Raw genomic sequence first — 56,126 nt, forward strand, 5'->3', positions numbered from 1 at the left:
TCCGGGACAATGAGGCTGCCGAAGCCACCGACGCCCGGCGCGGCTACGGCCTGATCGCGTCGGCGTTGAGCGCGGCACTTCTCGATGTTGGAACCGTGGTCAAGGGACAGACCGAAGGCTTTCGTCGGGATCGCGTTGCTGAGATGGCCCAGCGGTATGGATCGACGGAGCAGCCGCGACGGATGGGCGCTCCCGACCTGACGGAGCCGGTCGGCGATGACGCTCCGAGCCCCGAGGAATTGCTTGCCGAGGCGCGCAGAGCTGGGCAGGCCCACGACACGGAAAAGGGTGGACGCAGACGCATCGTCCGCGCCGGCTGATCCTGCTCCATCGAGGGGCGAGGCGGACGCTTCGCCCCTTTTCTCATGCCTGACCACGAAGGGAGCACGTCATGCACGACGATGGCTTTTCCCTGACCGTCTCGATCCCCGTCGCAGAGTGGACGCGCATCAACCACCGTCTGCGTTACATCGAAGCGGCCCTGATACAGATGCTGCGCGGCGGTCGCCGCCTGAAAGAGTGGTTCACGCTTGCCGACCTGCTGGCGCTCAACCTTCCCGGCCTTCCGACGACGCGCCAGGGCCTCAGTCGCCGGGCGGCCCAAGAGGACTGGCCACGCCGGATTGGCGCCGGCAGGGGCGGCGAGCGATACGAGTTCCATTTCTCCGGCCTGCCCAAGCGGGCGTTCGAGGGGCTGATTGATGGCATCGTGGCAGCGCCGCTTCGGTCGGATGACGAGCCGGACGCACCCGCCATTCAACCGGCACCATCAGCGCCGCTCCCGCCGGTTGTCGCGAATGCGGAGCCGGTGTGGATGCTGCCTCTGATGAGAGTGCTGCGGGGCGGGCGCAAGATGACGTTGGAACAGGTGATGCGGGAGCTTCCCAAGCGCCTCCCTTCCGGGGTCAGTTGCCCCACTCGGGATGAGGTGAGGATTACACTACGCCGACTTGGCTTAAGCGCCTAACAGCCCGCGTTAGCGGCTTCAACCGGGGGCGGTGAGCGACTCACCGCCCCCTTTTCTATTGCGGCAGACTGTGTCCGACCCGCATCAGCGGAGCCAGTAGTACTGTGCCGCGTTAGTAACGTTGAGTATTCCCCATCCGCGAGGCGGATCCGGTGGAAATCAATCCGTCCGGGCGAGTTCCCACTTCCGCCAAACTTGACCCCATATGGCGACACGAAGTGCGGCATCTAAGTCATTGGAATTCGGCAAGGTTGGCGCAACTGGCAAGAGTTCCGGGCGTTGCCAACCTTCGTTTCCGGAAAGGTTGGCCGAAGTGGGAATCCGACGGCGGAAGGCCTCGACATTGGCTCCCCGTCGCTCAACAGCAGGCGCCAGGCCGATCTCACCCCTGATCAGAGCCCGACCGTTTACTTTCAAACGTGGTTCGTCGGCGCTCATTCCCGTGCAAAAGCGACCGCCCAAGATTCGCACTTTTGCTCATTTCGTCTAAAATCGCGCTTTGGCAGAAATCCCCTTCAGCGCCCCAAGAAGGGACGATTTTTCAAGCGCTTAGGGACGATTTTTACAAACTCGGAACTGTGTCAAATCGATCACCCCCCTACAGACTGGTCGAGCGACCGCTGCACCTCGCGGATGCACACCGCCCGCAGCGGCGCCGCCTCGATGCAGCGCCGCACCAGCAGCTCGGCGAAGACATGCGACTTGCCGGAGCCGCGGCCGCCATGGGCGCCCTTGTAGCGCGATCGCTCCAGCAGCCGCACGAAGGCGGGCGCCAGATCGGGCGGCGGCAGGGCGGCCGGCGCGTCGTCTCCGTCCAGCCCCCGGCTGCCGCGGAATTCCCGATATGCCCGGTCCAGCCGCGGCAGGTCGGCCACGGCGCGGCCGGTGATGGCGCCGGGACGCAGCCGGGCCTCGGCCGCGCCGGTCAGCCGGCGCGTCACCTTCGGCTCCGGCGAGGGCTCTCCCCGTCGTCGGCGCCCGGCCACCGCCTCGAAGCACAGGATCAGGGTCTTGGCCTGATTCGGCATGTCACGGGCCAGAATCCTGGCGTCGGCGTGACCCGTGAAATGCCTGGCGACGTCGACCCAGCCCAGCTTGGTTCTCATCACATCCACGTCCATCCCGGCCTCGCACGAAAAAGCCCGCCGCGGCGGGGCCGGGCGGGCGCAACTCTTCGACTCTGCCTGAATCATGCGGTTCGACGCAGCATCGTGTCAAGAACAAAGATAGAACATTCGCTCGGGCGATCACGCCTGCCACGCCCCGGCGGGCCTCCGCGGAGCCAGTAAACACATTGTTTGCTTGTATTAATTTACGATCTCGTTCATGCTATGTTCCATGGACAAGGCGCAGACCGATCAGACATCGGAAGCCCCGGCCGCTCCCCAGGAGGAGCGGACGGCGCGGCATCTGCGCATGCTCGCCGAGGCGGCCGAGATCCATATGGAGGTCATGAAGGCCACCCGCACTGAGGCGGTCGAGGCGCCGCAGCCCGGCGTCGACTATCCCCAGCGGATCGCCGTCATCGCCCGCTCGCTGCGGCTGACCCTGCTCCTGGAGCAGAAATTCGCCGGGCAGCGTGAGGAGCGGCGCAAGGCTGCGGCGAAGCGGGAGGCGGCCCAGGAGGACTGGCACGCGCTGCGGGTGAAGCTGGCGATGCTGGCGGCAGCCTACGAATCGTCCGAGGACGGCGAGGAGGTCCACCGCCGCGCCACCGAGGTGTGCGAGCGGGTGGAGCGGCCGGAGGTGGCCGAACTGGTCGAGGCCAGCCGGGCCGAGGTCGCGGTGGCGGCCTTGTGCCGGCGCTGGGGCTATCCGCCGACGGTGGAGCGCTGGCTCGAAATGGCCGATGAGGCCATGGAGGAGCTGGGCTTCCTGCCGTCGCAGGACGGCGAGGACGATCCGGAACCGCCTGAGCCTCGCTCCGCTGCTCCCGGCCGCCGCAGGCCGAAGCCTCCGGACACAGGGTAAGCCGACGGTGCACTCAACCTTTCATCAACTCTCAGCATTCGCGAGCGCAGCCTTCCACACTCCCCCTCCCCTTGCGGGAGGGGAGTGGGGGAGGGGGGCTGCGCGCGTCCGCGCGCGAATGCGCAGACGGACAGGCCATCATGGCCGAAGCGTCAGGGTTCAGGCCGGCCTCGACGGTGAAAACCCCCTCCCCCTAGCCCCCTCCCGCGAGGGGAGGGGGAGGGTAGAAGGGCTGGATTGGTTGAATGGCAGCATTCTGAAAAGGTCCCCGGGAGGGGCCGGACGCGCCTCTTCTCCGGCGCCGTCACACGTCCAGGTTCGTCACCTTCAGCGCGTTCTCCTGGATGAAGTCGCGGCGCGGCTCGACCACGTCGCCCATCAGGGTGGAGAACACCTCCTCGGCGTCGTCGGCGTGCTTGACCTCGACCCGCAGCAGCACCCGGGCGTTGGGGTCCAGCGTGGTCTCCCACAGCTGGTCCGGGTTCATCTCGCCCAGGCCCTTGTAGCGCTGCACCGCCAGGCCTTTGCGGCCCTGCTCCAGCACCCGGTCGATCAGGTCGATCGGGCCGGTGATCGGCCATTCCTGGGCGGCGCCCTTCGGGTTCATCCAGGTCAGCACGCCCGGCCGCTTGTACAGGGCCTGCAGCTCCCCGGCCAGGCGGTCGAGCTTGTGCGCCTCGATCGAGCGGATGATGTCGGAATCGATGATCCGGCCCTCGGTCACCCCGCGCAGGGTCCGCCGGAACACCAGCCCGCCGGGCTGGTTGCCCTGCGGCGGCAGCTGCGACCCCTGCCAGCCGCGTTCGAACTCCGGCTCCAGCGCATCCAGGCGATGGGAGACATAGGTCGCCGTCTCCGCCGCCAGCGTCGGGTCGTTGACGATGCGCGACGCCAGCGCGCCGGCGATCGCCACCTGCTCGACCACCATGCGGCTGCCGACCTTGCGGATCAGCGGGGTCAGCTGGTGCTTCACCTCCAGCGCCTGCACGATCCGGTCCCGCAGGTCGTTGCCGGCCACCTGGGCGCCATCGAACGGGGTGAACACCAGGTCGCGCATGCCGCTGTCGATCAGATAGCCCTCGAGCGCGGAATCGTCCTTCAGATACACCGCCTCCTTGCCGCGGGCGGCGCGGTACAGCGGCGGCTGGGCGATGTAGAGGTAGCCGCGCTCGATCAGCTGCGGCATCTGCCGGTAGAAGAAGGTCAGCAGCAGGGTGCGGATGTGGCTGCCGTCCACATCGGCGTCGGTCATGATGATGATGCGGTGGTAGCGCGCCTTGTCGGCGTCGAACTCGTCGCGGATGCTGGTGCCCAGCGCCGTGATCAGCGTGCCGATCTCGGCCGAGCCCAGCATCTTGTCGATCCGCGCCCGCTCGACGTTCAGGATCTTGCCGCGCAGCGGCAGGATGGCCTGGAACTTGCGGTCGCGGCCCTGCTTGGCCGAGCCGCCGGCGCTGTCGCCCTCGACCAGGAACAGCTCCGATTCCGCCGGGTCGCGGTTCTGGCAGTCGGCCAGCTTGCCGGGCAGGGAGGCGAAGTCGAGCGCGCCCTTGCGCCGGGTCAGTTCGCGCGCCTTGCGCGCCGCCTCGCGGGCGGTGGCGGCCTCGACCGCCTTCTGGATCACCCGCTTGGCGTCGTTCGGATGCTCCTCGAACCAGGTCGCCAGCATCTCGCCGACCACCGACTCGACCACCGGCCGGACCTCGGAGGAGACCAGCTTGTCCTTGGTCTGGCTGGAGAATTTCGGGTCCGGCACCTTCACCGACAGGACGCAGCTCAAGCCCTCGCGGGCGTCGTCGCCGGTCAGCGCCACCTTCTCCTTCTTCAGGATGCCGCTTTCGGTGGCGTAGGCGTTCACCTGCCGCGTCAGCGCGCCGCGGAACCCGGCCAGATGCGAGCCGCCGTCACGCTGCGGGATGTTGTTGGTGAAGCACAGCATGGTCTCGTGGTAGCTGTCGTTCCACTGCATCGCCACTTCGACCGTGATGCCGTCGCGCTCCGCCGTCACCGTGATCGGCTCGCCATGCAGCGGCTGCTTGGCCTTGTCGAGATAGCTGACGAAGGCCTTCAGCCCGCCCTCGTAATGCATCTCGACCACCCGCGGCTCCGGCCCGCGCGCATCGGTCAGGGTCAGCGCGACGCCGGAGTTCAGGAAGGCCAGCTCGCGCAGCCGGTGCTCCAGCGTGCCGAAATCGAACTCGGTCTTGGTGAAGGTCTTGGTCGAGGGCAGGAAGGTGACATGGGTGCCGCGGTTCCCGTTCTGCGGCCCGACGGCGGCCAGCGGCGCCTCGCTCTCGCCGTCGCGGAAGCGCATGTGCCATTCGTGGCCGTCACGGAAGATGCGCAGGTCCAGCGTCTCCGACAGCGCGTTGACCACCGAGACGCCGACGCCGTGCAGGCCGCCCGACACCTTGTAGGAGTTCTGGTTGAACTTGCCGCCGGCATGCAACTGGGTCATCACCACCTCGGCGGCGCTGATGCCCTCCTCCTCATGGATCGCGACCGGGATGCCGCGGCCGTTGTCGGTCACCTGGACCGAGCCGTCGGCGTTCAGCGTCACCGTGACGGTGTCGCAGTATCCGGCCAGGGCCTCGTCGATGGCGTTGTCGACGACCTCGTACACCATGTGGTGCAGGCCGGACCCGTCATCGGTGTCGCCGATATACATGCCCGGCCGCTTGCGCACCGCCTCGAGGCCGCGCAGCACGGTGATGGAGCCGGCATCATAGGCGGCTTCGTCGTTCGGGATCGCAGAATCCGACATACTTCTCATCCATTTCGTTCCGCCACCCGGGCGTCGTCGACGCCGAGGTGACGGGCCCGGTCCCCGAGCGACGCGAACAGCGCCGGATCGGTGCCGGTCATCCAGGCCTGGGCGCCGAGCGCCAGGATCTCCTCGTACAACGCTGCCCGACGGGCCTCGTCGAGATGCGCCGCCACCTCGTCGAGGAGGAGGAGGGGCGGGGCGCCGCGTTCCCCGGCGAGCAGGCGGGCATTGGCAAGAACAATGCCGATCAAGAGCGCCTTCTGCTCGCCGGTCGAGCACTGCGCCGCCGGCATCGCCTTGGTCCGGTGGTGGACGGACAGGTCGCTGCGGTGCGGACCTTCCGTCGCGGCTCCGGCCGCGGCATCGATGCGGCGATTATCGCACAAAAGGTTACGAAAAGCCTCTTCTGCATCGACCGCCGGCCGATCCTCAAGCCACGCCTCGATCCGGCCGTCGACGGCCAGCTCGGCGCGTGGAAAGGGGCCTTCCGTCATCAGCGACTCGGCGCCGCGCAGCCGCGCCACCAGCTCGCGCCGGGCGGCGGCGGCGGCGGTGCCGGAGGTCGCCATCGTGTCCTCCAGCGCCGCCAGCCAGGCCGGGTCGGCGCGGGGTTCCTTCAACAGCCGGTTGCGCTCGCGCATCGCCCGCTCATAGGCGCCGAGCTGCCCGGCATGGTCGGGGTGGAAGCCGAACACCAGCCGGTCGAGGAAGCGGCGGCGCTGGCTCGCGGCGTCGCCGAACAGCCGGTCCATCTGCGGCGTCAGCCAGACCATCGGCGCCCGGGCGCCGAACGCCGCCTGGCTCGGCGCCGGCCGGCCGTCGATCTGCACGGCACGGCGGCCCTCGCCGGGCTCGAGCTGGGTGCCCAGGTTGATCTCGCCGGTCGGGGTCAGGAGTCTGGCCGCCACCGCCCAGCCGGCGCCGCTGGTGGCCTGGCGGCGCGTCACCTCCGGCAGCGGCGCCCGGCGCAGGCCGCGGCCCGGCGACAGGAAGGACACGGCCTCCAGCAGGTTGGTCTTGCCGGCGCCGTTCGGCCCGGTCAGCACCACCGGGCGCGGGTCCAGCTCGATCCGCAGTTGGCCGTAGCAGCGGAACTCGGTCAGCGTCAGGCGCGTGACTGCGATCCGGGCGGGCACTCCCGAGGGAGGGCTTCGCCCGGAGATGGCCGCCGCCTGTTCCGGCATGGGGTCCTGGGACATGTGGCTCAAGGCATCCGAAGCGGATGCTTCGCCCCACTCGCCCGCTGTCCTCGGTTCAAGCCGTCACACCCGCATCGGCATCAGCACGTACAGCGCGCTGGAATCGGCGGTGTCGCGGACGATGGTCGGCGACCCGGCATCGGCCATGGCGAAGCGGGCGCCGTCGCCCTCGATCTGCTGGGTGATGTCCAGCAGGTAGCGGCTGTTGAAGCCGATCTCGATCTTGGACGCCTCGTAGCTGACCTCGATCTCCTCGGTCGCGCTGCCCTGCTCGGCCGAATTGGCCGACAGCGTCAGCGAGCCGTTCTCGATCGTCAGCTTCACCGCCCGGCTCTTCTCGGTCGAGATGGTGGAGACGCGGTCGACCGCCTTGGCGAACTCCTTGGCGTCGACCTCGAGGATCTTGTCGTTGCCGCTCGGGATCACCCGCTCATATTCCGGGAAGGTGCCGTCGATCAGCTTCGAGGTCAGCACCACGCCGTCGCCCGCGCTGCCCGGCAGGGTGAAGCGGGTCTTGGTCTCGGACAGCTGCACCTCGACCGTCTCGCCGCTCTCGTCCAAGAGCTTGCGCAGCTCCATCACCGTCTTGCGCGGCACGATCACGCCGGGGATGCCGTCGGCGCCGTCCGGCAGCGGCATCTCGACCCGCGCCAGGCGGTGGCCGTCGGTGGCGACGGCGCGCAGCACCGGCACCGTGTCGGCCGTGGCGGCGTGCAGGTAGATGCCGTTCAGGTAGTAGCGCGTCTCCTCGGTCGAGATCGCGAATTTGGTCCGGTCGATCATCACCCGCAGGTCACCGGCGGCGATGGTGAAGCGGTGGCTCAGCTCGCCGCCCGCCATGCTCGGGAAATCCTCGACCGGCAGGCAGCCGAGCCGGAAGTTCGACCGGCCGGCACGCAGCGTCAGCGAGCCGCCATCGGGGTTGGTCTCGATCTCGACCTGGCTGCCGTCCGGCAGCTTGCGGACGATGTCGTAGAGGGTGTGGGCCGGGGCGGTGGTGCCGCCCGGGGCCTGGATCTCCGCCGGCACGGATTCGACGATCTCGAGATCCATGTCGGTGGCCGTCAGGCGCAGCGCGCCGCCCTCGGCGCGCAGCAGGATATTGGACAGGATCGGGATGGTGTTGCGCCGCTCGACGACGCTCTGCACATGGCTCAGGCCCTTGAGAAGGGCAGCGCGCTCGATGATCAGCTTCATCCCAATTCCACTTCGACGATGCCGGCCGCCGGACTGGGTCATCGGGACGGGCAAGGGGCCCGGCCGACGCGGCGGGGGCGCACTATAGCCGAAAGCCGGCGGCGGTGGCGAGTGCCGCGCGCGTCTGTCCGCCGCGGTTTTCCCGGTCTTTGCGAGGGGGCGGGACGGGCGCAGCAACTCGAGACGACGCTGCACGCCACACCGACCCGGGCTGTCGCCTTAACAACGGCCTTCAACGCCTTGACGATACTGGATCTATCAGACCTGCAGCATGCGGCGAAGCAGCTCGACATCCTCGGCGAAGGAGCGGTCCTCGCTGCACAGCTCCTCGATCTTGCGCACGGCGTGCATCACCGTGGTGTGGTCCCGCCCGCCGAACTTGCGGCCGATCTCCGGCAGCGAGCGCGGGGTGAGCTGCTTCGACAGGTACATCGCCACCTGGCGCGGCCGGGCCACGGTGCGGGCGCGGCGGGCCGAATGCATGTCGGCGACCTTGATGTTGTAGTGCTCGGCCACCCGCTTCTGGATCTCGTCGATGGTGACCCGGCGGTCGGAGGCGCGCAGCAGGTCGTGCAGCAGCTCCTGGGTCGATTCCAGGGTGATCGGCCGGTGCACCAGCTCGGCATGGGCGGTGATGCGGTTCAGCGCCCCTTCCAGCTCGCGCACGTTGGAGGTGATCTTGTGGGCCAGGAACTCCATCACCTTGGCCGGGATCTCGACCCGCGCTGTCTCCGCCTTGGCGTGCAGGATGCCCAGACGCAGCTCATAGGTGGTGGGGTGGATGTCGGCGACCAGGCCCCAGCCGAGGCGCGAGCGCAGCCGCTCCTCCATCCCCTCGAGGTCGGAGGGCGACTTGTCGGCCGAGATCACCACCTGGCGGTTCTGGTCCACCAGGGCGTTGAAGGTATGGAAGAACTCCTCCTGGGTGGAGTCCTTGCCGGAGATGAACTGCACGTCGTCGATCATCAGCACGTCGACCGACCGGAACATCTCCTTGAACGTCATCGTGTCCTTGAACCTCAGGGCACGGATGAACTGGTACATGAACTTCTCGGCGGACATGTAGAGCACGCGCCGCTCGGGGTGCTTCTGCCGGATGTGCCAGGCGATGGCGTGCATCAGATGGGTCTTGCCCAGGCCCACCCCGCCATAGAGGAACAGCGGGTTGAAGGTGACGCTGTTGGCCTCCGCCACCCGACGGGCGGCGGCATGGGCCAGCTCGTTCGGCTTGCCGACGACGAAGTTGTCGAAGGTGAAGCGCTGGTCGAGCACGGCGCCGAACTCGGCCGCCGACTCGGGCGGGCGCTCCGGCGCCGGCGACTCGGCGCGCGAGGCCGGCGCAGTCGCGGCCGGCTTGGCGGCAGCCGGGCGGGCGGCCAGACGGTCGGGCACCACGATCACATCGACGCTGTGGATATCCGGATTCTCGGAATGCCACAGGTTGCGGATGCGGTCGGCGTAATGGGCGGCGACCCAGTCGCGCATGAAGCGGGTGGGGGCGGCGATGCGGACCTCGCCGCCCTCGAGATCGACGACGACGACGGGGCGCAGCCAGCTCTTGAAGGCGCCCTCGCCCACCTCCTCGCGCATGCGGCCGCAGACCCGGGCCCATTGCTGCTCGATCGATGCGATGACTCCCCCCATCGACGACATGCTGCCTTCCGACCCCTCTTTGACTCCGGCGGCCGCGACGCGCTGCCCATCCATGACCGGGACTGTACCCGTTTCCATCATCAGCGGCATCCGATCCCCGCTGCGCGGCTGCCATGCTCCAGAACTCAAACTGTAATAATCACAGTATCACGACCGACGTGCAGGAACAATTCCTCGCAGCTATTTGCAAAGCCAACGAGGACACAAATAAAGGCTTGGTAAATACTCTTCAGGTGCGCTCGTGGACTTCTGCCGGTCTTCGTGATGAAGGCTGGTAGCCGGGCAAGTTGTGTCCTGAGGCCATCTTCAACCTGCCGATAGCAGGCGAACGACGATCATATGCAGGGTGGGCGAGGGCTGGCAACGGAACAAATCCGGACCACCCCAAAACGCAAAAAACGGTCCCGGACCGCGGCCGGTTGTGCCGCATCCACCGTTCCCCCGGACATGAGAAAACCGTTCCGCGACTGCCGCCGCGGAACGGCTCGTCCGTATTCTGGCTTAGAGGGCCTTGATGCGGCCGGACAGGCGCGACAGCTTGCGCGCGACCGTGTTCTTCTGCAGCACGCCCTTGGTGACGCCGCGATGCATCTCCGGCTGCGCCGCCTTGAACGCCTCGGCCGCGGCGGTCTTGTCGCCGGACTCGATCGCCGCCTCGACCTTCTTGACGAAAGTGCGGATGCGGCTGACACGGTTGCGGTTGACGACCGTGCGACGCTCGGTCTGGCGGATGCGCTTCTCGGCGGACTTGTGGTTGGCCATTGTCGGTCCCAGTTCGGGCCAACGACGGCCCCAAGAAAAACGAGGGCGCTTGATAGTCCCTCCGCGCCCGGGCGTCAAGACGAGTCTCGGCGCATGGCGCTGCGGAGATGTGGGCCGCGCGGCGGGGATTGGCAAGGCGGTTCGTATGTTCTATATTTGTTCTCATGCCGATCAAGCCACCCGAACTCGACGAGCTGCCGGACCAGCCGCGCAAGGGCCGCGGCGCGGTCAGCAACCGCACCGGCCGCTTCGAGGCCGCGACCCGGCACCGGGTCGACGACGGCTGGGCGGGGATGGCGCCGGAGGATGAGGGGGAGCCGCCGCTGCGCACGCAGCTGCATGTCGACACCGCCCGCACCATCATCACCCGCAACGACTCGCCGGACATCATGTTCGACCGGTCGATCAACCCCTACCGGGGGTGCGAGCACGGTTGCATCTACTGCTTCGCCCGGCCGACCCATGCCTGGCTGGGCCTGTCGCCCGGCCTCGATTTCGAGACCCAGCTGTTCTACAAGCCGGACGCGCCGGAGCTGCTGGAGGCCGAGCTGCGGCGTCCCGGCTATGTCCCGGCGGTGATGGCGATGGGCACCAACACCGACCCGTATCAGCCGATCGAGCGCGAGCTGAAGCTGACCCGCCGGGTGATCGAGGTGCTGTCGCGCTTCAACCATCCGCTCGGCATCGTCACCAAATCGGCGCTGATCACGCGCGACATCGACCTCCTGGCGCCGATGGCGGCGAAGGGGCTGGCCGCCGTCTGCATCTCGCTGTCGACGCTGGACCGCGAGCTGGCGCGGACGCTGGAGCCGCGGGCGGCGACTCCGCCGCGCCGGCTGGAGACGATGCGGCAGCTGACCCAGGCCGGCATCCCGGTGATCGTGCTGACCTCGCCGATGATCCCCGGCCTCAACGACCACTCGCTGGAGCAGGTGCTGGAGGCGGCGGTGAAGGCCGGGGCCACAGCGGCCGGCTGGACCCTGCTGCGGCTGCCGCTGGAGATCGCCGGCCTGTTCGAGGAATGGCTCCAGGCGCATGCGCCGGACCGGGCGGGCCGGGTGATGTCGCTGATCCGCCAGACCCGCGGCGGCCGGCTCTACAAATCCGGCTTCGGCGAGCGGCATCGCGGCGAGGGGCCGGTGGCCGACCTGATCCGCGCCCGCTTCAACCACGCCGTCCGCCGGCTCGGCCTCGACCGCAAGCGCTGGACCCTCGACACCACCCAGTTCTCCCCGCCGCCGCGGCCGGGCGATCAGATGAGCTTGTTCTGAGGGGGCATGTTGGCCAACGGTTTGACATCCCACACGGCTCACCGCAGATTCGTATCATGACGACCGAACCTGAAAACCTCGTCATCGAGTTGCTGCGCGCCGTCCGTGCCGACGTGACGGAGATGCGGTCGGAACAGCGCGAGCAGCGCGTGCGCCTTGCCGCGATCGAGCGGCATCTGGCGCATCTGGAGCGCGACGGTGCCGAGTTCCGCGCCGAAATCGGTGGACGATTCGATCGCATCCATGACCGGCTCGACCGGATCGAGCCTCGCCTCGACCTTTCGGATCAGCCCGCTTAGCCGCATTCGGACTGCAGGACGCTACGGGCTTGGCTCTTCGTCTCGCCGGCGCTATGCCCTGGGGCGGGAGGGGCCTCATGCCGGATTGGAGTCTCGAGATCGAGTGCGGCGCGCCGGTGCGGAGCGTCGCCGGGCTGGACGAGGTCGGCCGTGGCCCGCTGGCCGGCCCGGTGCTGGCCGCGGCCGTGGTGCTGACCCGGCCGCTCGACCCCGATCTCGCTCTCCTTATAGATGACAGCAAGGTGCTGACGGCGCAGCGGCGCGAGGCGCTGGTGCCGCGCATCCGGGCGGTGGCGCAGGTCGGCATCGGCTGGGCCTCGGTCGAGGAGATCGACCGAATCAACATCCTCCAGGCCAGCATGCTGGCGATGCGGCGGGCGCTCGACGCCCTGCCGGAGCGTCCGGAGATCGCCTTGATCGACGGCAACAAGGTGCCCGACGGGCTGCCCTGCGACGGCCGCGCAGTGGTTGGCGGCGATGCCCTGTCGCTGTCGATCGCGGCGGCCTCGATCCTCGCAAAAGTTGTGCGTGACCACGAGATGTTGCGTCTCTCCGCCCATCATCCAGGCTATGGGTGGGAACGCAACGCCGGTTACGGTACGCCAGAGCACATCGCCGCGCTCGACCGCATCGGGGTCTGCGAGCATCACCGCCGGTCGTTCGCCCCGGTGTTCCAACGACTCGCCATAACCGGCTGATTCGAAGGGGGATTGACGCCGAGTCCTTCGCGACTCATCGTCGCCCTATGAGCGAATCACCCACCATCACCGAGCGCCTGCCGCCGGGCTGCCGAATCGTCCTCGGCGACTGCATCTCGGCGATGCGGTCGCTGCCCGCCGGCTCGGTCGATTGCGTGTTCGCGGACCCGCCCTACAACTTGCAGTTGGGGGGAGAGCTGCGCCGGCCGGACGAGAGCCGGGTCGACGGTGTCGATGCGGAATGGGACAAGTTCACCGACCTCGCCACCTATGACCGGTTCACCCGGGACTGGCTGGCCGCGGCGCGCCATGCGCTGAAGGACGACGGCACGCTGTGGGTGATCGGCACCTACCACAACATCTTCCGGGTCGGCGCCATCCTGCAGGATCTCGGCTTCTGGATCCTGAACGACATCGTCTGGCGCAAGTCGAACCCGATGCCGAACTTCCGCGGCACCCGCTTCACCAACGCCCATGAGACGATGATCTGGGCCGCCAAGTCGCCCGACAGCCGCTACACCTTCAACTACGACGCCATGAAGGCGCTGAACGAGGAACTGCAGATGCGCAGCGACTGGACGCTGCCGATCTGCAGCGGCGGCGAGCGGCTGAAGATCGACGGCCGCAAGGCGCATCCGACGCAGAAGCCCGAGGCGCTGCTGTGGCGCGTCCTCTTGTCTTCGACCCGGGCGGGGGAGACCGTCCTCGACCCGTTCTTCGGCAGCGGCACCACCGGCGCCGTGGCCAAGCGCCTCGGCCGCAGGTTCATCGGCGTCGAGCGCGAGGAGACCTATGCCCGCGTCGCCGCCCAGCGCATCGCCGCGATCGAGTCGCCGGCCGATCCGAGCGTGCTCGACACCCTGTCGAAGCGCCAGGCGCCGCGCGTGCCCTTCGGCTGGGTGGTGGAGCGCGGCATGCTGCGGCCGGGCGACCGGCTGTTCGACACCCAGCGCCGCTACGTCGCCAAGGTGCGGGCCGACGGCACGCTGATCGCCAGCAACAGCGAGGGCGACCATGCCGGGTCGATCCACCGGGTCGGCGCGGCGCTGCAGGGCGCGCCGTCCTGCAATGGCTGGACCTTCTGGCATTTCGAGGCCCAGCGCGACCGGCTGGCCCCGATCGACCTGCTGCGCCAGAAGATCCGGGCCGAGATGGCGGTGCATTGAGGCGGCGTCTGTCGTCGCAATTTAATCCCGCAACCGGTTGTATTTCCTCAGGATATCTCGCAGCCGTTCATGCGGGATCGCATGCAGCGTGTTGCCGTCGCGGCCGGTCATGGTCTCGGCCGCGACCAGGGCGTTGACGATCGCCTCCTCGGTCGCCTGGGCCGCGGCCTCGATCAGCCCGTCCATGGCGTCGTTCGGCAGCACCTGCACCAGCCGGCTGTCCCTGCGGCTGAAGGCGCCGGGATTGGCCGTTGAAAAGGCGAGGAAGATGTCGCCGCTGCCATTGGCGCCATAGCCGCCGGTGCGGGCGACGCCGATCGGTGCGCGCCGGGCCAGGCGCTTCAGCTGGTGCGGCAGCAGCGGCGCGTCGGTGGCGATCACCACGATGATCGAGCCGGTGTCGCGGTCCCAGGACAGGTCGGGCAGCAGGTCGGGGATCTCGCGCCCGACCGGCACGCCGGCGATGGTGAGGTTCTTGCGGCGGCCGAAATTGCCCTGCACCAGCACGCCGACGGTGTGGCCGCCGTCCTCGGGTGCGAGCTGACGCGAGGCAGTGCCGGTACCGCCCTTGAATCCGAACAGCGACATGCCGGTGCCGCCGCCGACATTGCCCTCCGCCACCGGGCCCGGCCGGGCGCCGTCCAGGGCTTCGACCGCATGCTGCGCCGTGACGTGGAAGCCATTGATGTCGTTCAGGGTTCCGTCATAGGTCTCGGCCACCACCGGCAGGCACCAGTAGAGATCGTGGGACAGCGGCGCCACCAGGCCGCGGCGGCCCTGCCAGCCGATCACGGCGTCGCGCACCACGCCGACGCTGTGGCTGTTGGTGATCATCACCGGTCCCTCGAGGAAGCCGGATTCCTCGACCCAGATCGTCCCGGTCATCTCGCCATTGCCGTTCAGCACGGCGGTGCCGGCGAAGACCGGGTCGAAGACGCGGCCGCGCGGCAGGATGGCGGTGACGCCGGTGCGCGCCGGCCCGCGGCCGATCTCCAGCCGGCCGTCGCCTGTGACGATGGTGGCGAACCCGACCTCGATCCCGGCGATGTCGGTGATGTCGTTGAGCGGCCCGGGCTCGCCGTCGAAGGGGATGCCCAGCTCCCGGGCCCGCGGTTTCTGCGTCATCGTCGGCTCCTCGGCTGCGTCGCCCCTCCGGGCTAGCGCGGCAACGGCACGCTGTCTATGCTGCCGGCCTCACACAGCAGGAGAGGCCCCGATGGAACGCAGGACGGACCGGCACTTCACCCGCCCCGTCACGCTGCCTCCGTCGAGCCGCCATGCCTCTCCTCGCCGCCGAGTCGCTGTCCCACCATACCCCTGACCATCGCCCGCTGTTCGAGGATCTGACGCTCGCCTTCGGGGCGGAGCGGACGGGCCTCGTCGGCCGCAACGGCGTCGGCAAGTCCACGCTGCTGCGCCTGCTGCTGGGCGAGATCCCGCCGCAGTCGGGCCGTGTCCTGCGGCAGGGCCGGATTGGCCTGCTGCCCCAGGCCGTCCGGGTCATGCCCGGCATGACCGCCGCCGACGCGCTCGGTATCGCCCCGGCCCTGGCCCGGCTCGACCGGCTGCTGGCGGGGGAGGGCGATGAGGAGGACCTCGCCGCCGCCGACTGGACGGTGGAGGAGCGGGCGGCCGCGGCGCTGCCCAAGCTGGGCCTGCGCGCCGACCTCGACCTGCGCCGGCCGCTGGGCACTCTGAGCGGCGGCGAGGCCACCCGCCTGGTCCTGGCCGGGCTGCTGGTCGACCCGCCGGACATGCTGGTGCTGGACGAGCCGACCAATAACCTCGATGCCGATGGCCGCGACGCCGTCTGCGCCCTGCTGGAGAGCTGGCGCGGCGGCGCCCTGGTGGTCAGCCACGACCGCGGGGTGCTGCGCCGGATGGACCGGATCGTCGAGCTCTCCAGCCTCGGCGCCCGCAGCTATGGCGGCAACTGGGACGACTACCGGGCCCGGCGCGAGGCCGATGCCGAGGCGGCGCGGCGCGGCCTGTCCCATGCCGAGCAGGAGGTGGCGCGGCTGGCGCGGGAGCGGCAGGCGGCTGTGGAGCGCAAGGCCCGCAGCGATGCCCGCGGCCGGAAATCCCGCGCCGGCGGCGGCCAGGCCAAGATCCTGCTGGACTTCAAGAAGGAGAAGGCCGGGCAGAGCCAGTCGCGCCAGAGCGGACTGCAAGATCTCCGACAGGAGGCTGCCGAGACGGCGCTGGCCGAGGCGCGGGCCGCGGTCGAGCGGACCGAGACGCTGGCGGCGTCGCTGCCGTCGACGGGGCTGGCCGTCGGCACCTCCGTCCTCGCCTTCGAGCATGTCTCCTGGTCGCCGCCGGGCGCGGCCCGGCCGGTGCTGCGCGACCTGTCCTTCGCCCTGACCGGGCCGGAGCGGGTGGCGGTGACGGGGCCGAACGGCGCCGGCAAGTCGACGCTGCTGCGCCTCGCGGCCGGGGAGCTGGAGCGGGATGAGGGCCGGATCCGGCGCTTCGGCGGCGGCATCGCCATGCTCGACCAGCGGGCCGGCGGGCTGCGGCCGGAGCGCACCATCCTGGAGAATTTCCGGGCGATGCACCCGGATGCCACCGACAATGCCTGCCGGGCGGCGCTGGCGCGCTTCCTGTTCCGGGCCGACGCGGCGCTGCGCCCGGTCGGCGGCCTCAGCGGCGGCGAGACGCTGCGGGCGGCGCTGGCCTGCGTGCTGGGCGGGCCGCGGCCGCCGCGTCTGCTGATCCTGGACGAGCCGACCAACCATCTCGACCTCGACTCGATCGCGGCGATCGAGCGGGCGGTGGCCGCCTATGACGGCGCGCTGCTGGTCGCCAGCCACGACCCGGACTTCCTCGCCGCCGTCGGCATCGGCCGGGTCATCGCCCTCGACAAGTAAGAAGCGGGCCCGAAGGCCCGCTTCCCCCGCACGCACTGAGAAGGCGGAGCTTAATCCAGCCCTTCGAACAGCGCGGTCGACAGGTAGCGCTCGGCGATCGAGGGCACGATCACGACGATCTTCTTGCCCTCGTTCTCCGGCCGGGCGCCGACCTCGAGCGCCGCGGCCAGGGCGGCGCCGGAGGAGATGCCGGCCGGCATCCCCTCGAGCTTGGCGACCTGGCGGGCGACCTGGAAGGCCCGCTCGTTCGAGATCCGCACGACCTCGTCGATGACCTTGGTGTTCAGCACGCCGGGCACGAATCCGGCGCCGATGCCCTGAATCTTGTGCGGGCCCGGATTGCCGCCGGACAGCACCGGGCTGTCCTCCGGCTCCACCGCGATCGCCTTGAAGCTCGGCTTGCGCTGCTTGATCACCTCGGAGACACCGGTGATGGTGCCGCCGGTGCCGACGCCCGAGATCAGGATGTCGACGCCGCCCTGGGTGTCGTTCCAGATCTCCTCGGCCGTGGTGCGGCGGTGGATCTCCGGGTTGGCCGGGTTCTCGAACTGCTGCGGGATGATCGCGTTCGGGATGCTCTGGACCAACTCCTCGGCCTTGGCGATGGCGCCCTTCATGCCCTTCGGGCCCTCGGTCAGGTGCAGCTCGGCGCCCAGCAGCTTCAGCATCTTGCGCCGCTCGACCGACATGGTCTCGGGCATGGTCAGGATCAGGCGGTACCCCTTGGCCGCGGCGACGAAGGCCAGCGCGATGCCGGTGTTGCCCGAGGTCGGCTCGATCAGGGTGCTGACGCCCGGCTTGATCTTGCCCGACGCCTCCAGCGCCTCGATCATCGCCAGGCCGATGCGGTCCTTGACGCTCGACAGCGGGTTGAAGAACTCCAGCTTGGCCAGGATGTCGGCCCTGGCGTCATGCGCCTCGGCCAGCTTCTTCACCCGCACCAGCGGGGTCGCGCCGATGGTGTCGAGGATCGAGTCGTAGATCTTGCCTCGGAACTCGGTCTTCCCGGCGGTGGAAGAGGACATATTACTCTCCAGGGGCGTTAAATAGGTTGATCAACATTTATACGCGCCGGCCCTGGGGAAGGCCAGCCGCTCGGATCAGCCCGGGCAGAGCTCAGAGGCCGTTTGAGAATGCGCTGGCGTGAGTCGGCTGGCGGTGGTTTCGAGAACCGGCGCGCAGCGGACGTTGGTCCGTGAGCACCGGAAGCGGAGAAACTGCCGTCAGACGGCCGCGCCAGTAGCATTATCAAACGGTCGTTCAGATCGAGAAGTCGACGGGGGCGGCCCGTTCGCGCGGGATACCCTTTTCGCGGGCCTGGTTGGCCAAGTCCTCGATGCTCAGCGCGTCGAGCTTCTTGACCGCCTCCTCCTGCAGCTCGGCCCAGAGGGGGCGGACGACCTCCTGGCCCAGGCGGGATCCCGGCGGCAGCGCCTCCTCATCGTCGGCCGCCGTCTCCAGCGACCGGATGGCGCGGACGATCTCGCCGACGGTGATCCGCCGGCGCTCCCGCGCCAGGCGATAGCCGCCGCGCGGCCCGCGCACCCCGGTCAGGATGTCGACCCGGACCAGCTGCTGCAGCACCTGCTCCAGATACCGGCGCGGGATGCCCTGGCGCTTGGTGATCTCGGCGCTCTGCACCGGCGTGTCGACGGCGTTGTAGGCGATGTCGAGGACCGCCTCGATCGCGAACAGCATCTTCTTCGGCAGTCGGAACATCCCTTAGGCTCCCGTTCCGGTGGATCCATAGCCGCCCGTGCCGCGGGCGGTGGTGTCGAGGCCCGGCCGCTCGTCCCAGGCGACGGTCGCGTGGCGGGCCACGACCATCTGGGCGACGCGCATGCCCCGGGTGATGGCGACCGGCTCGTCGCCATGGTTGATCAGCACCACGCCGATCTCGCCCCGGTAGTCGGAGTCGATCGTGCCGGGCGCGTTGACGATGGTGATGCCGTGCTTGAGGGCAAGGCCGGAGCGCGGGCGCACCTGCGCCTCCCAGCCGCCCGGCAGGGCGATGGCGATGCCGGTCGGGATCAGCACCCGGCGGCCGGGCGCCACCGTCACCGGCTCCGCCACGGCCGCGAGTAGGTCCAGCCCGGCCGACTGCGCGGTGGCGGCGGCGGGCAGGGGCAGGTCGGCGCCATGCGGCAGTCGGGTGACGGCGATGGAGACGGCTTCGGTCATCGGCTCGGGCTCAGCCTTTCTCGAAATGGCGGGCGATCGCGCCGGCCAGGCGGGTGCCGATATCGGCCTTGCTCAGGCGCGGCCAGGTCTGGGCGCCCTCGGCGGTGATCAGGTGCAGGATGTTCGAGTCGCCGCCGAAGGCCTGGGTGCCGGGCGACACGTCGTTGGCCAGGATCCAGTCGCAGCCCTTGCGGGCGCGCTTGGCCTGGGCATGGGCGATCACGTCCTCGGTCTCGGCGGCGAAGCCGACCACCAGGGCCGGCCGGTCGGGGCCGGGGGCGCTCAGCGTCGCCAGGATGTCCGGGTTCTCGGCCAGGGCCAGGGCCGGCGGTCCGCCGGCGCCCTTCTTGATCTTCTGGCCGGACGGCGTGGCGACGCGCCAGTCGGCCACCGCGGCGGCGCAAATTGCGGCGTCGGCAGGCAGGGCGGCGCGGCAGGCGGCCATCATCTCGTCCGCCGTCTCGATCGGCACCAATGTGACGCCGTGCGGCGCCGGCTCATGGGTCGGGCCGGTCACCAGCGTCACCCGCGCCCCGGCCTGGCGCAACGCCGCGGCGATGGCATGGCCCTGCTTGCCGGAGGAACGGTTGGCGATGTAGCGCACCGGGTCGATCGGCTCATGCGTCGGGCCGCTGGTGACGATGACGTGGCGGTCCTGCAGCGGGCCGCCGGTGCCGAAGCGGTCGAATTCGGCGAAATATGCCTCGACCGCGGCAACGATCTCCAGCGGCTCAGACATGCGGCCGAAGCCGTATTCGCCGCAGGCCATCTCGCCCGGGTTCGGGCCGACCAGGCGCACGCCGCGGCGCTGCAGCAGCGCCAGGTTGTCGCGGGTCGCCGGGTGGTCCCACATCCGGACATTCATCGCCGGGGCCACCAGCACCGGCTTGTCGGTGGCCAGCAACGCGGTGGTGGCCAGGTCGTCGGCCAGGCCGGCGGCCATCCGCGCCAGGATGTTGGCGGTGGCCGGGGCCACCACCAGCAGGTCGGCGTCGCGCGACAGCCGGATGTGGCCCATCTCCGATTCGTCGGTCAGCGAGAACAGCGCGCCATAAACCTTGTCCTCGGTCAGGGCCGAGACGGCGAGGGGGGTGACGAACTCCGTCGCCGCCTGGGTCAGGATGCAGCGCACCCGGGCGCCGCGCTCGCGCAGGCGGCGGATCAGGTCCAGCGATTTGTAGGCGGCGATGCCGCCCGCGATGACCAGCAGGATGCGGCGGTCACGCAGCGTCAGCGTCACGGCAGGTCCCCAGGGCGGCGGAGAGCGAATTACATCGCATGAATGTTCTTTAGGGCGCCCAGCCGGATTCGGCAAGCCCTCCAATCGTTGCTTGCGACGAAATGCGCGACGGTGGTCGTGAAATCGAGCTCAGCCCCAGCCGCGGCTCATCATCCAGTCGACCGCGGCGATGATGGTGTCGCTCTCCGCGGTGAGGTTGGCAACGACCGGACCGAGTTGCTCTTTCGGCAGATTGAAGATCGCCAGTGTGGCCAGCCCGTACCGCCTACCTTCAAGGTCGAAGATCGGGTTCAATCGGTCATTCCGTGGCAGGTCGGGCGTGGCCGGAGCCAGTGGGATGACGACCCAGCGTGCCCGGTCCCGGAACAGACTGGATTGCAGGACGACCACATAGGGGTACGCGGCCTTCGTCGCTCCGATGTTCCGATGCACATCGAATTGCGGCATCGGGCATCAGATCTCGCAGTACTCGTCGGCTGGCGCCCCGAATCGGGCTTCGTAGTCGTTCCAAAACGCAACAGACGCCGCTGTCTCCTCCTCGATCCGCCGGCGCTCAGCCTGTTCCATGGCGGCGAGGAGGCCAGCTTCGGCTGCAGCGGAAACATTGACGCCCATGGCCTTGGCCCGGGCCACAAGGTCACTGTTCATACTGCAGTTGACGGGCTTCTTGGGGGCGTCTTCCTGATAGCGGACAAGCATCTCTTCGTCCATTTGATGCGCATATATCAGGCAAAGATATGCGCATTCCTGCGCGGATGCAATCACCAGAGCCGTAAAGCGCCTCTCGTCGCCTCCGAACCCTTAGATCCGCCAGCCGGTATGAATGGCGGCGATGCCGGCCGACAGGTTGGTCCAGCGCACCCGCTCCAGCCCGGCGGCCTCGATTCGCTCGGCCAGGCTCGGCTGGTCGGGGAAGCGGCGGATGCTCTCGACCAGGTAGCGGTAGCTGTCCTCGTCCTTGGCCACAACCTTGCCCATGCGCGGGATCACGGCGCGGGAGTAGAGGTCGTAGGCGCGGTCCAGGCCGGGCAGCACGACCTTGCTGAACTCCAGGCAGAAGAAGCGCCCGCCCGGTTTCAGCACCCGCCGCGCCTCGCGCAGCGCGCCGTCGATCCGGGTCACGTTCCTGAGGCCGAAGGAGATGGTGTAGACGTCGACCGACCGGTCGGCGACAGGCAGCGATTCGGCATTGCCGACCATGTGCAGGATCGGGCCGACCCAACCGCGGTCGATCGCCCGGTCGCGGCCGACCGCGACCATGCCCTCGGTCAGGTCGCATATGATGGCGCGGGCGCCCCGGCCTGTGCTGTCCACGCCGGCGCGGTCGAGGAAACGGAAGGCGATGTCGCCGGTGCCGCCGGCCACGTCGAGCAGGGTCTCGCCGGGGCGGGGCCGGATCGCGGCGATAAACTGCGCCTTCCACAGCCGGTGGACGCCGCCGCTCATCAGGTCGTTCATCAGGTCGTAGCGCTGGGCCACGCTGCTGAAGACGCCGTGGACGCGGTGGGTCTTCTCCGTCGGGTCGACCTCGGTGTCGCCGAACCAGCGGGACTCGGGATTGTGGGGCGCGTCGCTCATGGCCGGGACCATAGCGTCCGGCGCCGGGTCGTGCCAGTGTGCCGGCCATGCCCGAGCTCCCTGAAGTCGAGACCGTTCGCCGCGGCCTGGTGCCCGTCCTGGAAGGCCAGATCCTGGCCCGCGTCGAGCAACGCCGCCCCGATTTGCGCTTCCCGCTGCCCGAGCGGATGGTCGAGCGGCTGACCGGCCGCCGCATCGTCCGCCTGGACCGGCGTGCCAAATACCTGCTGATCCATCTCGACGACGGCATGGTGCTCTTGATCCATCTCGGCATGTCCGGCCGGATGATGGTCACCCAGGGCCGGCCGGAGATCGTCAGCCCGCACGATCATGTGGTGTTCGAGACCGAGGCGGGGTCGGTCGTCACCTTCAACGACACCCGCCGCTTCGGCATGATGGACCTGGTCAGCCAGAACGCGCTGCACGCCCACAAATCGCTGGAGGCGCTGGGGCCGGAGCCGCTGTCGGACGAGTTCGACGCCGCCTATCTCGACCAGGCCCTGGCCCGCAAGATCACGCCGATCAAGGCGGCCCTGCTGGACCAGCGCGTGGTCGCCGGCCTCGGCAACATCTATGTCTGCGAGGCGCTGTGGGCGGCGCGGATCTCGCCCCGCCGGGTGGCCGCCTCGGTCGCCGGGGTGCGGGCGGCGCGGTTGGTGCCGGAGATCAAGGCGGTGCTGCAGCGCGCCATCGAGGCCGGCGGGTCGTCGCTGCGCGACTATGTCCAGGTCGACGGCGAGCTCGGCTATTTCCAGCATTCCTGGTCGGTCTACGACCGCGAGGGCGAGCCGTGCCGGACGCCGAAGTGCCGGGGCACGGTGCAGCGACTCGTCCAGTCCGGCCGCAGCACCTTCTTCTGCCCGGTCTGCCAGCGCTGACCGGGCGTTCGATCAATCGAAGATGCGGAGGAGCGTTTCATGACCGCAAGCTACGAGACCATCCTGGTCGAGACCCGGGGGCGGGTCGGCCTGATCACCCTGAACCGGCCGCAGGCGCTGAACGCGCTGAACGACGCGATCTTCCGGGATCTCGGCCAGGCTCTGGCGGCCTTCGATGCGGATGACAGCGTCGGCGCCCTCGTCCTGACCGGGTCGGAGAAGGCCTTTGCCGCCGGGGCGGACATCAAGGAGATGGCGTCGAAGGACTTCATCGCCGCCTATCGCGGCAACCTGATCGAGAACTGGACCTGCATCACCAAGGCGCGCAAGCCGATCATCGCCGCGGTTGCCGGCTATGCCCTGGGCGGCGGCTGCGAGATCGCGATGATGTGCGACTTCATCATCGCCGCCGACACGGCCAAGTTCGGCCAGCCGGAGATCAAGCTGGGCACCATCCCGGGCTCCGGCGGCACCCAGCGCCTGACCAAGCTGATCGGCCGGTCGAAGGCGATGGATCTGGTGCTGACCGGCCGGATGATGGATGCGGCCGAGGCCGAGCGGTCGGGCTTGGTCGCCCGCGTGGTGCCGGCGGCCGAACTGCTGGCCGAGGCGGTGAAGGCGGCGGAGACGATCGCCGGCTATTCCCTGCCGATCACGATGATGGCGAAGGAGGCGGTGCACCGCGCCGACGAGACGCCGCTGGCGGAGGGCATCCTGTTCGAGCGGCGGCTGTTCCACGCCACCTTCGCGACCGAGGACCGGCGCGAAGGCATGGCCGCCTTCGCCGAGAAGCGCCCGGCGGCGTTCAAGCACCGCTGACGCTGGCATCGTCGATCCCGCCCGTATCATCATTTCATCCTCGATCCTCCGTTTGGAGGACGCGCCGTCGGCGGCAGGGGTGGGATCGGCGACGACGTCCTCAATGGTGGCGCCGGGGCAGACTTGTTGCAGGGGCGCTCCGGCATCGACACGGTGGTGTATGACGGCTCGGTCGGTGTCCAGGTCGTGATCGGGGCCGACAGTACAGGTGGCGAAGCCCAGGGCGACGAGGTCGAGAACACGGTCGAGAATATCCAGGGCACGGCCTATGTGGACGACCTGACCGGGTCGCTCCTCGACAATCTGCTGTCGGGCAATGGCGGCAACGACGTGCTCGTCGGGCTGGTCGGGGGCCGATCATCTGAACGGCGGCGCCGGCGCGGCAGCCGGCGACCAGGCCTTCAGCTTCATCGGAACCGGCCTCTACACCGGCGTCGCCGGGCAGCTCCGGTACTCCGTGGCGGGCGGCACCACCACCATCGCCGGCGACATCAATGGCGGCCGCGCCTCCGACTTCCACATCGTCCTGACCGGCGCCATCGGCTTGGTCGCGGCCGACTTCGTCCTGTAACAAAACGGCGGGCTGTGAGGCCCGCCGTTTTCAAGACATCCGGGTGGCTGCGCCTCAGTCGCGGCCGGGGCCGACCGCCCAGGCGCCGGGGCCGAAGGCGGTGACCATCAGCAGGCCGCCGGCAATGGCGAGGTTCTTCATCGCCATCAGCTGGTTCATCGCCGCGTCGGCATCGGTCATGGTCCAGAAATGATGGACCAGGACGATGGTCAGCAGCGTGAAGCCGGCCATGATGAAGGCGGCGAGGCGCGAGAACAGGCCGAGGATCAGCAGGACGCCGCCGCCGAGCTCGATCAGGATGGTGAGCGCGGCGAAGAGCTGCGGCACCGGCAGGCCGTTGGAGGCGACGTAGCCGACGGTGCCCTCGAAGCCGCTCAGCTTGGCCCAGCCGGAGACCACGAACAGGACGGCGAGGAAGATGCGGGCGAAGAAGGCGAAGAAAGACGAAGAGGCCGACATTTCACCATCCGGGTGAGTTGATTCGATGCGTCACTATGACATCAACCGCCTCGCCCGGATGGGGAAATTTGCATAACAGCGTGTTGCCCGATCCGGCCGTCAGCTCTTCACCTCGAAGCCGGCGCCGGTGGCGAACTTCCACAGGTTGCGGTAGCCCAGCCGGGCATAGGTCAGCGGATGCGCCTTGGCCGGGTCCTGCTCGGCCTCCACCACCATCCAGCCGCTGTAGCTCTTCGGCAGGGCGTCGAAGATCCGTGGGAAGTCGACCATGCCGTCGCCCGGCACGGTGAACAGCCCGCCGATGACGCCATCGAGGAAGCTCCAATCCTCGTCCAGAACCTTCTGCAGCACGTCGGGGCGCACATCCTTGGCGTGGACGTGGTTGATCCGGCTGGCGTAGCGCCTGGCCAGCGCCGCTGGATCGCCGCCCGCCACGGTCATGTGGCCGGAATCGAGCAGCAGGCCGACCGACAGGCCGGTGTGCTGCATCAGGAGGTCGACCTCGGCCTCGCTCTGCACCAGGGTTCCCATGTGGTGGTGATAGGCCAGCCGCACGCCGCGCTTGGCCATATGATCGCCGACCGCGGTCAGCTTGCGGCCGAACTCCGGCCAGGCGTCGTCCGGCAGGGTCGGGCGCTGCGACAGCGGCGTGCCGCGGTCGCCATGCACGGCACCGGAGGTGTCGCAGAACACCATGACCTTGCAGCCGAGCGCGGCGAGAAGCGCCAGATGCGGCTCCATCGCCGCGATCTCCTCCTCGACCGAGCGGTCGAGCAGGTTGGCGCTGTACCAGCCGGAGATCAGGGCCAGACGGTGCGCCTCCAGGATCGGCCGCAGCGTGTCGGTCTGGCGCGGGAACTTGTTGCCCAGCTCGATGCCGGTGAAGCCGGCCTCGCGCGCCTCGAACAGGCAGGTCTCGAGCGGCGTCTCGCCGCCCAGCTCCGGCAGGTCGTCGTTGCTCCAGGCGATCGGGTTGGTGCCGAGGGTGACGGTCATCGCGGCGGTCTCGTCGGGTTCGTGTGCGGGGAATGGGTCACGCGTTGCGCCCGGTGACGGGGTGGCCGGCCAGCTGTTCTTCGTAGCCGGCGCGGGCCTGGCGCACCTGGTCGCGGTCGGAGACCTCGGGGACGGCCACGTCCCACCAGGCGCCACCGGCCTCGGTCGTCACCACCGGGTCGGTGTCGATGACGATGACGCTGGTCTGGTCGGTCGCCTTGGCCCGCAGCAGCGCGCCTTCAAGCTCGGCGATGCCCGCCACCTTCTCCGACGCCGCGCCCATGCTGGCGGCGTGCAGGGCGAAGTCGATCGGCTGGGCGCCGGCGATGTCGCGGAACAGGTTGTTGAAGGAGGCGCCGCCGGTCGCGTTCTGCAGCCGGTTGATGCAGCCGAAGCCTCGGTTGTCGAGCACGACGATGGTCAGCTTGACGCCCTGCTGCACCGCGGTGGCGATCTCGGAGTTCATCATCATGTAGCTGCCGTCGCCGACCAGGATATAGACCTCGCGGTCCGGCCGGGCCAGCTTGACCCCGAGGCCGCCGGCGATCTCGTAGCCCATGCAGGAATAGCCGTATTCCAGGTGGTAGCCGCCCGGCGCGTCGGTGCGCCATAGCTTGTGCAGCTCGCCCGGCAGGCCGCCGGCGGCGCAGACCACGACGGCGCCGCGCCCGGCCGCCCGGTTGACCGCGCCCAGCACCTGGGCGTCGGAGGGCAGGGGGGCGTTGCTGGCGGCAGTGGCGCGGTCGACCGACGCGGTCCATTCCGCGATCAGCCCCTTCGTCCGGTCGGACTGGGCCTTCGGCGCGGTCCAGGAGCCCAAAGCCTCGGACAGCTCGTCGAGGCCGCGCCGCGCATCGGCAACCAGCGGCAAGGCGCCGTGCTTGCCGGCGTCGAACACGGCGGCGTTCAGCTGGATCAGGGTGCGCCCCGGCGCCCGGAACAGGGCGCGGGAGCCGGTGGTGAAGTCCTGCAGCCTGGTGCCGACCGCCAGCACCACATCGGCGTCGACCGCCAGGGCATTGGCAGCGCTCGATCCGGTGACGCCGATCGAGCCGGCATTGGCCGGGTGGTTCCAGGCCAGGCTGCCCTTGCCGGCCTGGGTCTCGGCCAGCGGCAGGCCGTGGCGCTCGGCGAAGCCGGCCAGGGCCTTGGCGGCGCCGGAGTACAGCACGCCGCCGCCGGCGATCACCAGCGGCCGCTCGGCCGACTTCAGCGCCGCGACGGCCTGGGCCAGCTCGGTCTCGTCCGGGCCGGGGCGGCGGATGCGGTGGACCTGGTCCTCGAAGAACCAGGCGGGGTAGTCATAGGCTTCGGCCTGCACGTCCTGGCACAGCGCCAGCGTCACCGGCCCGCATTCCGCCGGGTCGGTCAGCACCGCCAGGGCGCGGGGCAGGGCGGTCAGGATCTGCTCCGGCCGCGTGATCCGGTCGAAATAGCGCGACACCGGGCGGAAGCAGTCATTGGCGCTGACCGTGCCGTCGCCGAAATCCTCGACCTGCTGCAGCACCGGGTCGGGCCGGCGGCTGGCATAGATGTCGCCGGGCAGCAGCAGCACCGGCAGCCGGTCGACATGGGCCAGGGCGGCGGCCGTCACCAGGTTGGTGGCGCCCGGGCCGATCGAGGTGGTGACCGCCATCATCCGGCGGCGGAACTTGGCCTTGGCATAGGCGATCGCGGCCAGGGCCATCGCCTGCTCATTGTGCGCCCGCAGGGTCGGCAGATCCTCGCGATGGGCGTACAGCGCCTCGCCCATGCCGGCGACGTTGCCATGGCCGAAGATCGCCCAGCAGCCGGCGAACAGGCGCTCCCGGCTGCCGTCCTCCGCCTCGATCCATTGCGCGGCGAGGTGGCGCACCAGGGCCTGCGCCATGGTCAAACGCACGGTTCCCATCGCTATCGCTCCTTCAGGCCGCGGCTTGCGCTGCGGCGCGGGCATTCTCCCAGGCGGCGATCAGGCTGCCATAGCTGGCGGCCATCCGTCTCACCGCTTCGTCATCGTCGATGCGCCCGGCGATCCAGTCCTCGGCGGCGCGGCCGAAGATGGTGCGGCCGACCGCGAAGCCGCGGCACCAGGGCTGGCGCGCTGCCAGGATGAAGGCCGCCATCAGCTCCTCCTCCGGCGCCTCCAGCCCCAGCAGCACCACGCCGCGGCAATGCGGGTCGCGCCGGGCGATCACCTCCTGGATCGCCGCCCAGGCGGCCTCCGAGGGCGGCGGCGGCAGCTTCCACCAGTCCGGATGGATGCCGATGCCATAGAGATGGTCCAGCGCCCGGGCCACGGTGCGGTCGTCGGCCGGCATCGATCTCGGCGGGATCACCTCGATCAGCAGCTCGTGCCGGGTGGCGCGGCTGGCGTCGAACAGCGTCAGCAGCTGGCGATCCTGCTCGGCCTGGATCTCCGGCGGGTCGTCCGGATGGTACTGCACCAGGCACTTCACCACATGCTCAAGCGGCCATTCCCGCAGGGTGACGCCGACATCCGGTCCACCCTCGAAGCGCAGCGGGCGCGACCCCGGCAGCTCGATCGGCCGGCCGATCCAGGCGCCGCTGCCGGCGGCGGCGAACAGCGCCTCGCTGCCCAGCCTGCCGTCGATCAGCACGCCGAAGCCGGGCCGGTCGCCATGCGCCTGCTTCGCCGCCTGCCAGGCCAGCAGCTTGAACTCGCCGATCCGCTCCGGGTCGACGCCGTGGCGCGCCGCCATCTCCTCCAGCTGCGACCGGTGATCGAAGGCCATGGCATGGACCTCGGGCCAGTCGCGGATCCGGGTCGTCGCCCAATGCACCTGGTTCAGGGCGGGATCCTCGCGCAGCCGGTGATGGGCGCTGCCCTCGGCCAGGAACTGCGACAGCTCCGCCCAGCTCGGATAGGACGGGGCGCAGCCATGCCGCGACACGGCGAAGGCGCCGCAGGCATTGGCGTAGCGGCAGGCGGCCTCGACCGGCTCGTCGCGCAGCCAGCCGCGCAGGAAGCCGGCCATGAAGCCGTCGCCGGCGCCCAGCACATTGTAGACCTCGACCGGGAAGCCGGGGCCCTTCACCCCCTGCTCGATGTCGTCCGGGATCGCGCCCGGGAACACGACGCAGCCCATCGGCCCGCGCTTGACCACGATGGTGGCGGTGCTCAGCGCGCGCACCCGGCGCAGCGCCGCCAGCGTGTCGGTGGCGCCGCCGGCGATGTGGATCTCCTCCTCGGTGCCGACGATCAGGTCGCAGTCCGGCAGGATCGCCTGGAGATGGGCGCTGACCGCCGAGCTTTCGACGAAGCGCTCCTCGCCCAGCCCGTGGCCGGTCAGTGCCCACAGCACCGGGCGGTAGTCGATGTCCAGCGCCACCTTGCGGCCATGGGCATGGGCCAGCCGCATCGCCTTCCGGCTCATCGCCGCGACCGAGGGTGTGGAGAAATGGGTACCGGTGACCACCACGGCGCGGGCCGAGGCGATGAAGGCCTCGTCGATGTCGTCCTCGGACAGCGCCATGTCGGCGCAGTCCTCGCGGTAGAAGATCAGCGGGAAGGTGTGGCGGTCGCGGATGCCCAGGATCACCAGCGCGGTCAGGCGCTTCTGGTCGGTGATGACATGGCTGGTGTCGACGCCTTCCGCCGCCAGCTGCTCGCGGATGAAGCGGCCCATATGCTCGTCGCCGACCCGGGTGAGCAGGGCGGTGCGCAGGCCCAGCCGGGCGCCGCCGACCGAGATGTTGGTCGGGCAGCCGCCGACATATTTGGCGAAGGACGCCATGTCCTCCAGCCGGCCGCCGACCTGCTCGCCATAGAGGTCGACCGAGGACCGGCCGATGCAGATGACATCAAGCGTGGGCTCAGCCATGACGCGAGACCCCCTCCGGGCGCCAGAACTCGGCCTTCGCGTCCATGGTCCAGCGATGCTCCTCGGTGAATTCGGGCACGGTGTAGGGGTTGCCGGCCAGGTGCCGGATCACCCAGGCGTAGTACATGCCGTAGCCGGGCGCCGCGCATTGCGCGTGGTCGAAGCCGTCGAAGATCTTGATGGTGTCGTTCGCCCGCACCTTCAGCACGGTCTCGCCCAGCTCGGCATGGCCGTAGCCGCGCGGATCGGTGAAGCGATAGTGGTAGATCTCCGGCTGCGGGTGGTGGTGCGGAGGATAGCTGGACCAGCGGCCGGGGAAGGTCACCACCTCGCCCAGCACCAGCTCGGCGTTCGGGTCGCTGTTGCGCAGGTCGAAGATGGTGCGGACATAGCGGTAGCAGGCATTATCGACCTGGCCCTTGCCGCGGTGCTCGTTCGGCACATCCTCCGGTCCGAAGACACGGGACGGGAAGGGCTTGGCGTTCTTCGTCTCGTAGACCGTGAATTCGGCCTCGGTCTCGGCGGCAAGCCGCACCCGGGCGCCGGCGGCGACATGGACGGCGCTGGCCGATTCATCGAACAGCGAGGCGCGGGTGAAACGGACAGACTGGTTGTCGACCGTCACCTCCGCGGTGCCGGACATCAAGAGCCAGGCGGTCTCGTTCGCGGTCTCGATCTCCCGGCTCTCGCCCGGTGCCAGCTTCAGCACGGCGACCGCGATGCCGGTGTCGTCCTCGGGCTCGTCGAAGCGGGTGATCTGCGTCAGCCCCGGGCCGAAGCCGCCGCGGTGGCCGGTCAGATGGCGGGTCATGGCTGGTCCTCCCCAGGGCGATTTCAGTCAAATAGAACAAATATTCCATTTGACTGCAACCTCAGAATTCTGATTTTTCTGTCGCGATCGGCCGACGCCGGGCCGATGATCCGGCGCGTCGCGAGGGAGAGGAACCATGCTCAAGATCTGCCAGTTCGGTGCCGGACGGATCGGGAAGATCCATGCCGACAACATCGCCCGGAACCCGCGGACCCGACTGGTCACCGTGGTCGACGTGCACCATGAATCGGCCGAGGCGCTGGCCAAGCAGCACGGCGCCGCGGTCGGCGACGGGCTGGCGGCGCTGGACGGCGCCGACGCGGTGGTGATCGCCAGCTCGACCGATACCCATGCCGACCTGATCGAGGCCGCCGCCAAGGCCGGCAAGGCGATCTTCTGCGAAAAGCCGATCGACCTCGACAGCGCCCGGGTCGAGGGCTGCCTCGACATCGTCGCCCAGGCCGGGGTGCCGCTGGCGCTCGGCTTCAACCGGCGCTTCGACCCCAGCTTCGAAGCGGTCCATGCCGGCATCGCCGAAGGCCGCATCGGCAAGGTCGAGCTGGTGGCGATCACCAGCCGCGACCCCGGCCCGCCGCCGGCCAGCTACATCCGCGTCTCCGGCGGGCTGTTCCGGGACATGATGATCCATGATTTCGACATCGCCCGCTGGCTGCTCGGCGAGGAGCCGGTGGAGATCTATGCGACGGCCAGCAACCTGGTCGACCCGGCGATCGGCGCCGAGGGCGACGTCGACACCGCGGTGGTGACGCTGAAGACCGCGGGCGGCGCCATCGCCCAGATCTCCAACAGCCGCCGCGCCGTCTATGGCTACGACCAGCGGGTCGAGGCCTTCGGCTCGCTCGGCATGCTGCGGGCCGAGAACCGGGCCGCGACCACGGTGGAATATGCCGGCGCCGACGGGGTGGTGCGGGACAAGCCGCTGCATTTCTTCCTGGAGCGCTATGCCGAGGCCTATCGACGCGAGCTCGACGATTTCATCGACGCGGTGCTGGAGGGGCGGGCCCCCCGGGCCGGCGGCGAGGACGGCAAGCGCGCCCTGCTGCTCGCCGACGCGGCCTGGGAATCGGTCAAGACCGGCGCCCCGGTGCGACTCTCGCGCTGAGTCCGGCTGGAATTGTCCTGCGAAAGATTCTCTCCGACCGCGGCCGAACGCCTATGGTCAAGGCGCTCGGCCTGAGGTTATAGTTCGTCCGGGTGTCTTCTGTAGGCTCGGCTGAGGGGTAGAGAGACGTTACTTCGCCCGCGGGTGGTCAACCACACGCGGGCTGGTTGTCTCTAGGTAACGAATGGTCGTCTCGACAAAAACGTTCAGACCGTCCAGCACCGGCGCAAATCCGGTTGCGAGCGGACAGATTCTGGTTTCCGCTCGCGGAAGCCGCACCCTTGGTCCTGGTGCAGCACTTTCTCTTGGAGTTTCAGTTCAATGATGAACCGACGTCATCCGCCGCGCGTCGGAGGCGGCGAATATCGCCGTGACGTGACGGCAGTGGTCAAGTGGTTCAACCCGACGAAGGGTTTCGGCTTCGTCCAGGTGACGGACGGTTCGCCGGACGCGTTCCTGCACGCCTCGGTCGTGGAACAGTCCGGCCATCGCGAGATGTATGAGGGCACGAAGATCGTCTGCGACATCGCGGAAGGTCAGAAGGGCCCGCAGGTCGCGGTGATCCATCGTGTCGAGGAGCTCGGCGCTCCGCCGGCCGGCGGTGGTGCCGGCGCCGGTGGCGGCTTCCGGCCCAACCGCTTCGGCGACCGCGGGGATCGCGGCGGCTTCGGCGGCGGTGGCGGCTTCGGCGGCGGTGGTGGCGGCTTCGGCGGCGATCGCGGCGGCTTCAGCGGCCCGGCGACCGAGGTCGAAGGCACGGTGAAGTTCTTCAATGCCGAGAAGGGCTTCGGGTTCGTGACGCCGGATGACGGCGGCAAGGACGTCTACGTTGCCTCGCGCGCCCTGCAGAAGGCCGGCCTGCCGAGCCTGAACAGCGAGCAGCGGGTTCGCCTGACGGTCCGCATGGGCCAGAAGGGCCCGATGGCGGAAGCGGTCCAGCTGCTGTGACGATGGATGCGGCCCGGGGGCGACTCCGGGCCGTTGTCTTTCGTGGCCGAGCCCCGCTCCGCCCCACCCGATCGCGTGCCCGAGGATAAACCAGGGCCCCGCGCGAAGTTCACGCGCGAATTGCCGGCGGTCAGACGCCGGGCGTTGATCGAAGCCACGGCCCGATGCCTGGCCGAACGCGGCCATGGCGCTACATCGGTGCGCGAGGTGTGCGCCCGTGCCGGCGTTTCGCCCGGCCTGGTGCGCCATTATTTCGGCGGCATCGACACCCTGATCGCCGAGACCTACCGGTCCATCGGCAGCCATGTGGCCGAGACCCTGGCTGTCGCGCTGGACGCGGCGGATGCCACGCCCGAGGCGCGGTTGCGCGCCTTCATCGACGCCAGCTTCCGGCCGCCGGTGCTGGACCCCGACCTGCTGTCGATCTGGCTGTCCTTCTGGGCCCTGGTGCGCCGCGACGAGGCGATCCGGCAGATCCATCGCGACGTCTACGCAGCCTATCGCCGCCGGCTCGAAGGGCTGATCGCCGAGGCCGCCGGCTCCCGGTCGCTCCGGGTCGACGCGGCGCTGGCGGCGCTGGCCTTCACCGCCATGCTCGACGGGCTGTGGCTCGAGCTCTGCCTCGACCCCTCGGTGTTCACGCCGGAGGACGCCGTGCGCATCGCCAATGGCTGGGTCGACGGCCTCCTGTCCGGCACCGCCATGGGGCTGGCGACGGACAGTGCCTAGACCGCCGGGCCGCTGCCCTCGCCCCGCAGCAGCGCCCGGTTGTCCCGCATCAGCCGGACGATGCGCTCGATCACGGCGCGCACGGCGGGGTGGCGGCGCTCGTCCTGGTGCAGCACCAGCCATTGCTGGTGGCGCAGCTCCTCGATCTCCTGCAGCCGGTCGAGCTCCGGATCGGCGTCGCCGACGAAGCAGGGCAGCACCGCCCGGCCGACGCCGCGGCGCAGCAGGTCCAGGATCAGCCGTGGGTCGTTGCCGCGCACCACTGTGGCGGCGGCGTGCCGTTCCGCCACCCAGCGGGCCGAGGGGGTGACGGCGCCGTCGCCGGTCACGCCGATCCAGCGCTCTTCCAGCCGCCCGCCGCGCCGGCCATAGACGGCGAAGGCGACGTCGCCGGTGCGGCGCCCGGCCAGCCAGGGCTCCTCCGGCCGGCGGTTGCGCACGCCGATATCGGCCTGGCCGCGGGCGATGTCGAGCCGGGCATTGGCGGCGACGAAGTCGATCGTCCAGGGCTCGCCGGGCGACCACAGCGCGTCGATCTGCCGGGCCAGGAACCAGGAGGTCCAGGTGCCGGCCGAGATCCGCACCGTGCGGCGCGGCGACTGCCCATCGCGCCAGCGCTCGATACCGGTGGCCGCGGCCTCCATCTCCTCGGCCTGGACCAGGAACTGGCGCCCCGGCTCGGTCAGCCGGTAGCCCAGCCGCTCACGCACGAACAGGCGCTGGCCCAGGCTGCGCTCCAGCGCCGTCATCCGGCGGCCCAGCGTCGCCGGGCTGGACCCCGCCTGGCGCGCCGCGGCGCTCAGCCCTTCGCCGCGGGCCACGGCCAGGAACAGCCGGATGTCCTCCCAATCGACCGGACTTTTCATTTCTGCAACGCTCATTTCAGTGCTGCCTGTTCCAGGGTCGGATCATAGCCGATAGCCTTGTCATGATTGATCCACATTCTTTTCGACGATGAAAAGGGAAGCGCCATGACCGACCGAACCGAACCGGTGATCCGCCTGTGGGATGGACGCGAGGTGCCGCGCCTCGGCCTCGGCTGCTGGGCGATCGGCGGCCCATTCTTCGCCGGCGACACGCCGCTCGGCTACGGCACGGTCGACGACGCGGAATCGACCGCGGCCATCCGTTGCGCCGTCGACCTCGGCATCCGGTTCTTCGACACCGCCGACGTCTATGGCGCCGGCCATTCCGAGGAGGTGCTGGGCCAGGCGCTCGAAGGCCGCGAGGAGGTCGTGGTCGCGACCAAGCTGGGCAACCGGTTTGATCCCGCCACCAAGCAGTACGGCGGCAGCATCGAGGATGGGGACCTGCGGCGCGAGGTCCGCAGTGCGGTGGACGGGTCGCGGCGCCGGCTGCGGCGCGACCGGCTCGATCTGGTGCAGCTGCACCTGAACACGATGGCGATCGACCGGGCCGGCGAGGTGTTCGACGAACTCGACGCGCTCCGTGCCGCCGGCACCATCGGCGCCTATGGCTGGAGCACCGACTACCCGGAGCGGGCGGCGGCCCATGCCGGGCGCGCCGGCTTCGTCGCCGTGCAGCACGGCATGAACCTGTTCTTCGACGCGCCGACCCTGTCCAGCGTGGCCGAGCGGCATGGGCTGATCTCGATCAACCGCTCGCCGCTGGCCATGGGGCTGCTGACCGGCAAATTCGCGGCCGGGCAGGCGCTGCCGGCCGGCGACGTCCGGGCCAACACCTTCGACTGGATGGACTATTTCAAGGACGGCCGGGTGGTGCCGGGCTTCGCCGAGACGCTGGAGCGGATCCGCCACCTGCTCTCCACCGACGGCCGCAGCCCGGCCCAGGGGGCGCTCGCCTGGCTCTGGGCCAAGTCGCCGCGGACCCTGCCGATCCCCGGCTTCCGCTCGGTGGCGCAGGTGCGGGAGAATGTCGGCGCGCTGGAAAAGGGGCCGCTGCCGGCCGAGGCGATGGCGGAGATCGAGCGCCTGATCGACCGTCCGCCGGAAGGAGCCGCCCGCGAGCGCTGAGGCGCCTCAATCCTTGGTGCTGGCCTCCCAGCTGGCATGCGTGATGCCGGGCTGTTTTTCGAGGCGGGTGACCACGGCTTCCAGCTCCTTCGGGTTCACCGCGGTGCTGACCAGCGTGGCGACGATCTCGACCGCGTCGTCGCCACGCTCGATCACCTCGTCGTCGCTGGCCGGGTACCGCGCCGCCTGCAGCTGGTCCAGCAGCAGCTCCCGGACCTCCGGCATCGCGGTCGGGGTGGTGGTCACGCGCACCTCGTAGGTCGCCTCCGACGCCTGCTCGTTGAACGGGATGCGGTTGATGGCGTTGACCAGCGGCCGCAGCGCCGTGTTGCCGGCGATGACGAAGACGGTCAGCAGGGTGGCCTCGGCCACCATGTCCACGCCGGTGCAGGCGCCGACGGCGGCCGAGCACCACAGAGTCGCCGCCGTGTTCAGGCCGCGGACATTCATCCCCTCCTTCATGATCACCCCGGCGCCGAGGAAGCCGATGCCGGAGACGACATAGGAGATCACGCGCACCGCCTCGGTGCTGCCGGCGATGCGGGCGGCGAGGTCGACGAAGGCGGCGGCACCGACCGCCACCAGGACACAGGTCCGCAAGCCTGCAGTGCGCTGCCGGTACTGCCGCTCGGCGCCGATCAGCGTGCCCAGCACGAAGGCCGCGGTCAGGCTGACCACCGTGTCGAGGAACGGGTAGAGGTCGAAGGTCTCGATGAAGCGCATCGCCGGCTCCATCCCGGAAGTTGCGTCGCGCCGCCGCTATGGCCTGCCCCGCCGGCGCTGGCAATGCGAAACATCGTGGCGGAGTCGCAGCGTCTCGCTTTTTGTCACACCCGCTAGAATATTTTTCGCAACGATCGGGGTTCTGCGGCGGCAGTTCCTAACTATACTCGAAGCCGAACATTGCCTGGATTCGCACGTTGACCCTGACAGGCCGATTTCGGTGACCGGATGGCGCTTGCCGCAGCTGCTTCGATCGTCTGGCTGAGCGTGTGCGCATCGCCGCCGGCTGAGGCCAGTATCAGCCGGACGTCGGAGGACATGACCGGCGCCCCGCTCGCGCTCGCGATCTCGCCGGACCGTCCGGACCGGTGCCCCGCGCTGGCCCTGGCGGTCGGCGATGCCCGCATCCTGTGGCTCGGCTTCGAGCCGGCCTCGCAGGCGCCGCAGGCCTCGCCGGCCCGCAACCTGGTGATCCGGCTGATCGGGCCGGTGCCGGGCCATTCGGATGACCCGGTTACGATCTCCGAGATCGAGCTCGATGACGGGCGCGCCCCGGACGCGGGCCCCATGCTGCCGGTCGGGCCGGACCTGCTCGACCAGGCCCGGCCGTGGGCCGTCGGGCGGGCAGCGCTCGGCAAGGCCGGTCCGGGGACCGTCACGGCGGAGTGCGCGGCCGGGACGGCGGGGGGCTCAGCCGTCGTCGAGCTGCCCGGCCATCTCCCCCGCGGGGCCCGGCTGGCTCTGGCCGCGGAATACGACGCCGACGCGCTCTTCGATCTCGCCCTGGGCAGCCGGGACAAGCCGCTCGGTCGCCTGCCGCCGGGCACCGGCCGGCAGGCGGTCGTGCCGCTTCCGGGCGATCGGGACGCTCCGGTCGTGGCGACCATCCGCTGCCCGCCTGGGCCAGCCCGGATCTCGCTGCGCTCCCTCCGGCTGAGCGGTGGCGAAGCCCGGCCGGTGCCGCTGTCGACCTGGGTCTGGCGGCCGGCGCAGTGGCGTGACGACGGCGACGGCCTGATCGCCGCGGCGCGGGCCCGCGGGCTGGACCGGATCTTCATCGGCCTCGACATCGGCGACGGGGCGGTGGCGGATGCCGGACGGCTGCGGTCCTTCCTGCAGGCCGCCCGCGCCGTGGGCCTGTCGGTCTGGGCCGTCGAAGGCGATCCGGCCGCCATCACCAAGGCGGGCCGGCCGCCGTTCCTGGAGCGCACGCGGGCGATCGCCGCCTTCAACCGCGGCGGCTCCCCGGCCTTGGACGGGATCCAGTACGACATCGAGCCCTATCTGCTTCCGGGCTGGCCGCTCGACCGAGCCGCGGGCATCGCCGCCTATCTCGACACGCTCGAGCGGCTGAAGCGGGACGCCGCCGGCCCGGTCGAGGCGGTCCTGCCCTTCTGGTGGCTCGAGATGCCGGAGATGGCCGGCTCCCTCGACCGGCTCGCGGCGGCGGCGGACCGCTTCGCCGTCATGGCCTATCGCACCAGGCCGGACGACATCGTCGCCGCCGCCGAAAGCGCCCTGGCCTGGGCCGGCGCGCATGATCGGCCGATGACCGTGGCGCTGGAGGCGGGGCCGCTGCCGGACGACCGCGTCCAGACCTTCCGCCCGGCGGCGGAGGGCGAGCTGTGGCGGGTGGCGCTCGACGGGCGCCGGATCCTCGTCCTGCTCGACCGGCGCCGCGCCAACCCGGCGGGGCAGGCCTATCGCCGCCAGGGCGACCACCGGCTGCCGGCCGGCCGGCTCAGCTTCCTCGGCGACGCCGCGGCGCTGACGGCCGCGACCGACCGCGTCCGGCCGGTCCTCTCCGCCTGGCCGGCCTTCGCCGGCATTGCCGTCCACGGGCTGCTCGACGGCCCCTCAGCCCGGAAGGAGCCCTGAGCCGATGCCTTCCAAGCCGAAGATCCTGGTCGTGGACGACGACGAGCTGCTGCGCGACCTGCTGGAGTTCAGGCTGCGCAGCCGTGGCTACGAGGTCGAGCTGGCCGAGGACGGTGAGGCCGCCCTCGAAGCGGCCTCGGCCTCGCCGCCCGACCTGATCGTGCTCGACGGCATGATGCCGGGCCTCGACGGTTTCCAGGTGCTGCAGCGGCTGTCCGACAACGACGAGACGCGCGACGTCCCGGTGATCATGCTGACCGCGCGCCGGCAGGAGCAGGACGTGGTGGCCGGCCTGTCGCTCGGCGCCCAGGATTATCTGGTCAAGCCGTTCCTGCCCGACGAGCTGCTGCTGCGCATACAGCGCATCCTGCGCAGCCGCCAGAGGCCGTCGTGACGCCAGGCCGCGGTACCTTCGCCGCCGCCGTGCTCGCGCTCGCATTGACCGCCGCAATTCCGGCCGCCCGTGCGGCCACGGCCGAGGACCTGTACAAATCGGCGCTGGAGGCGCGCCGGGCCAATGATTTCGACCGCGCCGTCCAGCTGCTGACCGAGGCCCGGGCGATGGCCCCGAAGGATGCCGACATCCTGCTGCTGCTCGGCCAGATCCAGGGCTTCCAGCAGCGCTACGACCTGGCGCTCGACACGCTCGGCCAGGCGCGGGCGCTGGCGCCGGACTATGCCGATGTCCGGCTCGCCATCGCGCGCATCCGCAGCTACCAGGGCCGCTATGCCGAGGCGGCGGCGGAGGTCGACGCTGTGCTGACCCGGGATCCGGGCAATGCCGAGGCGCTCGCGCTGAAGGGCCGCATCGCCCTCTACCAGAACCGGCTGGACGAGGCCGAGGGCGCCTATCGCGCCGCCCGGGACGCGGCCCCGAACCTGGCCGACCCCCATGTCGGGCTGGGCGACGTTGCCGCCGCGCGCGGCCAGTTCGATGCCGCGGTCGCCGAATACGACCAGGCCGAGGCCCGCGAGCCGGGCAATGCCGACATCGCCGAGCGGCGCCGGCGCCTGGCTGCGGGCACCACGATCGAGCATCCCTGGCGGCTCGACCTCAGCGGCGGGTACAGCGTCTATGACGGTGCCGCGCGGGCGCCCTGGCGCGAGGGCGGCGTCAGCATCGGCTACCGCTTCTCCCCCGCCACGGCGGTCTTCGGCGGCGTGTCGTTCCACAGCCGCTTCGGCGAGTTCAGCGAGCAGTTCCAGGCCGGGATCTTCCAGCGCCTCGCCGACGGCGTCGAGGGCTCGCTCACCGCCACCGTCGCCCCGGGTTCGGACTTCCTGCCGCGCTGGTCGCTGGCCGGCGGCACCACCGTGACCGTCAGCGCGGGCGACCGGCAGGGCTTCCTCGGCCGCACCGCCCTGACCGGCGATGTCCGCTACCAGGCCTATGACGGCTTCGACGTGCTGACCTTGACGCCGGGGCTGCAGCAGCACCTCTTCGCAGAGCGGCTGTGGCTGACCTTCCAACTGCCGCTCAGCCGCGACCGGTATGGCGACTGGCAGGTCGGCTGGCTGGTGCGCGGCGACTGGCAGGCGAAGGACTGGCTGCGGGTCTTCGCCGGCTATAGCCGGGCGCTTGACACCGAGATCAGCACCACCATCGAGACCCGCACCCTGTTTGGCGGGCTCGGCGTCGACCTGGACGACCAAGTCGCGCTGACGCTGACCGGCGAGGGCGAGGAGCAGATCGACGGCCCGACGCGCTACGGCGTGACGCTCGGCCTGACCACCCGGTTCTGACGCCATGCTGCTCGCGATCTGGACCGTCTCCCTCGCGCTGGCCCTGGCTGCAATGATGGTGATGGCGGCGCTGATCCTGCGCCGGGCGCTGCTGCAGGCCCGGGCCAGGCGAAGCCGGGCCGTCGTCAGAGTCCTGCAGGGCAAGATCTTCGCCTTCCTCGGCAACGAGATCGACGAGAGCGCCCTGCGGCGGGCGCTGGCCGAGGCCGATGGGCGCTCCGTGGTCGATCTGCTGGTCCGGATCGACCGGCTGATCCGGGACGACGGCCTGCGCCGCCTGGTCGACCTCATCCGGTCGCTGGACCTGGACACCGTTCTCAGGCGCCGGCTGGCCAGCCCGGCCGGGGCGGACTCGGTCGCGGCAATCCATAGCCTGCGGCTATTTCCGGGGGCGGAGACCGAGCGGACGCTGCGGCAGGTGGTGGAGAGCGGGCCCGGCGCTGCGATGCGCCTGGCCGCGGCGGAGGTGCTGGTCGATCTCGACGCGCCGCTCGATGCCGGCCGGCTCGTGTCGTCGCTGGCCGCGGCGGGCGGGCTGGAGTCCCGCACCTCGGCGCGGGTGTTCCGCCGGCTGGTGCCGCAGCATCCGGAGCTGTTCCTGCGGCTCGCCGGCGGGGCGCCGGATGTCCGCCAGCGCGTGCTGGCGCTGGACGCGCTGGGCGAGGCCGGCATGTTGACGGCCCTGCCGGTCGTGCTGGCGGCGGCCGGCGACCCGATGGTCGATGTCCGGGCGGAGGCCTTCCGTGTGCTCGCCAGGCTGGCGCATCCGGCGGCGGCCCCGGCGGTGCGGCGGGGGCTGGCCGACCCGGCCTGGGAGGTGCGGACCCAGGCCGCGCGCTGCGCCGCCGCGATCGGGCTGGTCGAGCTGACCGGTGATCTGGAAGTCCGGCTGGACGACGAGGTGTGGTGGGTCCGGATGCGCGCCGCCGAAGCCCTGGCCAGACTGGGCGAGACGGGGCTGGCGATCCTGCGCCGGCGGGCCGAGGAGCCGGGCACCGCCGGCCGGATCGCCCAGGCCGTCCTGATGCAGGGGGCGGGATGACCGAATTCCTCGCCGGCGCCGAAACGGTGCTGCTGGTCCTGGCCCCGATCGTCGGCTGGCTGGTGATCGCCACCGCTCTGGCGCAATCCGCGATCTACCTGGTCCAGCTGGTCGTCGCCTTCTGGACCCTGCGCCGGGCCCCGCCGGTCGAGGCCGGGCCGGCGCTCTGGGCCGCCTATGCCGACGTCGCGCCGCCGATCTCGCTGCTGGTCCCCGCCTATAACGAGGAGGCGACCGTGGTCGAGAATGTGCGGTCGCTGCTGGGGCTGCAGTATCCGCGCTTCGAGATCGTGGTGATCAACGACGGCTCGAAGGACGCCACCATGGCCCGGCTGATCGAGGCCTTCGGGCTGGTGCCGGTCACCCGCGCCTATGAGGATGCGATCCCGCACCAGTCGATCCGCGGGCTCTACGGCACGCCGCGGCAGCCCAACCTGGTCGTCGTGGACAAGGACAATGGCGGCAAGGCGGATGCGCTGAACGCCGGCATCGTCATTTCGCGCAACCCGCTGTTCTGCGCCGTGGATGCGGACAGCCTGCTCGAGGCCGACAGCCTGCTGGGCGTGGTCCAGCCCTTCGTCGAAGACCCGGTCCGGACGGTCGTGTCGGGCGGTTCGATCCGCATCGCCAATGGCTGCGAGGTCCGCTCCGGCCGGGTGGCGCGCGTCGGGCTGCCGCGCCAGATCCTGCCGCTGTTCCAGACCGTGGAGTATCTGCGGGCCTTCCTGATGGCCCGGATCGCGCTCAGCCGGATGCGGGCGCTGACCATCGTCTCCGGCGCCTTCGGCCTGTTCCGCCGCAACGTGGCGGTGGCGGTCGGCGGCTACAGCCTGGGCACGGTCGGCGAGGATCTGGAGATCATCGTCAAGATCCACCGCCATCTGCAAGACGCGAAGCGCGACTACCGCGTCGTCTTCGTGCCGGAGCCGGTGTGCTGGACCGAGGCGCCGAGCGACCTTGGCACGCTCGGGCGCCAGCGCAGCCGGTGGCAGCGCGGCGCGCTGGAGACCTTCTTCAAGCACAGGGACATGCTGTTCCGGCCGCGCTACGGCGCCGTCGGCACGATCGGCTTCGGCCAGATGCTGCTGGTCGACGTCGTCGGCCCGCCGGTCGAGGTGCTGGGCTATGCGCTGATCCCGCTCTTCACCGCGCTCGGGCTGCTCAGCGTCGACTACCTGATCGCCTTCACGGCGCTGACCTTCGTCTACGGCGTCTTCGTCAGCGTCGGTTCGCTGGTGCTGGAGGAGATCCGGCTGCGCCGCTATCCGCGGCTGCGCGACATCGCGGTGCTCACCCTCGCCGCGGTGGCGGAGAATTTCGGCTATCGCCAGCTCAACAACTGGTGGCGGGTGGTCGGCTGGTGGCGCTGGCTGCGCAAGGCCGAAGGCTGGGGCCGGATGGCGCGGACCGGGTTCCGAAAGGGGTGACCGGAAGCTGTTGACCCTGTCCTCCCGACTGTTATACGGTCGTATAATAAGGCGGTCTGAAGGCCGCGGGAGGCCAGCCTATGATCGAAGCGATGCACCGGCGCGCCGAGACGCCGCCGTCCGATGCGAGCCTGCCGGATGACGATGTCAGCCTGCCGGCCTGGATCTACCGCGATCCCGAATTCTTCGCGGTCGAGCAGGAAGCGCTGTTCCGCACCTCCTGGCAGGTGGTCTGCCACCTGAACGACATCCCCGATCCGGGCGACTTCCACACCTTCGAGTTCCTGGGCGAGAACGTGGTCGTGCTGCGCGGCCGCGACGGGGCGGTGCGGGCCTTCCACAATGTCTGCCGGCACCGCGCCGCGCGCCTCTTGGACGGGCCGAAGGGCCAGTGCGGCAGCCGCATCGTCTGCCCCTACCACGCCTGGACCTACGAGCATGACGGCCGGCTGATCGGCATGCCGCAGCGCTCCAGCTATGGCGATTTCGACTTCGGCAGCCACGGGCTGGTCCCGGTCGAGCACGAGGTGTTCTGCGGCTTCATCTTCATCCGCCTCGCACCCGGCACGCCGAGCGTGGCCGAGATGATGGGCGGCTATGGCGAGGAGATGGCGGCCTACCGGATCGAGGAGATGGTGCCGCTGGGCCGGGTGACGATGCGGCCGCGCTCGGTCAACTGGAAGAACGTCGCCGACAATTATTCCGACGGGCTGCACATCACCGTCGCCCATCCCGGGCTGACCCGGCTGTTCGGCCGCGGCTACGGCGTCGAGGCCAGGCCCTGGGTCGACAAGATGTGGGGCCAGTTGCAGGAGCGGCCCTCCGCCGTGCTGTCGGAGCGGGCCTATCAGCGCTTTCTGCCGGAGGTCCCGCATCTGCCGCCGGAGCGGCAGCGGCTGTGGACCTATTTCAAGCTCTGGCCCAATGTCGCCTTCGACATCTATCCGGACCAGATCGACTTCATGCAGTTCATCCCGGTCTCGCCGACTGAGACGATGATCCGCGAGATCGCCTATGTCCATCCGGACCACCGGCCCGAGATGAAGGCCGCGCGCTACCTGAACTGGCGGATCAACCGCCGGGTCAGCCTCGAGGACAAGACGCTGATCGACCGGGTGCAGGCCGGCATGGGCTCCTCCAGCTACACCGCCGGCCCGCTCGGCACCACCGAGGTCTGCCTGCGCAGCTTCGCCCGGGCGATGCGCCGGCTGATCCCGGAAAGCCGGCTGCACCGGCCGCCGCCGGCAGGCTGGAGCCTGCGGCGCGAGGCCTCGCAGGCGCCCGCCTTCGCGGCGGAATAAACTTCAGAACGACAGGGCCGGGCGGATCTTCATGGCGAACACACAGGTCTTCGACGTCGCGATCATCGGCGGGGGCCACAACGGCCTGGTCTGCGCCGCCTATCTGGCGGCGGCCGGGCTGAAGGTGACGGTGCTGGAGCGGCGCAAGGTCGTCGGCGGCGCCGCCGTGACCGAGGAGTTCCATCCCGGCTTCCGCAACTCCGTCGCCTCCTACACGGTCAGCCTGCTGAATCCGAAGGTGATCCGCGACCTCGACCTGCCGGGCCACGGGCTGAAGGTGGTGGAGCGGCGGCTGGCCAATTTCCTGCCGGTTGACGACCACCGCTATCTCCTGTCCGGCCCGGGCCGGACCAAGGCCGAGATCGCCCGGTTCTCGGCCCGCGATGCCGAGCGCTACGATGCCTATGGCGACCGTCTCGACGTCATCGCCGACGTGCTGCGCGACATCGTGCTGCGCACCCCGCCGAATGTCGCGTCCGGCGGCTGGTCCGGCGCGCTGCCGGAGCTGATCAAGGCGGGCTCGCTCGGCAACCGGCTGCGCAAGCTCGACATGGTGATGCGGCGCGACCTGCTCGACCTGTTCACCAAATCGGCGACGGACATCCTGGAGGGCTGGTTCGAGACGCCGGTGGTGCAGGCGCTGTTCGGCTTCGACAGCATCGTCGGCAACTACGCCAGCCCCAGCCACGCCGGCACCGGCTATGTCCTGCTGCACCATGTGTTCGGCGAGGTGAACGGCAAGAAGGGCGTGTGGGGCCACGCCATCGGCGGCATGGGCGCGATCACCCAGGCGATGGCCAGGTCGGCGGCGTCGCGCGGCGCCGTGATCCGCACCGATGCCGGGGTGCGCGAGGTGATCGTCGAGGGCGGCCGCGCCGTCGGCGTGGTGACCGAGGCGGGCGACATCGTCCGCGCCGGCTGCATCGTCTCCAACCTCAACCCGAAGCTGCTCTACGGCAAGCTGGTCGACCCGGCGGCGCTGCCGCAGGATTTCCGCGAGCGCATGGACCGCTTCAAATGCGGCTCCGCCACCTTCCGCATGAATGTGGCGCTGTCGGAGCTGCCGGATTTCACCTGCCTGCCGGGCAAGACCCTGGCCGACCACCACACCAGCGGCATCATCTTCGGCCCCAGCCTCGACTACATGGACAAGGCCTATCTCGACGCCAAGGCCGCCGGCTGGTCGAAGACGCCGATCGTCGAGATGCTGATCCCGTCGACCCTGGACGACACGCTGGCGCCGCCTGGCCAGCATGTCGCCAGCCTGTTCTGCCAGCATTTCGACCCGAAGCTGCCGGACGGCGCCAGCTGGGACGACCATCGCGAGGCGGCGGCCGACCTGATCATCGACACGGTCAACGCCTGGGCGCCGAACTTCAAGGCCTCGGTGCTGGGCCGCCAGATCAACAGCCCCCTCGACCTCGAACGGACCTTCGGCCTGATCGGCGGCGACATCTTCCACGGCGCCCTGTCGCTGGACCAGATGTTCTCGGCCCGGCCGGTGCTGGGCCATGGCGACTACCGGGCGCCGGTACCCGGCCTCTACATGTGCGGATCGGGGACCCATCCGGGTGGCGGAGTCACCGGCGCGCCGGGCCACAACGCGGCGCGCGAGATCCTGGCCGATTTCAAGCGACGCCGCCTGAAGCGCGCGGCATGATCCTATCCGGACACGGGGCAGGGCAGGCATGGACCGATCCTGGGAACTGATTCCCGGCGACATGCCGGGCCTCGAATGGCGGATCCCGGTGCTTCGCTTCCGCGGCCGCGGCGGCGGCCCCTCGGCCTACCTGCAGGCGGCGCTGCATGCCGAGGAGCTGCCCGGCGTCATCACCATCGACGCGCTGTGCGCCAGGCTGCGCCGGGCCGAGGCGGCCGGCGACATCCGCGGCGACATCACCATCGTGCCCTGGGCCAACCCGATCGGGCAGCAGCAATGGCTGCATGGCTCCGGCCAGGGGCGGTACGATTTCGACAGCCGGGTCAACTTCAACCGCGGCTTCCCGCGGCTGGACCGGCCCGACCCGTCGCTGCTGCCGGGCGACGATGCCGCGGTCACCGCGACCGAACGGCTGAAGGCACGGCTGCTGCGCCTGGCGCTGCCGTCCGAGATCGTCCTCGACCTGCATTGCGACGATGAATCGCCGCTCTACCTCTACATCCCCTCAGCGCTGTGGCCGGCCATGACGGATCTCGCCGCCGCGATGCGGGCGGATACCGTCCTGCTCTGGGATGGCGATGGCGGCGGCGCCTTCGACGATGCCTGCCTCGGACCCTGGCTGCGCAGCGGCGACCTGGCCGGGCGCGCAGTGTCGACGGTGGAGCTGCGCGGCATGGGCGACGTCGATGCCGGCCTGGCCGAGGGCGATGCCGACGGGCTGTTCTGCTTCCTGGCGGGCCGCGGCGTGATCGCCGGCGATGCGGGGCCGAGGCCGGACTGGTCGGGACCGGCCGTGCCGCTCGACTGGGTCGAGATGATCAAGGCGCCGGCGGGCGGGGCGATCTCCTTCGCCCGCAAGCCGGGCGACCGGGTCGAGGCCGGGGACCTGCTGGCGACGATCCTGGTCCGGCCGGGCGAGGAGGGGGGCGGGGTGCCGGTGCAGGCGCCGCAGCCGGGCGTGGTCATGACCCGCCGGGCGCATCGCCGGACCCGCCCGGGCGACGATCTGATGAAGCTGGTCTGCCGGTCGCCCAGCGCGGCGGCCAGGCCCGGGCCCCTCGAACCCTGAGGGGTGGAACACCATCGAAGCAAGAAACAGGGAGCGCAGAGCATGAACCGTCCGATCCTTTCCGCCTGCCTGGCCGTGGTGGCCCTGGCCGGTCTCGCCGGCCCCGTCGCGGCGCAGGAGGTGGTGCGCCTCGGCACCACGCCCGAATCCTACCCGCCCTTCACCTGGGTCGACGCCCAGGGCAAGCTGAACGGCTTCGAGATCGAGCTCGCCGACGCGCTCTGCGCCCAGATGCAGGTCAAGTGCGAATGGGTGTTGCAGAGCTGGGACGGCATCATCCCGGCGCTGCAGGAGAAGAAGTTCGACGCCATCATCGCCTCGATGTCGATCACCGATGAGCGCAAGCAGGTGGTCGATTTCAGCGACAAATACTACGACTCGCCGGCGATCTTTGTCGGCCGCAAGGACGAGACTATCGACATCTCGCCCGCAGGCCTCGAAGGCAAGACCGTCGGCGTCCAGGTCTCGACCATCCATGCCAACTACGTCGAGGCGAAGTACAAGGGCATCGTCACGATCAAGACCTACGACACCCAGGAGAACGCCAATCTCGACCTGATCGCCGGCCGGGTCGACCTGCTGCTCGCCGATTCCGTGGCGCTGACCGACGGGTTCCTGAAGTCGCCCGAAGGCGCGGATTTCGAGATCAAGGGCAAGCCCTTCACCGACCCGCTGATGGGCGCCGGCGCCGGCATCGCGGTGCGCAAGGGCGACCCGCTGGGCGCGAGATTCTCGGCCGCGATCAAGGCGATCCGCGCCAACGGCCTCTACAAGACGATCAACGACAAGTACTTCGCCTTCGACATCTACGGCAGCTGAGCCCAGGGGGATGGAGCAACTCGCTGCCCTCTTGGGCTTCGGGGAGACGGGGTGGGGGGCGCAGCTCCTGGCCGGGGCGCTGGTGACGGTCGAGATCGCCGTCGCCTCGTACCTGGTCGGGCTGGTCCTCGGGCTGCTCGGGGCCTGGGCCAAGCTGGCCGGCCCCTGGCCGTTCCGCATCCTCGGCAACGCCTACACCACGATCGTCCGCGGCGTGCCGGACATCCTGATCATCCTGTTCGTCTATTACGGCGGCACCAGCGCCCTGCGCTCGCTGATCGGCCTGGTGGTGCCGGGGGTGACGGTCGAGATCGATGCCTTCGCGGCCGCCGTCGCCTCGCTCGGCTTCGTCTCCGGCGCCTATGCCACCGAAGTGTTCCGCGGCGCCATCCTGGCGGTGCCGCCCGGGCAGATCGAGGCGGCGAAGTCGCTGGCCCTGCCGCCGCGGGTGATGTTCTTCCGCGTGGTGCTGCCCCAGGCGATGCGCTTCGCCCTGCCGGCGCTGGGCAATCTCTGGGTCGTGGTGCTGAAGGACAGCGCGCTGATCAGCGTGGTCGGGATCCGCGACCTGCTGGGCAGCGCCGCCACCGCCGCCGCCACCACGCGCATGCCCTTCACCTTCTACGCCGTGGTGGCGCTGATCTTCCTGCTGCTGACCATCGCCTCGGTCGGGCTGTTCCAGCTGGCCGAACGCGCCTATGGCCGCGGCTACCGGCGGTCCTGAACGATGGATCTCGACTTCGTCCAGCGCATCGTCGGCAACCTCCTGAACGGCGTCGTCGTCACCATCATCCTGGTGGCGGGGTCGATGATCTGCGGCAACGCCATGGCGGTGCCGGTGGCGCTGGCCCGGGTGTCGCGGCGCTGGTGGCTGAAGGCGCCGGCCTTTCTGTTCATCCTGTGCATCCGCGGCACGCCGCTGATCGTGCAGATGTTCATGATCTATTACGGCCTGGCGCAGTTCCCGGCGGTGCGGCACAGCCTACTGTGGCCGATCCTGCGCGAGCCGATGTGGTGCGCCGTGATCTCGCTCAGCATCAGCACCGCCGCCTATTCCGGGGAGGTGCTGCGCGGCGCCATCCAGGCGGTGCCGAACGGCGAGGTCGAGGCCGCGCGCTCGGTCGGGATGCGGCGCGGGCTGATGATGCGCCGGATCGTGCTGCCGATCGCCCTGCGCCAGAGCCTGCCGGTCTTCGCCAATGAGACGGTGCTGCTGCTGAAGGCCAGCGCCATCGTCTTCACCATCACCGTGCGCGACCTGATGGGCGAGGCCAACATCATCCGGGCCCAGACCTTCCGCACCTATGAGCCGCTGATCACCGCCGCCCTGATGTATCTGGTCCTGACCTGGATCATCGTCCGCGCGTTTGCCTGGCTCGAGGCGAGGCTCAGCACCCACCGGCGGGCGATCTCGGCCGCGGCGCCCGGGCGCGTTGCGCCCGCCACGGCAACCGTGCCGCTCGATGCCCGCTGATCCCGCTTATCACCTGTACGGTGCCGCGGCGCGGGATTAGGCTTCTTCTGGGCGGACGTCCGGAAGAGGCGTCGTCCCCGCGCCACTGGGAGATCGATCATGCGTTTGCGCAGCCTCGTCCTGGCCGTTGCCGCCACGGGCGTCCTGTTCTCCGGTCCTGCCTTTGCCGGCGCCGTGCTGGACCGGATCGTGCAGAACAAGAAGATGGTGATGTCGACGGATCCGGAATATCCGCCGCAGTCCTCGCTCAACGCCAGCAACCAGTTCGAAGGTTTCGACATCGATGTCGGAACCGAGATCGCCAAGCGCCTCGGCGTCTCGATCGAGTTCGTCACCCCGGGGTGGGAGACCATCGTCTCCGGCAAATGGGCCGGGCGCTGGGACGTCTCGGTCGGGTCGATGACGCCGACCAAGGCGCGGGCCGAGGTGCTCGATTTCCCGGCGATCTACTACTACACGCCGGCCGCCCTGGCGGTGCATTCGGCCAACACCACGATCAAGACCCCGGCCGACGCCTCGGGCAAGAAGATCGGCGTCGGCGCGGCCACGACCTATGAGAACTATCTGCGCGGCGACCTGGTGATCGATGCCGGCGGCGCGCCGCCGTTCCAGTTCGTGGTCAAGGACGCGAAGATCCAGTCCTACGACACCGACGTGCCGGCGCTGGACGACCTCCGGCTCGGCGACGGCACCCGGCTCGACGCGGTGGCGACGGCGCTGCCAACGATCCAGGGCGCGATCAAGAACGGCTACCCGATCAAGATCGTCGGCTCGCCCCTGTTCTACGAGCCGCTGTCGGTGGCGATCGAGAAGGGCGATCCGGAGCTGACCGCCAAGCTCGCCGAGATCGTCAAGGCGATGCACGAGGACGGCACGCTGTCCAAGCTGTCGATGAAATGGTATGGGGCCGATCTGACCAAGCCCGCGGCCTAAGCCCCCGGCTAGCGGGGTGATCCGCCTGTTCGAGGCCTTGGCGCAGCCGCTGCTGCTGCGCGGGCTTCTGTTCCTGCTCTCCGTCGCCGTGCTGGCCGGCTTCGACTATGGCGGGCTGGTCGCGCGGCTGGCGGAGATCGTGCCGGCGCTGGCCTGGCCAGCCGGCCAGGCGGCCGGGCCTTGGCTCGTCATCGCCGTCCTGGCCGCCCTAGTGGTGCTGAACTTCTGGCTGCTGTCGCATCTGCCGTTCCGGGCGCAGGCAACGATCATCTGGGTCCAACTGCTGGCCCTGTTCACGGCCTTCTGCTGGAGCTTCGGCCTCAGTTACTCCTTCATGCTCGACCGGGCGCCGATCCTGCTCGGGCTCGAGCTGCGCGACGGCTTCATCCAGGGCGCGGCGCTGACCCTGTTCATCTGCATCGTCTCGATCGCGATCTCGACCGTGATCGCGCTGGCGGCTGCGCTGGCCCGGCTGTCGGACAGCGGCCCGGCCTTCGGCGTCGCCACCTTCTACACCTCCTTCTTCCGCGGCACGCCGCTGCTGCTGCAGACCATGCTGATCTATCTCGGCCTGCCGCAGCTCGGCGTGGTCATCGACGCCATCCCGGCCGGCATCATCGCCCTGTCGCTGTGCTACGGCGCCTACATGGCCGAGATCTTCCGCGCCGGCATCCTGGCGATCCCGCGCGGCCAGTCCGAGGCCGCCCTGTCGCTCGGGCTGAAGCCGGCCGAGGTCACCTGGCTGGTGGTGCTGCCGCAGGCGATGCGGCTGATCATCCCGCCGACCGGCAACCAGTTCATCGCCATGCTCAAGGATTCGTCCTTGGTCTCGGTGATGGGGGTCTGGGAGATCATGTTCCTGGCCCGCACCCATGGCCGGGCCGAGTTCAAATACATGGAGATGCTGATCGTCGCCGCGCTGATCTACTGGGCGATGTCGGGTGTGTTCGAGCTGGTCCAGGCGCGGATCGAGAAGCGCTTCGGCAAGGGTGTCTCGGCCCGCTGAGTCGGGTCGGCCCGCCGCTTCCAGATATATCCAGTTGGTTACATCCGGCCGCGCCGCAAGGCGGCGCTTGGCTTGGACATTCCCATTTGACATCCTTCGGAGACGATCAATAATAAGTAACCAAACGGTTATAACGTGGCGGCCGAACGCCGCCGTGCCAGGGAGGCAAACCGATGAAGGCTTTCAACCGCCGCTCGTTCCTGCAGGGCTCCATCGCCGCCGGGGCCGCCGGGGCGGCGCTGTCGTTCGGCGCCGGCCGCGCCATGGCCGCGGAGACGCGGATGCGCATGACCTGGTGGGGGTCGCAGGAGCGGGCCAAGCGCACCCAGGGCGTGGCCGACCTGTACAAGCAGAAGGCGCCGGACGTGACCATCGTCGGCGAGCCGCTGAGCGGCGACGCCTATTGGACCAAGCTGTCGACCCAGATGGCGGGGCGCAACGTCTCCGACATCTTCCAGCTCGAGCCCAGCACCGTCTCCGACTATTCGAAGCGCGGCGCCTGCATGGCGCTGGACCAGTTCATCCCCAAGCCGCTCGACGTCGAGGCCTTCGGTGCCAAGATGCTCGACCTGTGCCGGGTCGACGGCAAGATCTACGGCGTCGGGCTCGGGCTGAACTCCTTCTCGATGTTCTACGACACCACGATCTTCGCCAAGGCCGGCATTCCGGTACCGACGCCGGAGACGACCTGGACCCAATTCGCCGAGCTGGCGGCCGAGCTGACCAAGGCGGCCGGCAAGGACCAGCTGTGGGGCGCGCCCTATGGCGCCCGCTATGCCTATGTGCTGGACGTCTGGCTACGCCAGCGCGGCAAAGCCCTGTTCTCGCCGGAAGGGTCGATCGGCTTCGGCGTCGAGGACGCCAAGGAATGGTACGCCTATTGGGAGGATCTGCGGACGAAGAACATCTGCGTCTCGGCGGACCTGCAGACCCAGGACCAGAACACCATCGAGACCAACCCGCTGACCCGCGGTAACTCGGTGATGGGCTTCACCTATTCCAACCAGCTGATCGGCTACCAGGCGATGATCGCCAACAAGCTCGGCATCACCGTGGTGCCGGCGCTCGGCGGCGGCGCCCCGTCCGGCCACTACTACCGGCCGGCGCTGATCTGGAGCATCGGCGCGACCTCGAAGAACGGCGAGGCGGCGGCCGCCTTCATCGACTTCTTCGTCAACGACGTCGAGGCCGGCAAGATCCTGGGCGTCGAGCGCGGCGTGCCGATGTCGCCGAAGGTGCGCGAGGCGATCCTGCCGCTGTTGAACGAGACCGAGCGGGCCACGGTCGACTACGTCAACCTGCTGGCCGACAAGGTCAGCGCCTATCCGCCGCCGGCGCCGGTCGGGTCGCAGCAGTTCGACCGCGACATCGTGCGCAAGACGGCGGACCAGCTGGCCTTCGGCAACCTGTCGATCGACGAGGCCGCGCAGCAGCTGGTGGAGCAGGGGACGGCGACGCTGCGCCCGAAGTGAGCGGATGAGGGCGGCGTGACCCTCGCAGGGTGATGCCGCCCGGTCGGAAGCGGAGAGGATTGCGATGAAACGCGCCATGATCGTCTGGGGCGGTTGGGAGGGGCACGAGCCCGAGCCGGGCGCCGCCTATGTCGCCGCGATGCTGCGGGACGAGGGCTTCGAGGTCCGGGTCGAGGGCGACATCGACGCCTTCGCCGACCCGGCGCTGCGCCAGATGGACCTGATCGTGCCGGTCATCACCCGCGCCGCCATCGCCAAGGCGCCGCTCGACAACCTGCTGGCGGCGATCCAGGCCGGGGCCGGGATCGCCGGCTACCATGGCGGACTGGCCGGGTCGTTCCGCGAGGCGGTGGCCTTCCACTTCATGGCGGGCTGCCAATGGGTGGCGCATCCCGGCGGCATCATCCCGTTCCGGGTCGAGGTCACCCGGCCGGACGACCCGATCATGGAAGGGATCGGCGACTTCGATTACCGGTCGGAGCAGTACTATCTGCATGTCGACCCGATCGTGGAGGTGCTGGCCACCACCACCTTCTCGGGCGAGCACGCCCCCTGGATCGACGGCGTCACCATGCCGGTCGTGTACAAGAAGCGCTACGGCGCCGGGCGGGTGTTCTACACCGCGCTGGGCCATGTGGTACGCGAATTCGAACATCCGCAGATGCGCGAGATCCTGCGCCGCGGCCTGCTCTGGGCATCCCGATGACCGACACTGCCGACTGCATCCGTTCCAATCCGCTGGCCAGCCGGGCCGACATCCAGCGCCTGCTGCGCGATCTGTCCGCGCCGCTCGAAAGCGGCTTCAGCCCGGGCCGCGCCCAGATCCGCCTCGGGCTCGATTCCGCCCATTTCAACCGCAAGGCCCAGTGGTTCGAGGGCTATGCCCGGCCGCTCTGGGGCCTGGCGCCGCTGCATGCCGGCGGCGGCGGCTTCGACTTCTGGGACAAGTTCCGCCAGGGCCTGGCCAGCGGCACCGACCCCGACCACCCGGAATATTGGGAGGCGGTGACCGACCATGACCAGCGCTCGGTCGAGATGGCGGCGCTGGGCTTCGCCCTGGCGCTGGCGCCGGACCGGCTGTGGGACCCGCTGTCGGACACGGCGAAGCGCCGGACGGCCGAGTGGCTGGGCGACATCCAGTCGGTGCAGATGGCCGACAACAACTGGCACTTCTTCCCGGTCATGGCCGGGCTGGGGCTGGAGCGGATCGGCGTCGGCATCGACACCGCCTCACGCGACCGGCATCTGGCCCGGATCGACGCGTTCATCGGCGCCGAGGGCTGGTACGGCGACGGCGAGGGCGGCTGGATCGACCACTACAACGGCTTCGCGCTGCATTTCTACGGCCTGATCTACGCCGCCCATCGGGCGGAGCAGGATCCGGCGCGGGCGCAGGCCTATCGCGACCGCGCCACCGCCTTCGCCCAGGGCTTCCGCCACTGGTTCGGGGCCGACGGCGCGGCGCTGGCGATCGGCCGGTCGCTGACCTACCGCTTCGCCATGGCCGGGTTCTGGGGCGCCTTGGCCTATGCCGGGGTCGAGGCGCTGCCCTGGGGCCAGATCCGCGGCCTCTGGGCCCGGCAGATCCGCTGGTGGATGCAGCAGCCGATCCTCGACGCCGCCGGCCGCCTGCCGGTCGGCTATCGCTGGCCGAACTATCTGATGAGCGAGGAGTACAACTCCCCGGGCTCGCCCTACTGGGCGTTCAAGGCCTTCCTGCCGCTGGCCCTGCCGGACAGCCATCCGTTCTGGACGGCGCGGGAGGAGGATCTCGACGCGCCGGACGGCACCGCCACACTGCGCGGCGCCTCGATGGTGGTGCGGCGCAGCGGTGGCGACGTGGTGGCGCTGCCGGCCGGCCCGGTGCGCATGGAGATGCGCGGCTCGGTCGACAAATACGGCAAGCTCGCCTACTCGTCGCGCTTCGGCCTGGCGGTGGAGGGAGACCGCTGGCTGGCGCATGGCTTCTGCGGCGACAACATCCTGGCGGTCAGCCGCGACGGGCAGGAGTTCCGCAGCCGCGGCGCGCTCACCGCCTCGCGGGTCGGCGAGGGTTGGATCGAGACCGTCTGGCAGCCGATGGCCGGGGTCCGTGTCACCACGCTGCAGGGCTTCGCCGGCGACTGGGAGCTGCGGCTGCACCGGGTCGCCGGCGATGGCCCGATGGCGGTGATCGAGACCGGCCACGCCGTGCCGGCGCACAGCCGCACCCGGGGCAAGCTGAAGCAGGCCTTCGACCTCCGGGTGCCGGGGCCGTCGGGCCTGACCATCGCGGTCGCCGACGGCCACGCCTCCAGCCTGGCCGATCTCGGCGGGCTGCGCCGCGCGGTCGAGGCGGATGTGGCGCCGAACACCCATCTGGTGTTCCCGCAGGCCTCGGTGCCGGCCCTGGTCGGCCGGATCGGCGCCGGCGAGACGCTGCTGGTCACCCTGGTGCGTCCGACCCATGGCCTCGACCCGGCCGCGCTGGCGGCATCGCTGCCCACGGCCGACGACCTGCGCGCCATCGCCGAAGCCGCCGGCTGGAATGCCGCCATCCTCGACTGGGCGACCGTCCCCGGCAGCCTGGAGCTGCGCCATCGCCCGGTCGCCGAGTGGGGATGATTCTCGCCGCATAATACCAAGCACCATAAACAAAGACCGTCATCCCGTGCGCAGCGCAGCATGCAATGATGCGCTGCGCACGGGATCTCTGTGAGATCGTGCCGAGATCCCGTATCTGCGCAGCGGCACTTCGCGCCGCAGCGCGCACGGGATGACGAGTCAATATTTTCGATCCTTGGTATAAGCCGCTGCGTTGCCTCTCCGCTTGCGGGAGAGGCAATAGGTTTGCCTACTGTAGAGTGAAGTTCAGGCCCTCGGTGCGGCCTGCAGGCGGCCGCCGGCCAGGGCGGTCAGGTGCAGCTCGCTCAGGGACCGTGGGTCGAACAGCAGCGCCGTCTTCTCGTCGCGGCTGAGGGCGCCGGTGTTCAGTGTGCCCGGGCCGCCGGCGGTCAGCTTGCGCCGCGCCGCCTCGACCACCTTCGGGTCCTCGCGCCCGGCCTCGGGCGACCCGGTCAGCAGTGTCATGTGGATGGCGTTGGCCAGCGGATCGCGGATCACCATCGCCAGCCCGTCCTCGACCGGCCGGGTGGTGGCTGAGAGCTGCTCGACCAGCGCCGTGGCCTCGACCACGATCTGTGGCTTCTGCCGCTCCTCCGGCGTCACCAGCAGGCCGAGCTTGCGGGCCCAGACCCCGGTCGACTGGCGCGAGGTGATCACCGACAGAGGGATCGACAGCAGCAGGCCGATCACCAGCGGCGACAGCCAGGCCAGCATCGAGGGCGAGATCCACAGCGCCACCACGCCCAGCACGGCGCCGAAGATGGTGTGGCCGCGATGCATCTGCATCGCATCGGCCCAGGTCGTGCCACGGTCGTCGCGCGACTGCGTGCCCCAGCCGGAATCACGGCCGAGGAAGGCCTGCAGCACGAAGCTGGAGTGGAACAGCATCATCACCGGCGCCTGGAAGATCGAGAAGAAGGTCTCGAACAGCAGGCTCAGCAGCGCCCGGAAGGCGCCGCCATAGCCTGCCGCCAGGCGGCGGTCGAACAGCAGCAGGATCCAGCCGAAGATCTTCGGCGCCAGCAGCATCAGGAAGGAGATCACCAAGAGGCGCACCGCCAGCGTCTGGTCCTGCACCGGCCACACCGGGAACAGCGCCTCGCCCTGCGGGAAATAGACCGGGATCTCCAGCTTGTGCTCGAGCGCCGTCAGCATGCCGATGCAGATGAAGATCAACCACAGCGGCGAGGAGACGTAGCTCATCACGCCCATCGCCATGTGCTGGCGCGACAGCGGATGCAGGCCGCGCGCCACCAGGACGCGCAGATGCTGCATATTGCCCTGGCACCAGCGCCGGTCGCGCTTGGCGTGGTCGATCATCGTCGGCGGGCATTCCTCGTAGCTGCCGCCGAGCTCCGGCACCAGCCAGGCGGTCCAGCCGTTGCGCCGGATCAGCGCCGCCTCGACGAAGTCGTGCGACAGGATGTGGCCGCCGAAGGGCGGCCGGCCCGACAGGATCGGCAGGCCGCAGCTCTCGATGAAGGCGCGGGTGCGGATGATCGCGTTGTGGCCCCAGTAATTGCCGTCGCCGAGCTGCCAGAAGGCCAGGCCGGCGCCGACGATCGGGCCGTACAGGGCACCGGCGAATTGCTGCATCCGGGCCCACAACGTGTTGCGGTTCACCACCAGGGGCGGCGCCTGGATGATGCCGGCGCGCGGGTTGGCCTGCATCAGCCGGGCCATGGTGACCAGCGTGTCGCCGGCCATCAGGCTGTCGGCGTCCAGCACCACCATGAAGTCGTAGCGGGCGCCCCAGCGGGTGCAGAAATCGGCGATGTTGCCGGCCTTCTTGGCGACGTTGTGCCGGCGCTTCCGGTAGAAGATCCGGCCGCTGCCCTCGGTGCGGCGGCACAGCGCGCTCCAGCCGATCTCCTCCGCCACCCAGACATCCGGGTTGGTGGTGTCGCTCAGGATGAAGATGTCGAAGGCGCCGAGATGGCCGGTCCGCGCCAGGCTGTCATGGATCGCCTGCAGGTTGGCGTAGATGCCGGTCGTGTCCTCGTT

The 56,126-nt window shown here is 69.7% G+C and carries 53 protein-coding genes and 1 pseudogene (1 of these 54 running past the window's edge); 32 read left to right on the forward strand and 22 right to left on the reverse strand.

The window, feature by feature from the left end; translation table 11 throughout:
- On the forward strand, positions 1-320 hold a 320-nt coding region (locus AAHM41_RS05515), incomplete at its 5' end, for a hypothetical protein (RefSeq protein WP_342235518.1).
- Between the two features lie 71 nt (positions 321-391).
- Entirely contained in the window at positions 392-967 is a 576-nt protein-coding gene (locus tag AAHM41_RS05520; protein WP_342235519.1) for a DNA-binding protein, read from the forward strand.
- A 590-nt stretch (positions 968-1,557) separates the two neighbouring features.
- On the opposite strand, the gene AAHM41_RS05525 is transcribed toward AAHM41_RS05520, so the two are convergent.
- Entirely contained in the window at positions 1,558-2,073 is a 516-nt protein-coding gene (locus AAHM41_RS05525) for a phage terminase large subunit (RefSeq protein ID WP_342235520.1), read from the reverse strand.
- Between the two features lie 232 nt (positions 2,074-2,305).
- On the opposite strand from AAHM41_RS05525, the gene AAHM41_RS05530 reads away from it, so the two are divergent.
- Positions 2,306-2,938 (forward strand): hypothetical protein, encoded by a 633-nt coding sequence (locus AAHM41_RS05530; RefSeq protein WP_342235521.1) that lies wholly within the window; start codon positions 2,306-2,308, stop codon positions 2,936-2,938.
- A 304-nt stretch (positions 2,939-3,242) separates the two neighbouring features.
- On the opposite strand, the gene gyrB is transcribed toward AAHM41_RS05530, so the two are convergent.
- The 5 genes from gyrB to rpsT form a co-directional block, all read right to left on the reverse strand.
- On the reverse strand, positions 3,243-5,702 hold the full coding sequence (gyrB, locus tag AAHM41_RS05535; RefSeq protein ID WP_342235522.1) for a DNA topoisomerase (ATP-hydrolyzing) subunit B: 2,460 nt from the start codon (positions 5,700-5,702) through the stop codon (positions 3,243-3,245).
- A 5-nt stretch (positions 5,703-5,707) separates the two neighbouring features.
- The gene (gene recF, locus AAHM41_RS05540) at positions 5,708-6,904 is read right to left on the reverse strand and encodes a DNA replication/repair protein RecF (RefSeq protein ID WP_342235523.1); all 1,197 of its coding nucleotides are present in this window, start codon (positions 6,902-6,904) and stop codon (positions 5,708-5,710) included.
- Positions 6,905-6,967: 63 nt separating this feature from the next.
- Positions 6,968-8,101 (reverse strand): DNA polymerase III subunit beta, encoded by a 1,134-nt coding sequence (dnaN, locus tag AAHM41_RS05545; protein ID WP_342235524.1) that lies wholly within the window; start codon positions 8,099-8,101, stop codon positions 6,968-6,970.
- 258 nt (positions 8,102-8,359) lie between these two features.
- A complete protein-coding gene (gene dnaA / locus AAHM41_RS05550; RefSeq protein ID WP_342235525.1) occupies positions 8,360-9,745 on the reverse strand; it encodes a chromosomal replication initiator protein DnaA in 1,386 nt (461 codons plus the stop codon).
- A gap of 510 nt (positions 9,746-10,255) precedes the next feature.
- Positions 10,256-10,516, reverse strand: a complete 261-nt coding sequence (gene rpsT, locus AAHM41_RS05555; RefSeq protein WP_088149833.1) for a 30S ribosomal protein S20 — start codon at positions 10,514-10,516, stop codon at positions 10,256-10,258.
- 164 nt (positions 10,517-10,680) lie between these two features.
- Between rpsT and AAHM41_RS05560 the strand changes: the two genes are divergently transcribed.
- From AAHM41_RS05560 to AAHM41_RS05575, 4 genes are all read left to right on the forward strand, one after another.
- The gene (locus AAHM41_RS05560) at positions 10,681-11,787 is read left to right on the forward strand and encodes a PA0069 family radical SAM protein (RefSeq protein ID WP_342235526.1); all 1,107 of its coding nucleotides are present in this window, start codon (positions 10,681-10,683) and stop codon (positions 11,785-11,787) included.
- 56 nt (positions 11,788-11,843) lie between these two features.
- A complete protein-coding gene (locus tag AAHM41_RS05565) occupies positions 11,844-12,086 on the forward strand; it encodes a hypothetical protein (protein WP_342235527.1) in 243 nt (80 codons plus the stop codon).
- Positions 12,087-12,163: 77 nt separating this feature from the next.
- Positions 12,164-12,784: a ribonuclease HII gene (locus AAHM41_RS05570; RefSeq protein WP_342235528.1), complete on the forward strand. Its 621-nt coding sequence runs from the start codon at positions 12,164-12,166 to the stop codon at positions 12,782-12,784.
- Between the two features lie 47 nt (positions 12,785-12,831).
- Positions 12,832-13,950, forward strand: a complete 1,119-nt coding sequence (locus tag AAHM41_RS05575) for a site-specific DNA-methyltransferase (protein WP_342235529.1) — start codon at positions 12,832-12,834, stop codon at positions 13,948-13,950.
- Positions 13,951-13,971: 21 nt separating this feature from the next.
- On the opposite strand, the gene AAHM41_RS05580 is transcribed toward AAHM41_RS05575, so the two are convergent.
- Complete coding sequence (locus AAHM41_RS05580) at positions 13,972-15,075, reverse strand: DmpA family aminopeptidase (protein ID WP_342235530.1); 1,104 nt, start codon at positions 15,073-15,075, stop codon at positions 13,972-13,974.
- Positions 15,076-15,227: 152 nt separating this feature from the next.
- Between AAHM41_RS05580 and AAHM41_RS05585 the strand changes: the two genes are divergently transcribed.
- Complete coding sequence (locus tag AAHM41_RS05585; RefSeq protein WP_342235531.1) at positions 15,228-16,820, forward strand: ABC-F family ATP-binding cassette domain-containing protein; 1,593 nt, start codon at positions 15,228-15,230, stop codon at positions 16,818-16,820.
- A gap of 50 nt (positions 16,821-16,870) precedes the next feature.
- Here AAHM41_RS05585 and cysK read toward each other — a convergent pair whose 3' ends face one another.
- The 7 genes from cysK to AAHM41_RS05620 form a co-directional block, all read right to left on the reverse strand.
- Positions 16,871-17,845, reverse strand: coding sequence for a cysteine synthase A (gene cysK / locus AAHM41_RS05590; protein ID WP_342235532.1), 975 nt, complete (start codon positions 17,843-17,845; stop codon positions 16,871-16,873).
- A gap of 235 nt (positions 17,846-18,080) precedes the next feature.
- Entirely contained in the window at positions 18,081-18,539 is a 459-nt protein-coding gene (locus AAHM41_RS05595) for an RrF2 family transcriptional regulator (protein WP_342235533.1), read from the reverse strand.
- A 3-nt stretch (positions 18,540-18,542) separates the two neighbouring features.
- Entirely contained in the window at positions 18,543-19,001 is a 459-nt protein-coding gene (gene dut / locus AAHM41_RS05600) for a dUTP diphosphatase (protein ID WP_342235534.1), read from the reverse strand.
- Between the two features lie 10 nt (positions 19,002-19,011).
- Entirely contained in the window at positions 19,012-20,241 is a 1,230-nt protein-coding gene (gene coaBC / locus AAHM41_RS05605) for a bifunctional phosphopantothenoylcysteine decarboxylase/phosphopantothenate--cysteine ligase CoaBC (RefSeq protein ID WP_342235535.1), read from the reverse strand.
- A 129-nt stretch (positions 20,242-20,370) separates the two neighbouring features.
- Complete coding sequence (locus AAHM41_RS05610; RefSeq protein WP_342235536.1) at positions 20,371-20,688, reverse strand: CcdB family protein; 318 nt, start codon at positions 20,686-20,688, stop codon at positions 20,371-20,373.
- A gap of 6 nt (positions 20,689-20,694) precedes the next feature.
- A complete protein-coding gene (locus AAHM41_RS05615; RefSeq protein WP_342235537.1) occupies positions 20,695-20,952 on the reverse strand; it encodes a type II toxin-antitoxin system CcdA family antitoxin in 258 nt (85 codons plus the stop codon).
- A 90-nt stretch (positions 20,953-21,042) separates the two neighbouring features.
- On the reverse strand, positions 21,043-21,819 hold the full coding sequence (locus AAHM41_RS05620) for a class I SAM-dependent methyltransferase (protein WP_342235538.1): 777 nt from the start codon (positions 21,817-21,819) through the stop codon (positions 21,043-21,045).
- A gap of 47 nt (positions 21,820-21,866) precedes the next feature.
- On the opposite strand from AAHM41_RS05620, the gene mutM reads away from it, so the two are divergent.
- The 4 genes and pseudogenes from mutM to AAHM41_RS05635 all read left to right on the forward strand — a co-directional run bounded on the left by mutM (position 21,867) and on the right by AAHM41_RS05635 (position 24,087).
- A complete protein-coding gene (gene mutM / locus AAHM41_RS05625) occupies positions 21,867-22,697 on the forward strand; it encodes a bifunctional DNA-formamidopyrimidine glycosylase/DNA-(apurinic or apyrimidinic site) lyase (protein WP_342235539.1) in 831 nt (276 codons plus the stop codon).
- Positions 22,698-22,736: 39 nt separating this feature from the next.
- The gene (locus AAHM41_RS05630) at positions 22,737-23,516 is read left to right on the forward strand and encodes an enoyl-CoA hydratase (RefSeq protein ID WP_342235540.1); all 780 of its coding nucleotides are present in this window, start codon (positions 22,737-22,739) and stop codon (positions 23,514-23,516) included.
- Positions 23,517-23,600: 84 nt separating this feature from the next.
- A pseudogene (locus AAHM41_RS40585) lies at positions 23,601-23,660 on the forward strand (hypothetical protein); the annotation flags it as partial.
- A 172-nt stretch (positions 23,661-23,832) separates the two neighbouring features.
- On the forward strand, positions 23,833-24,087 hold the full coding sequence (locus AAHM41_RS05635; protein WP_342235541.1) for a hypothetical protein: 255 nt from the start codon (positions 23,833-23,835) through the stop codon (positions 24,085-24,087).
- 54 nt (positions 24,088-24,141) lie between these two features.
- Here AAHM41_RS05635 and AAHM41_RS05640 read toward each other — a convergent pair whose 3' ends face one another.
- The 5 genes from AAHM41_RS05640 to AAHM41_RS05660 all read right to left on the reverse strand — a co-directional run bounded on the left by AAHM41_RS05640 (position 24,142) and on the right by AAHM41_RS05660 (position 30,177).
- A complete protein-coding gene (locus tag AAHM41_RS05640; protein WP_342235542.1) occupies positions 24,142-24,546 on the reverse strand; it encodes a DoxX family protein in 405 nt (134 codons plus the stop codon).
- A gap of 99 nt (positions 24,547-24,645) precedes the next feature.
- On the reverse strand, positions 24,646-25,542 hold the full coding sequence (gene iolE, locus AAHM41_RS05645; RefSeq protein ID WP_342235543.1) for a myo-inosose-2 dehydratase: 897 nt from the start codon (positions 25,540-25,542) through the stop codon (positions 24,646-24,648).
- Between the two features lie 37 nt (positions 25,543-25,579).
- Positions 25,580-27,433 (reverse strand): 3D-(3,5/4)-trihydroxycyclohexane-1,2-dione acylhydrolase (decyclizing), encoded by a 1,854-nt coding sequence (iolD, locus tag AAHM41_RS05650; RefSeq protein ID WP_342235544.1) that lies wholly within the window; start codon positions 27,431-27,433, stop codon positions 25,580-25,582.
- A gap of 13 nt (positions 27,434-27,446) precedes the next feature.
- Complete coding sequence (locus AAHM41_RS05655) at positions 27,447-29,366, reverse strand: bifunctional 5-dehydro-2-deoxygluconokinase/5-dehydro-2-deoxyphosphogluconate aldolase (RefSeq protein WP_342235545.1); 1,920 nt, start codon at positions 29,364-29,366, stop codon at positions 27,447-27,449.
- Positions 29,359-30,177, reverse strand: coding sequence for a 5-deoxy-glucuronate isomerase (locus AAHM41_RS05660; protein WP_342235546.1), 819 nt, complete (start codon positions 30,175-30,177; stop codon positions 29,359-29,361). Before AAHM41_RS05660 ends, AAHM41_RS05655 begins: the two co-directional genes overlap by 8 nt.
- Positions 30,178-30,313: 136 nt before the next feature.
- Between AAHM41_RS05660 and iolG the strand changes: the two genes are divergently transcribed.
- The 3 genes from iolG (at position 30,314) to betI (ending at position 32,977) form a co-directional block, all read left to right on the forward strand.
- A complete protein-coding gene (iolG, locus tag AAHM41_RS05665) occupies positions 30,314-31,300 on the forward strand; it encodes an inositol 2-dehydrogenase (RefSeq protein WP_342235547.1) in 987 nt (328 codons plus the stop codon).
- 321 nt (positions 31,301-31,621) lie between these two features.
- Positions 31,622-32,248 (forward strand): cold-shock protein, encoded by a 627-nt coding sequence (locus AAHM41_RS05670; protein WP_342235548.1) that lies wholly within the window; start codon positions 31,622-31,624, stop codon positions 32,246-32,248.
- 6 nt (positions 32,249-32,254) lie between these two features.
- Positions 32,255-32,977: a transcriptional regulator BetI gene (gene betI / locus AAHM41_RS05675; protein WP_342235549.1), complete on the forward strand. Its 723-nt coding sequence runs from the start codon at positions 32,255-32,257 to the stop codon at positions 32,975-32,977.
- Here betI and AAHM41_RS05680 read toward each other — a convergent pair.
- The gene (locus AAHM41_RS05680; RefSeq protein WP_342235550.1) at positions 32,974-33,843 is read right to left on the reverse strand and encodes a LysR family transcriptional regulator; all 870 of its coding nucleotides are present in this window, start codon (positions 33,841-33,843) and stop codon (positions 32,974-32,976) included. The genes betI and AAHM41_RS05680 overlap by 4 nt on opposite strands.
- A 105-nt stretch (positions 33,844-33,948) precedes the next feature.
- Between AAHM41_RS05680 and AAHM41_RS05685 the strand changes: the two genes are divergently transcribed.
- Positions 33,949-34,971, forward strand: a complete 1,023-nt coding sequence (locus AAHM41_RS05685) for an aldo/keto reductase (protein ID WP_342235551.1) — start codon at positions 33,949-33,951, stop codon at positions 34,969-34,971.
- Positions 34,972-34,977: 6 nt separating this feature from the next.
- On the opposite strand, the gene AAHM41_RS05690 is transcribed toward AAHM41_RS05685, so the two are convergent.
- The gene (locus AAHM41_RS05690) at positions 34,978-35,694 is read right to left on the reverse strand and encodes an MgtC/SapB family protein (protein WP_342235552.1); all 717 of its coding nucleotides are present in this window, start codon (positions 35,692-35,694) and stop codon (positions 34,978-34,980) included.
- 318 nt (positions 35,695-36,012) lie between these two features.
- On the opposite strand from AAHM41_RS05690, the gene AAHM41_RS05695 reads away from it, so the two are divergent.
- The 16 genes from AAHM41_RS05695 to AAHM41_RS05770 all read left to right on the forward strand — a co-directional run bounded on the left by AAHM41_RS05695 (position 36,013) and on the right by AAHM41_RS05770 (position 54,122).
- A complete protein-coding gene (locus AAHM41_RS05695) occupies positions 36,013-37,572 on the forward strand; it encodes a hypothetical protein (RefSeq protein ID WP_342235553.1) in 1,560 nt (519 codons plus the stop codon).
- Between the two features lie 4 nt (positions 37,573-37,576).
- Entirely contained in the window at positions 37,577-37,966 is a 390-nt protein-coding gene (locus AAHM41_RS05700; RefSeq protein ID WP_342235554.1) for a response regulator transcription factor, read from the forward strand.
- Positions 37,963-39,315, forward strand: coding sequence for a YaiO family outer membrane beta-barrel protein (locus AAHM41_RS05705; RefSeq protein ID WP_342235555.1), 1,353 nt, complete (start codon positions 37,963-37,965; stop codon positions 39,313-39,315). Before AAHM41_RS05700 ends, AAHM41_RS05705 begins: the two co-directional genes overlap by 4 nt.
- Positions 39,316-39,319: 4 nt before the next feature.
- Positions 39,320-40,357 carry a HEAT repeat domain-containing protein gene (locus AAHM41_RS05710; RefSeq protein ID WP_342235556.1) on the forward strand — a complete coding sequence of 346 codons (1,038 nt, stop codon included), beginning with the start codon at positions 39,320-39,322 and terminating at the stop codon, positions 40,355-40,357.
- Positions 40,354-41,784 carry a glycosyltransferase family 2 protein gene (locus tag AAHM41_RS05715; RefSeq protein ID WP_342235557.1) on the forward strand — a complete coding sequence of 477 codons (1,431 nt, stop codon included), beginning with the start codon at positions 40,354-40,356 and terminating at the stop codon, positions 41,782-41,784. Before AAHM41_RS05710 ends, AAHM41_RS05715 begins: the two co-directional genes overlap by 4 nt.
- Positions 41,785-41,864: 80 nt before the next feature.
- Positions 41,865-43,085, forward strand: a complete 1,221-nt coding sequence (locus AAHM41_RS05720; protein WP_342235558.1) for an aromatic ring-hydroxylating oxygenase subunit alpha — start codon at positions 41,865-41,867, stop codon at positions 43,083-43,085.
- Between the two features lie 31 nt (positions 43,086-43,116).
- Positions 43,117-44,745, forward strand: coding sequence for a phytoene desaturase family protein (locus tag AAHM41_RS05725; protein WP_342235559.1), 1,629 nt, complete (start codon positions 43,117-43,119; stop codon positions 44,743-44,745).
- A gap of 28 nt (positions 44,746-44,773) precedes the next feature.
- Positions 44,774-45,814 carry a succinylglutamate desuccinylase/aspartoacylase family protein gene (locus AAHM41_RS05730; protein ID WP_342235560.1) on the forward strand — a complete coding sequence of 347 codons (1,041 nt, stop codon included), beginning with the start codon at positions 44,774-44,776 and terminating at the stop codon, positions 45,812-45,814.
- 42 nt (positions 45,815-45,856) lie between these two features.
- On the forward strand, positions 45,857-46,633 hold the full coding sequence (locus AAHM41_RS05735) for an ABC transporter substrate-binding protein (RefSeq protein WP_342235561.1): 777 nt from the start codon (positions 45,857-45,859) through the stop codon (positions 46,631-46,633).
- 10 nt (positions 46,634-46,643) lie between these two features.
- Positions 46,644-47,357 carry an ABC transporter permease gene (locus AAHM41_RS05740; RefSeq protein ID WP_342235562.1) on the forward strand — a complete coding sequence of 238 codons (714 nt, stop codon included), beginning with the start codon at positions 46,644-46,646 and terminating at the stop codon, positions 47,355-47,357.
- 3 nt (positions 47,358-47,360) lie between these two features.
- Positions 47,361-48,107, forward strand: coding sequence for an ABC transporter permease (locus tag AAHM41_RS05745; protein ID WP_342235563.1), 747 nt, complete (start codon positions 47,361-47,363; stop codon positions 48,105-48,107).
- Positions 48,108-48,206: 99 nt separating this feature from the next.
- Entirely contained in the window at positions 48,207-49,040 is an 834-nt protein-coding gene (locus tag AAHM41_RS05750; protein ID WP_342235564.1) for a transporter substrate-binding domain-containing protein, read from the forward strand.
- A gap of 16 nt (positions 49,041-49,056) precedes the next feature.
- Positions 49,057-50,046, forward strand: a complete 990-nt coding sequence (locus AAHM41_RS05755) for an amino acid ABC transporter permease (RefSeq protein ID WP_342235565.1) — start codon at positions 49,057-49,059, stop codon at positions 50,044-50,046.
- A gap of 173 nt (positions 50,047-50,219) precedes the next feature.
- Positions 50,220-51,518, forward strand: a complete 1,299-nt coding sequence (locus AAHM41_RS05760; protein ID WP_342235566.1) for an ABC transporter substrate-binding protein — start codon at positions 50,220-50,222, stop codon at positions 51,516-51,518.
- A 64-nt stretch (positions 51,519-51,582) separates the two neighbouring features.
- On the forward strand, positions 51,583-52,224 hold the full coding sequence (locus tag AAHM41_RS05765) for a ThuA domain-containing protein (RefSeq protein WP_342235567.1): 642 nt from the start codon (positions 51,583-51,585) through the stop codon (positions 52,222-52,224).
- Positions 52,221-54,122 (forward strand): DUF2264 domain-containing protein, encoded by a 1,902-nt coding sequence (locus AAHM41_RS05770; protein ID WP_342235568.1) that lies wholly within the window; start codon positions 52,221-52,223, stop codon positions 54,120-54,122. Before AAHM41_RS05765 ends, AAHM41_RS05770 begins: the two co-directional genes overlap by 4 nt.
- A gap of 246 nt (positions 54,123-54,368) precedes the next feature.
- On the opposite strand, the gene mdoH is transcribed toward AAHM41_RS05770, so the two are convergent.
- Positions 54,369-56,126: the 3' portion of a glucans biosynthesis glucosyltransferase MdoH gene (gene mdoH / locus AAHM41_RS05775; protein ID WP_342235569.1), read on the reverse strand. 324 nt of this gene lie beyond the right edge of the window; 1,758 of the gene's 2,082 nt are visible here — the last part of the coding sequence; its start codon lies beyond the right edge, outside the window; it ends in the stop codon at positions 54,369-54,371.

It is taken from the genome of Inquilinus sp. OTU3971, from assembly GCF_038440215.1.

Coding starts and splice junctions, on each gene's coding strand:
- AAHM41_RS05725 (WP_342235559.1), top strand. CDS start 43,117: ATGGCGAACACACAGGTCTTCGACGTCGCGATCATCGGCGGGGGCCAC.
- AAHM41_RS05585 (WP_342235531.1), top strand. CDS start 15,228: ATGCCTCTCCTCGCCGCCGAGTCGCTGTCCCACCATACCCCTGACCAT.
- AAHM41_RS05750 (WP_342235564.1), top strand. CDS start 48,207: ATGCGTTTGCGCAGCCTCGTCCTGGCCGTTGCCGCCACGGGCGTCCTG.
- AAHM41_RS05620 (WP_342235538.1), bottom strand. CDS start 21,819: ATGAGCGACGCGCCCCACAATCCCGAGTCCCGCTGGTTCGGCGACACC.
- AAHM41_RS05760 (WP_342235566.1), top strand. CDS start 50,220: ATGAAGGCTTTCAACCGCCGCTCGTTCCTGCAGGGCTCCATCGCCGCC.
- AAHM41_RS05580 (WP_342235530.1), bottom strand. CDS start 15,075: ATGACGCAGAAACCGCGGGCCCGGGAGCTGGGCATCCCCTTCGACGGC.
- AAHM41_RS05640 (WP_342235542.1), bottom strand. CDS start 24,546: ATGTCGGCCTCTTCGTCTTTCTTCGCCTTCTTCGCCCGCATCTTCCTC.
- AAHM41_RS05770 (WP_342235568.1), top strand. CDS start 52,221: ATGACCGACACTGCCGACTGCATCCGTTCCAATCCGCTGGCCAGCCGG.
- AAHM41_RS05765 (WP_342235567.1), top strand. CDS start 51,583: ATGAAACGCGCCATGATCGTCTGGGGCGGTTGGGAGGGGCACGAGCCC.
- AAHM41_RS05700 (WP_342235554.1), top strand. CDS start 37,577: ATGCCTTCCAAGCCGAAGATCCTGGTCGTGGACGACGACGAGCTGCTG.
- rpsT (WP_088149833.1), bottom strand. CDS start 10,516: ATGGCCAACCACAAGTCCGCCGAGAAGCGCATCCGCCAGACCGAGCGT.
- betI (WP_342235549.1), top strand. CDS start 32,255: ATGCGGCCCGGGGGCGACTCCGGGCCGTTGTCTTTCGTGGCCGAGCCC.
- dut (WP_342235534.1), bottom strand. CDS start 19,001: ATGACCGAAGCCGTCTCCATCGCCGTCACCCGACTGCCGCATGGCGCC.
- AAHM41_RS05715 (WP_342235557.1), top strand. CDS start 40,354: ATGACCGAATTCCTCGCCGGCGCCGAAACGGTGCTGCTGGTCCTGGCC.
- AAHM41_RS05610 (WP_342235536.1), bottom strand. CDS start 20,688: ATGCCGCAATTCGATGTGCATCGGAACATCGGAGCGACGAAGGCCGCG.
- AAHM41_RS05530 (WP_342235521.1), top strand. CDS start 2,306: ATGGACAAGGCGCAGACCGATCAGACATCGGAAGCCCCGGCCGCTCCC.
- gyrB (WP_342235522.1), bottom strand. CDS start 5,702: ATGTCGGATTCTGCGATCCCGAACGACGAAGCCGCCTATGATGCCGGC.
- AAHM41_RS05745 (WP_342235563.1), top strand. CDS start 47,361: ATGGATCTCGACTTCGTCCAGCGCATCGTCGGCAACCTCCTGAACGGC.
- AAHM41_RS05655 (WP_342235545.1), bottom strand. CDS start 29,366: ATGGCTGAGCCCACGCTTGATGTCATCTGCATCGGCCGGTCCTCGGTC.
- AAHM41_RS05570 (WP_342235528.1), top strand. CDS start 12,164: ATGCCGGATTGGAGTCTCGAGATCGAGTGCGGCGCGCCGGTGCGGAGC.
- AAHM41_RS05660 (WP_342235546.1), bottom strand. CDS start 30,177: ATGACCCGCCATCTGACCGGCCACCGCGGCGGCTTCGGCCCGGGGCTG.
- AAHM41_RS05560 (WP_342235526.1), top strand. CDS start 10,681: ATGCCGATCAAGCCACCCGAACTCGACGAGCTGCCGGACCAGCCGCGC.
- dnaN (WP_342235524.1), bottom strand. CDS start 8,101: ATGAAGCTGATCATCGAGCGCGCTGCCCTTCTCAAGGGCCTGAGCCAT.
- AAHM41_RS05635 (WP_342235541.1), top strand. CDS start 23,833: ATGGCGGCAACGACGTGCTCGTCGGGCTGGTCGGGGGCCGATCATCTG.
- AAHM41_RS05680 (WP_342235550.1), bottom strand. CDS start 33,843: ATGAAAAGTCCGGTCGATTGGGAGGACATCCGGCTGTTCCTGGCCGTG.
- AAHM41_RS05595 (WP_342235533.1), bottom strand. CDS start 18,539: ATGTTCCGACTGCCGAAGAAGATGCTGTTCGCGATCGAGGCGGTCCTC.
- AAHM41_RS05685 (WP_342235551.1), top strand. CDS start 33,949: ATGACCGACCGAACCGAACCGGTGATCCGCCTGTGGGATGGACGCGAG.
- AAHM41_RS05670 (WP_342235548.1), top strand. CDS start 31,622: ATGATGAACCGACGTCATCCGCCGCGCGTCGGAGGCGGCGAATATCGC.
- AAHM41_RS05575 (WP_342235529.1), top strand. CDS start 12,832: ATGAGCGAATCACCCACCATCACCGAGCGCCTGCCGCCGGGCTGCCGA.
- AAHM41_RS05690 (WP_342235552.1), bottom strand. CDS start 35,694: ATGCGCTTCATCGAGACCTTCGACCTCTACCCGTTCCTCGACACGGTG.
- AAHM41_RS05520 (WP_342235519.1), top strand. CDS start 392: ATGCACGACGATGGCTTTTCCCTGACCGTCTCGATCCCCGTCGCAGAG.
- dnaA (WP_342235525.1), bottom strand. CDS start 9,745: ATGGGGGGAGTCATCGCATCGATCGAGCAGCAATGGGCCCGGGTCTGC.
- AAHM41_RS05740 (WP_342235562.1), top strand. CDS start 46,644: ATGGAGCAACTCGCTGCCCTCTTGGGCTTCGGGGAGACGGGGTGGGGG.
- AAHM41_RS05565 (WP_342235527.1), top strand. CDS start 11,844: ATGACGACCGAACCTGAAAACCTCGTCATCGAGTTGCTGCGCGCCGTC.
- AAHM41_RS05735 (WP_342235561.1), top strand. CDS start 45,857: ATGAACCGTCCGATCCTTTCCGCCTGCCTGGCCGTGGTGGCCCTGGCC.
- iolG (WP_342235547.1), top strand. CDS start 30,314: ATGCTCAAGATCTGCCAGTTCGGTGCCGGACGGATCGGGAAGATCCAT.
- AAHM41_RS05615 (WP_342235537.1), bottom strand. CDS start 20,952: ATGGACGAAGAGATGCTTGTCCGCTATCAGGAAGACGCCCCCAAGAAG.
- AAHM41_RS05630 (WP_342235540.1), top strand. CDS start 22,737: ATGACCGCAAGCTACGAGACCATCCTGGTCGAGACCCGGGGGCGGGTC.
- AAHM41_RS05695 (WP_342235553.1), top strand. CDS start 36,013: ATGACCGGCGCCCCGCTCGCGCTCGCGATCTCGCCGGACCGTCCGGAC.
- mutM (WP_342235539.1), top strand. CDS start 21,867: ATGCCCGAGCTCCCTGAAGTCGAGACCGTTCGCCGCGGCCTGGTGCCC.
- AAHM41_RS05525 (WP_342235520.1), bottom strand. CDS start 2,073: ATGAGAACCAAGCTGGGCTGGGTCGACGTCGCCAGGCATTTCACGGGT.
- cysK (WP_342235532.1), bottom strand. CDS start 17,845: ATGTCCTCTTCCACCGCCGGGAAGACCGAGTTCCGAGGCAAGATCTAC.
- AAHM41_RS05730 (WP_342235560.1), top strand. CDS start 44,774: ATGGACCGATCCTGGGAACTGATTCCCGGCGACATGCCGGGCCTCGAA.
- AAHM41_RS05720 (WP_342235558.1), top strand. CDS start 41,865: ATGATCGAAGCGATGCACCGGCGCGCCGAGACGCCGCCGTCCGATGCG.
- iolE (WP_342235543.1), bottom strand. CDS start 25,542: ATGACCGTCACCCTCGGCACCAACCCGATCGCCTGGAGCAACGACGAC.
- recF (WP_342235523.1), bottom strand. CDS start 6,904: ATGTCCCAGGACCCCATGCCGGAACAGGCGGCGGCCATCTCCGGGCGA.
- AAHM41_RS05710 (WP_342235556.1), top strand. CDS start 39,320: ATGCTGCTCGCGATCTGGACCGTCTCCCTCGCGCTGGCCCTGGCTGCA.
- iolD (WP_342235544.1), bottom strand. CDS start 27,433: ATGGGAACCGTGCGTTTGACCATGGCGCAGGCCCTGGTGCGCCACCTC.